The following is a 55,430-nucleotide window of genomic DNA, read 5'->3' on the forward strand; positions in this document are numbered from 1 at the left end:
GGCAAGCTGATCAAGGAGCTGATCAAGGGCGTCAGCGGCGACAACGAGCTCGCCCGCATGCACGCCCTGATGGCGGCGATCCACGAGGCCGTCGAGTACAAGCCGGGCACCAGCGATAGCGAAACCACCGCCGAGCAGGCGATGGAACGAAAGAGCGGCGTCTGCCAGGACCACGCCCATATCTTCGTCTCGGCTGCCCGGGCGTTGAAAGTGCCGGCGCGCTACGTCTCCGGCTATCTGATGATGGAAGAGAAGGTCGAGCAGGCGGCAACGCATGCTTGGGGCGAGGCCCACATTCCCGGTCTCGGCTGGGTCGGCTTCGATCCGGCAAACGAGATCTGCCCCGACGCCCGCTACGTCCGCACCGCGTCTGGCCTCTGCTACCGGGATGCTGCACCTGTCTCCGGCATGCGCATCGGCATGCCGGGCGAGACGCTGACGGTTACGGTGAAGGTGGAAGATAAGGCGCAGGGGCAAAGCCAGAGCCAGAGTTGATGGCCGCACCCGGCGGCGGCGCGATATCGCCGGCGGCCGGGATCTCGTCGGTGACGACCTCGAATTGCGCCAACTTGGCCGGGCCGAAAGCGGTCGATAGGGCAACGTCGGTGGCGTCCCGGCCGGTTGCCATCAGGATGCGTCCGATGCGCGGCGTGTTGTGGCGAGCATCGACCGTATGCCAGTGGCCGCCGAGATAGACCTCGAACCAGGCGCTGAAATCCATCGGTGCGGGATCCCTGGGAACGCCGATATCGCCGAGATAGCCGGTGCAATAGCGCGCCGGGATGTTCATGCAGCGGCAGAGCGTGATGGCGAGATGCGCGAAGTCGCGGCACACGCCGGTTCTGTCCGTGTAGCCGCCATGCGCAGTTCGCAGCAAGTCGGCATTCATGTAGTCGAAGCGGATATGGCCGTGCACGAAATCGGCGATCGCCTGGACCCGCGCCCAGCCGAGCGGCGTGCCGGAAAAGGTCTTCCAGGCAAAATCGGCAAGCCTATCGGTGTCGCAATAGCGGCTGCCGAGCAGGAAGACCAGGATGTCATCGGGGAGATCCTTGATGTCGTGCTGCGCGGCATCGACAGGCACGAGATCCGGCTGGCCGCTATCGTAGATGTCGAATTCGGTCGAGATCGTCGTCAGCCCCGCCGGGGCGACGATGCGTGTGCAGGCGTTGCCGAACGTGTCGGTATAGCCCCAGGCATCGATCGGCTGATTGAACGATAGCGGTTGCTCCGTCAGCAGGTCACCCCGCCGCGAGGGATGGATGTTCAGCACCAAAAGCATCGGGGTAGGCTGAACGCATTCATAGCCAATCGTAAAACCAGCGTGGATCTTCATGGAATGTCCTTTGCGGAGCGGGTTGACACCCGTCAGCGGGCCATCTGGGAACGCCACTGCAGTCGATCGGTTCCATAGCGCCGATGCTTCTAGGACGATCCAGGCTCGGTGGTGACGTTGACCTGCACGGTCATGTCGCCGAAATCGCCGGCATCGCCATCATAGCTGCCCCATAGCGGGATGGCCTGAACCGGGTCGCGCGCGACGCCGACACGGATGAGATCCTGGTTTCCGACGATGCCGTTGGTTGGGTCGAACTCGACCCATCCGGCGCCCGGGAGATAGACTTGGCACCACGCATGCGTCGAGCCGCCGCCGAGCGTCGTCGAGCCGTCACGGTCGGGCACATAGATATAGCCGGTGACGAAGCGGGCCGCGAAGCCGAGCGAGCGGGCTGCCTCCATCATCAACAGCGCGAAGTCGCGGCATGTGCCCTGGCGCTTCTGCAATGTCTGAACGGGGGTCTGCGTCCCGCGCTCGACGCGGCGCGCGTAGGAGAAGCTCTGGCGGATCGCGTAGCAGAGCGTCATTAGGATATGCCCTGTACGCGCCGCCGGCTCGGTGCCGACGAATTGGCGTGCCCAATGCGCAACCTCATTTTCGGGGTCGGGGTAGCGGCGGATGATCGTGCAATCGAGATCCGGCATTTCCTCCTCGTCATAGGCGAAGGGATAGGTCAGAGCCTCGGTGTCGATCTCCAGATCGAGAGGAACCTGCGCGGTGTGATCCAGGCGGATGTTGGTCTCGAACCGCAGGTGATCAGACGGTCCGGCCATGTCCACAAGGGCAATGCAATTGCCGAAGACATCGTGGATCCAGCGAATGTTGGCGGGCTTGGGTATGATCGCAATCGTCGCATCGAGGAGGCGCTGATCGAAGCTGTCGCGCGGCCGGAACAGCACGCGATGCTGGCCGAAGGTGACAGGGCGTTTGTAGCTATAGTGCGTTACGTGTCTGACGGCGTAGACGGTCATGGTGCCCCTGTCTGCCGGATTCGAGCAGAGGCAGGAGCCGCCGCTATTCGAATTCCGGTATCTGCCCGGACTGAAACAGGATCACCGAGGGTCCTGCTTCGCCGATCGCCACATTGGATTCGCGCGTCCACACGACCACGCCGGCGTAATCGTTGACGAGCGTCTGGGCGACATAGACGGCCGTGTGTTCCTGTTTCATCCGGCGTGGTTCGAAGGCCGGTGTCAAACCACCTTCGGAATCCCTGTTGAAGGCACTCAGCACAATCAGCTTTCGTATTCCGGGCATGGCGCTCTCCATGACCGCTAACGGTTCTGGCTCTGGTTCGTTCCAGATAGGCTTTCCGCTCACAAAGAAAAGGCGGAGCTTTCGCCCCGCCTTCCATCATGTTCAAGACATGGTTGGCTAGTGGCTGTCCTTGCCGACAGCACTGCCACGACATCCCTTGAGGAAGTGGAGGTCGGCGCCGGTGTCGGCGCCCTCAACGTGCTGCTGGTGCAGCCAGGCGTAACCCGAGGTCGGCAGGTCGTGGTGCGGCTTCCATTCGGCGAGACGCTTTGCCAGTTCCTCTTCGGAAATGTCGAGGTGCAGGCGGCGGTTGGGGACGTCGAGCTCGATGAAGTCGCCGTTCTTGACGACCGCCAGCGGGCCGCCGACGGCGGCTTCCGGCGAGGTGTGCAGGACGACGGTGCCATAGGCAGTGCCGGACATGCGGGCGTCGGAGATGCGCACCATGTCGGTGATGCCCTTCTTGAGCACCTTCGGCGGCAGACCCATGTTGCCGACTTCGGCCATGCCCGGATAGCCCTTCGGACCACAGTTCTTCATGACCATGACGCAGGTCTCGTCAATGTCGAGATTGTCGTCGTTGATCTTCGCCTTGTAGTCGTCGATATCTTCGAAGACGACGGCGCGGCCGCGGTGGACCATCAGGTGCGGGGAGGCGGCGGATGGCTTCAGCACGGCGCCCTTCGGCGCCAAGTTGCCGCGTACGACGACGATGCCGCCGGACTGCGTCAGCGCCTTTTCAGCCGTCAGGATGACGTCCTCGTTCCAGTTGACGACGTCCTTGACCTCATCCCACATGCTTTCGCCGGAGACGGTCAGCGCATCCTTGTGCAGGAGACCGGCTTCGCCGAGGCGCTTCAGCACGACGGGCAGGCCGCCGGCATAGAAGAACTCTTCCATCAGGTATTTGCCCGACGGCATCAGGTTGACGATCGTCGGCACGTCGCGGCCACAGCGATCCCAGTCGTCCAGTGTCAGGTCGATGCCGACGCGGCCGGCCATGGCAAGCAGGTGGATGACGGCATTGGTCGAGCCGCCGATGGCCGCGTTGGTGCGGATGGCGTTTTCGAAGGCCTGCTTGGTCATGATGTCGGAGGGCTTCAGGTCGTCCTTGACCATCTGCACGATGCGGCGGCCGGTCAGCTGCGCCATCACCTTGCGGCGGCTATCGACGCCGGGGATCGCTGCATTGCCCGAGAGAGCCATGCCGAGGGCTTCGGCCATCGACGCCATGGTCGAGGCGGTGCCCATGGTGTTGCAGGTGCCCGACGAACGGCTCATCGAGGCCTCGGCCTCGAGAAACTCGGCCTGCGTCATCTCGCCGGCCTTCACCATTTCGGAGAACTTCCAGAGATGCGTGCCGGACCCGACGCGCTCGCCGCGGAAATAGCCGTTCAGCATCGGGCCGCCGGTGACGACGATGGAGGGGAGGTCGACGGAGGCCGCGCCCATGATCAGCGACGGCGTGGTCTTGTCGCAGCCGACGAGCAGCACGCAGCCGTCCATCGGCTGGCCGCGGATCGCTTCCTCGACCGCCAATGCGGCAAGGTTGCGGTACATCATTGCCGTCGGGCGGAAGGTGTTTTCGGAGGCCGAGAACACCGGCACTTCCATCGGGAAACCGCCGGCTTCCCAGACGCCGGCCTTCACCTTTTCGGCAAGCTCGCGCAGATGGCCGTTGCACGGCGTCATGTCCGACCAGGTGTTGAGGATGCCGATGACCGGACGTCCGTCGAACAGGTCGTGGGGATGTCCCTGGTTCTTCATCCAGCCGCGGTGATAGATGACGTCACGGCTGGTGCCGCCGTACCATTCCTGCGACCGAAGCTTGCGCGGCCATTCCGCTTTCTTGAACATAGTCTCTGTCCTTCAAGGGCGCCGGACCGCCTCGCACGGCCCGGAACGCCAAGAGATGTCTTAGGCCAGCGTGTAGCTGGTCTTGACGGTTGTGTAGAATTCGGCGGCGTACTTGCCCTGCTCGCGCGGGCCGTAGGAAGAGCCCTTGCGGCCGCCGAACGGAACGTGGAAATCGACGCCTGCGGTCGGCAGGTTGACCATCACCATACCGGCTTCGGCATTGCGCTTGAAATGCGTCGCATGCTTGAGGCTGGTGGTGGCGATGCCGGAGGACAGGCCGAACGGAGTGTCGTTGGCGGTAGCCAGCGCTTCTTCGTAATCCTTGACGCGGATGACGGAGACGACAGGTCCGAAGATCTCTTCGCGCGAGATGCGCATCTGGTTGGTCGCTTCGGTGAACAGCGTCGGCTGCAGATAGAAGCCGGGCGTTTCGCGGGTGATGGTTTCGCCGCCGAAGGCGAGCTTGGCGCCTTCTTGTCTGCCGATCTCGATGTAATCGGTGTCGGTCTTCAGCTGACGCTCATCGACGACGGGGCCGATATGGGTGCCGGGCTTCAGCGCGTTGTCGACGACGATGGTCTTCAGCTTTTCCGTCAGTGCAGCAACGAACTTGTCGTGGATGCCTTCGGTGACGATCAGGCGCGACGACGCGGTGCAGCGCTGGCCGGTGGAGAAGAAGCCGGAGTTTGCGGCAGCTTCAACGGCGACCGTCAGGTCGGCGTCGTCGAGAACGACCATCGGGTTCTTGCCGCCCATTTCCAGCTGGAACTTGCGGTTATGTTCGATCGAGGCGGCAGCGACGCGCTTGCCGGTGCCGGTCGATCCCGTGAAGGTGATGCCCGAAACATCCGGGCTGTCGAGCATGACCTGGCCGACGACCGAGCCCTTGCCCATGACGAGGTTGAGGACGCCCTTCGGCAGGCCTGCGCGGTGCAGGATATCGACGATCGCCCAGGAGCAGCCCGGAACGAGTTCCGCCGGCTTGAAGACGATGGTGTTGCCATAGCAGAGGGCAGGGGCGATCTTCCACGCCGGAATGGCGATCGGGAAGTTCCAGGGCGTGATGATGCCGATGACGCCGAGCGGGTCGCGGGTGATCTCGACGCCGATATTCGGGCGCACCGAGGGGACGATCTCGCCGGCAAGGCGGAGCACTTCGCCTGCGAAAAATTCGAAGATCTGCGAGGCGCGGATGGTTTCGCCGATGGCTTCCGGAAGGGTCTTTCCCTCTTCGCGGGCGAGCAGCGCACCGAGCTCGTCCTTGCGGGCCATGATCTCGTCGCCCGTCTTCTTCAGGATGACGTGGCGTTCCCAGATGCCGGAGCGCGACCAGGCCGGGAAGGCGGCCTTGGCGGCGGCAATGGCGTTCCTGGTGTCTTCGGCGGAGCCATCGGCATAGAGGCCGACGACTTCGTTGGTGTCCGACGGATTGATGTTCTTCGTCGCATTGGTGCCGATCCATTCGCCGGCGATCAGGTTCTGATAAATGGTCATGGGCTCGCGAGCCTCCTTTACCTTTTATGAAAAATGACCCGGCCGTAGCGGCAGCCGGGTCATGGGAAATTAGAGCTGCTTGACGACGATTTCTTCTTCGGCGTCGATTTTCAGCGGGTTCTTCAGCGGCAGGCCGAATTCGGCGACCTCGATTTCGAAGACGTCGCCGGCTTCCGGCTTGATGCCGTCGGCAAAGGACAGGGTCGCCGTGCCGAACATGTGGACGTGAACGTCGCCCGGTACGCGGAACAGGCCGTATTTGAAGTGATGGTATTCGAGGTTCGCGAAGGTGTGCGACATGTTCGCTTCACCCGACAGGAACGGCTTTTCGAAGATCACCTTGCCGCCGCGCTTGATGCGCGAGGTGCCGCGGATATCCTCAGGGGCAACGCCGATGCGGATTTCCGGGCCGAAGCTCGCCGGACGCAGCTTGGAATGGGCGAGGTAGAGGTAGTTGATCCGCTCGGTGACGTGGTCGGAAAATTCGTTCGACAGCGCAAAGCCGATGCGGAACGGCGAGCCATCTTCGGCGATCACGTAGATGCCGGCCATTTCGGGCTCTTCGCCGCCATCGAGCGCGAAGGAGGGGGAGACCAGGGGAGCGCCCGGTGCCGCAGCGCCGTAGCCGTTGCCCTTGTAGAACCACTCGGGCTGCACGCCCTTTTCGCCTGCTTTCGGCTTGCCGTTCTCGATGCCCATCTTGAACATCTTCATCGAGTCCGTGAGGGTTTCCTCAGCGGCTTCGCTGGTCTTCTTGTGCATGCTGTCGCGGGTGGCGGCCGAGCCCAGATGCGTCAGGCCGGTGCCGGTCAGATGCAGGTGGGCGGCGTCGGGATGGGTGATCGGCGGCAGGAAGCTGCCATCGGCGTAAGCCTTCTCCAGATCGACGGCATCGCCGAGGCCATGCGCCTCGATGACCGAAACGAGGGACTTGCCGGCGTTTGCCGCTTCCATCGCCAGCGCATAGACGCTGCCTGCATTCTTCACGGCTTTCGCTGCACCGCCCGGCTCGCGCACGGCGACGATGATCTCTCCGTTCGAACCCTTGATCTGCGAAATGAGCACGGTCTTCATCCTCTTTGGGTAGCTGCGGATAATGCTCCGCCCGTCCGGCTCCCTGGGGAGCCGGAACTATTCGTTTTCATGACTGCGAATGCGAATGCATGGAGCCGGCGCCGGAGCGCTCAGCCTTTATTCTTGTTATAGACGTCGAAGAAGACGGCGGCCAAAAGGACTGCGCCCTTGACCATCTGCTGGGAGTCCGTGCCGAGGCCGTGGATCGACATGCCGTTGTTCATGATGCCCATGATGAGAGCACCGATCACAGCGCCGGTCACCTTGCCGACGCCGCCCTGGGCGGATGCACCGCCGATGAAGCAGGCCGCGATGACGTCAAGCTCCAGGCCGAAACCGCCCTTTGCCGTTGCCGAGTTGAGGCGCAGCGCAACGATGAGACCGGCGAGACCGGCAAGCAGGCCCATGTTCGCAAAGGTGAGGAACGTCAGCCGCTCGGTGTTGATACCGGACAGCTTCGTTGCCTTCTCGTTGCCGCCCATGGCGTAGATGCGGCGGCCGATCGTCGTGCGGCGGGTAATGAAGGCGTAAGCAGTGATCAGCACAAGCATGATCACGAGCACGTTCGGAAAGCCCTTGTAGATCGACAGCTGATAGCCGAGCGCCAGGATGGCGAGAGCGATGACACCGTTCTGCGCAAGGAAGAAGCCGAGCGGCTCGACGTCGTTGCCATGCTTCTCGTTCGACTTGCGCTGGCGCCAGGCCAGGTAGACGAGGGTAACGGCGCCGACGACGGTCAGGATGAGCGACGTCGAATTAATGCCGCCCATGTCGAAGAGGTTCGGCAAAAAGCCGATGCTGATCAGCTGGAAGGCGGGCGGGAATGGACCGATGCTGGTGCCGGTTCCGGCACCCGTCATCACGGTCAGCGTCAGGCCGCGGAAGACCAGCATGCCCGCAAGAGTCACGATGAAGGACGGGATCTTGTGATAGGCGACGAAATAGCCCTGCAGGCCGCCAACCAGCGCACCCACGGCCAGACAAATAACGGCTGCCAGCACATAATTCATGTGCCACTCGACCGTCATGACGGCGGCGATGGCGCCGATGAAACCGACGACGGAGCCAACCGAAAGATCGATATGGCCGGCAACGATCACCAGCAGCATGCCCAGCGCCATGACGACGATGAAGGAATTCTGCAGGATGATGTTGGTCAGGTTGAGCGGGCGGAAGAGAACGCCGCCGGTCGAGATCTGGAAGAACACCATGATCGCGATGAGCGCGATGAACATGCCGTACTCGCGGATGTTACCGCGAACAAATTCGCCGATGGAGACGACACGCCCTTGTTCGGTGATTGGTTGATTGATCGGCGTCATTGTTTCTTATCTCCTGAACGCATGATGGCGCGCATGATGGTTTCCTGGCTCGCTTCCCCTTTCGGCAGTTCCGCAACGATCCGTCCTTCATTCATGACGTAGATGCGGTCGCACGTACCAAGGAGCTCCGGCATTTCCGATGAAATCATCAGAACGCCTTTGCCGTCAGCCGCGAGCTGGTTGATGATAGTATAGATTTCATATTTAGCGCCAACATCAATGCCGCGCGTTGGTTCGTCCAGGATCAAAACATCGGGATCCGAGAACAGCCATTTCGACAGAACCACCTTCTGCTGGTTGCCGCCGGACAGGTTGACCGCTTCCTGGAAGATACTGGAAGAACGAATGCGCAGCTTCGCGCGATAGTCGGACGCGACCCGTGTTTCCTTGACGCTGTCGATGACCGTGGCGTTCGACACCGCCGCCAGATTGGCGAGCGTGGTGTTGTGAACGATCGTCTCGCCCAGAACGAGGCCGAGATGCTTGCGGTCTTCGGTCACATAGGCAAGACCGGCGTCGATCGCCTTGCGCACCGTCGTCGTATCGACCTTCTTGTCATCGACGAAGACGTCACCGGTGATCTTGTGACCATAGGTCTTGCCGAACACGCTCATGGCGAATTCGGTACGGCCGGCACCCATCAGGCCGGCGATGCCGACGACCTCGCCCTTACGGACATGGACGTTGATGTCGTGCAGAACCTGGCGGTCGCGATGCTGCTGATGGAAGGCGTTCCAGTTCTTGACCTCGAAGATCGTCTCGCCGATCGGCACAGAGCGCGGCGGATAACGGTCGGCCAGGTCGCGGCCCACCATGTTCTTGATGATGATGTCTTCGCTGATCTCGTCCGCATGACAGTCGAGCGTCTTGACGGTCATGCCGTCGCGCAGGACCGTGATCTGGTCGGCGACCTTGCGGATCTCGTTCAGCTTGTGCGAAATGATAATCGAGGTGATGCCCTGCTTGCGGAATTCCATCAGCAAGGTGAGCAATGCGTCGGAATCGCTTTCGTTCAGCGATGCCGTCGGCTCGTCGAGGATGAGCAGCTTGACGCTCTTCGACAATGCCTTGGCGATCTCGACGAGCTGCTGCTTGCCGACGCCGATGTCGGTCACGAGCGTATTCGGAGATTCCGCCAGGCCGACCTTGGCCAGCAATTTTTTGGTGCGATTGAACGTTTCGCCCCAGCTGATGACACCGTTGGTGGCGTTTTCGTTGCCGAGGAAGATGTTTTCCCCGATCGAAAGCTGCGGTACCAGGGCAAGTTCCTGGTGGATGATGACGATGCCGATTTCTTCGGAATCTTTCAGGACCTTGAAGTTGCGGACGTCGCCTTCGTAGACGATGTCGCCTTCATAGCTTCCTGCTGGATAAACGCCGGAGAGCACTTTCATCAGGGTCGATTTGCCGGCCCCGTTTTCGCCCACCAATGCGTGGATTTCACCTTGGCGAACCTTGAGGTTCACATTCTCGAGCGCTTTCACACCCGGGAACGTCTTGGTGATGTTCCGCATTTCGAGGATTAAATTGTCCATTACTTTAAAACCCAACGCCGCGACCGAAAATGATCTGGCGATCATAGAATCGAAGACCGGAACCCGCAATTGTGCAGGTTCCGGCCATTCATAATATTACTTCAGCTGGTCTTCTTTGTAATAACCGCCATCAACGAGAACTGCCTTGTAGTTCTCCTTGGTGACAGCAACCGGCTTCAGCAGGTAGGACGGAACGACCTTGACGCCGTTGTCGTAGGTCTTGGTGTCGTTCACTTCCGGCTCCTTGCCGGACATGACGGCATCAACCATGGCAACGGTGACCTTGGCGAGATCGCGGGTATCCTTGAAGATCGAGGAATACTGTTCGCCAGCGATGATCGACTTGATCGACGGGATTTCCGAGTCCTGGCCGGTGACGACCGGCAGCGGCTGTGCAGCCGTACCGTAGCCGACGCCCTTCAGCGACGAGATGATGCCGATCGACAGGCCGTCGTAAGGCGACAGAACAGCGTCAACCTTTGCGTCGGTGTAGTTAGCCGAGAGCAGGTTGTCCATGCGAGCCTGGGCCGTTGCCGGATCCCAACGCAGCGTGCCAACCTTGTCCATGCCGGTCTGGCCGGACTTTACGACGAGCTTGCCGCTGTCGATGTAAGGCTGAAGAACCGACATTGCGCCGTCATAGAAGAAGAAGGCGTTGTTGTCGTCCGGCGAACCGCCGAAGAGTTCGATGTTGAACGGGCCCTTGCCGTCCTTGAGGCCGAGCTTGTCGACGATCGTGCCAGCCTGGAGAACGCCAACCTGGAAGTTGTCGAACGTTGCATAGTAGTCAACGTTGCCGGAGTCGCGGATCAGGCGGTCATAAGCGATGACCTTGATGCCGGCGTCATGAGCCTTCTGGAGAACGTCCGAAAGGGTCGTGCCGTCGATAGAAGCAACAACGAGAACCTTGGCACCCTTGGTGACCATGTTTTCGATCTGCGAAAGCTGGTTCGGAATGTCGTCGTCAGCGTACTGGAGGTCGGTCTGGTAACCGGCGTCCGTGAGCTGCTTGACGATGTTGTTGCCGTCGTCGATCCAGCGAGCCGAAGCCTTGGTCGGCATTGCGATGCCAACGAGGCCCTTGTCAGCTGCCATTGCAGGCACAACGAACGAAGCGACGCCGAAGGCAGCCGCAGCCATCAATGAGATAATGGATTTCATTTCTCTCTCCCTTGTTAATAGATCGGCGGACGAAAAATCGCCCACCACGAAACTGTGGCAGGTTCCGTAGATCGGATAGTTACTTCAGATGGTGAGAAACGAAGTAGGTCTCCTCCACGATCTCACACGTGTTGAGTGCCAACCAGCACACGGCGGCAAACTCGTACGGAATCCTATAACTGTCAAATAGAATAAGTGGTAAAGTGCATAACAAATTTGGTATATTGTTAAAAAGTATTACTTTTAATGGAAGGCGGAGGGGAGGCCGCAACCATGCCGGTCATTTCCGAGCCGCTTTCGCTGGATCACGTCGATATCCACAGCGATAATTTTGCCGACGATGCCTTTCTGCGTGCGGGTTTAAAGCTGAATCACCTGCGTATGATCGTCGCAATCGAAGATAGCGGCCAGATTTCGGCCGCGGCGGAGACGCTCGCCATCTCGCAGCCCGCCGCATCGCGGATGCTGTCCGAAATGGAATCAATCCTGAAGACCGCGCTCTACGAGAGGGTGGCACGCGGCGTGGTACTGACGACCTTCGGAGAAGCACTCGCCAGACGTGCACGCAAGATCCTGCTGGAGCTGCGCGAGGCGGGCCGGGAGATCGCCGAACTGAAGAGCGGGAAGGGCGGTTCGGTGTTCATCGGCGCGGTCACGGCGCCGGCCATGAGCCTCGTCGTTCCCGCCATCGACAAGGTGCGAAAGAGCTTCCCGGGGATCGAGGTCAACATCCAGGTGGAGACCAGCAACGTACTGGCGCGCGAGCTCCTGGCGGCGCGGCACGACTTCATCATCAGCCGCATCCCCGACGATCTCAATCCGCGGCTTTTCGAGGTGCGCGAGATCGGCATCGAGAAGGCCTGCCTGATCGTGCGCAGCGGGCATCCGCTGTTGCAGGGCGGCCCGAGCAGCCTGTCCGACCTTAGCGACTATGACTGGGTGTTCCAGCCGCCGGGCACGCTGCTGCGCCGGACAGTGGAGGACATCTTCCTGGGGGCGGGTGTTCCGGTACCCGGAAATATCGTCAACACCTCGTCGCTGCTTCTGACCTGCGCCATCGTCTGCAAGACGGATGCGATCGCGCCGGTGGCGATCGACGTCGCGCAGTTCCTGGCGAGCCAGAATTCGCAGGCTGCCGATGTTCGCATCCTGCCGACCGAATTCGAGATCAACGTCAAGCCTTACAGCCTGATCACGGCGCGAGAGCGGGCGCTGCCGCCGAGCGCGCGGCTGCTTTACGACCTGATCCTCGCGGAAGCGATGGCGCTGTCTCCATAGCCACAAGCCCGGCGCCATGTTGGGGCGCGAGACTGCGCCCCTTCGAAACGGGAAGGCGACATGCTGTTCGGACAATCGGTGTTCCAGTCGGTTCTGGAGCGCCTGAAGGCGGAAGAAGGCGAGGAAGACGACGAGGCTGGCGATCAGCCCGCGGCCTATCGCGTTCGCGGTTTCGCGACCGGCCTTGCCTTCGATGTGATGGAAGGCGTGTCGGCTGCGGGGGCGCAGAAGCCCGGCCAGGCCTATTTCGACAATCTCGAATTCGAGGCGCCACCACCCGCGCCGGAAGCGCCTGTGGCCGAGCCTGAGCCTGAACCCGCACCGGAGCCTGAGCCGGAACCCGTCATGCCCGAACATCTGTCTCGCATCGCCCCGGCCGACATTGCGGCGGAGCTGGCGATCTCATCGACGGATACGGTGCAGTCGCTCGGTGAAAAGCGCCGCGCCTTTGCCAAGGCCAATCATCCCGATCGCGTGCTGCCGCAGTTCCGCGACAACGCGACGCGGCGCATGACACTGGCGAATCTTCTGATCGATGAAGCGGTGCGCCGCCTTAGCCGCTGATCACTCCGGATCCTTGTCTTCGGCGACGGGCTCCGCGCTTTCTGTCTTCTCTTCCGCAGGCTGCGGCTTGAAGGTCCAGAACAGCATATAGAAGGCATAGATGCCCGCTGCGCCCGACAGCACGCCCCAGAAGGGATCGCCGCCGAAAAATTCCACACCCGCCCAGCCAAGGCAGACTGCAACGATGAGCGCACGTACCCAGACGTTGCGATAGGCGGGATGGGTTGGATCAATCAGCTGCATAAGTTCCCCGGTCATATTTCCATCACTTGTCTTTAGGATGGATTTCACAAATGTGAAAGGGTGGCGGGCTTGACGGCTCGCGTCAAAAATGGAATGAAAATTCCAGAAATATTGCAATTCGGTCCATTTGTTCCGAATTCTCAGGGAGGTTCTCATGACTGTCAGATTTGGTCTTCTCGGTGCCGGCCGTATTGGCAAGGTGCATGCCAAGGCCGTAAGCGGCGATGCGAATGCCAAGCTCGTCGCCGTCGCCGATGCATTTCCGCAGGCAGCAGACGCCATCGCTTCGGCCTATGGCTGCGAAGTGCGCACGATCGAGGCGATCGAAGCCGCCAAGGATATCGATGCCGTCGTCATCTGTACGCCGACGGATACGCATGCCGATCTGATCGAGCGCTTCGCGCGCGCCGGGAAGGCGATCTTCTGCGAAAAGCCGATCGATCTCGATGTCGGCCGCGTCCGGGCCTGCATGAAGGTCGTGGAAGAGAACAAGGGCAAGCTGATGGTTGGCTTCAACCGCCGCTTCGACCCGCATTTCATGGCCGTTCGCAAGACGATCGACGATGGCCGCATCGGCGATGTCGAGATGGTGACGATCACCTCGCGTGATCCCGGCGCGCCGCCGGTCGACTACATCAAGCGTTCGGGCGGCATCTTCCGCGACATGACGATCCATGACTTCGACATGGCGCGTTTCCTGCTCGGCGAAGAGCCGGTCTCGGTTTTCGCAACGGCTGCCGTTCTCGTCGACAAGGCGATCGGCGAAGCTGGCGATTACGACAGCGTCTCGGTTCTGTTGCAGACGAAATCCGGCAAGCAGGCGATGATCTCCAACTCGCGCCGCGCCACCTATGGCTACGACCAGCGCATCGAAGTGCATGGTTCGAAGGGCATGGTTGCCGCCGAGAACCAGCGCCCCGTTTCGATCGAAGTCGCCAATGGCGACGGCTATACCCGCCCGCCGCTGCACGACTTCTTCATGACCCGCTACACCGAAGCCTATGCCAACGAGATCGCCAGTTTCATCGCCGCGATCGAAAAGGGCAGCAAGATCGCGCCGTCGGGTGCCGATGGTCTCGCTGCGCTGGCGCTTGCCGATGCTGCGGTCCAGTCCGTCAAGGAAGGCAAGCTCATCAAGATCGGCTGACGGCCTTCTCCCGACCGGAAGCTGACCATGAGATGGCCGGGCAATCGCCCGGCCATTTCGGTTTCTGGGCATCAGCCGGATTTGAATTTAGCATCAACGTTTCGCCTTTGACGCAGCGGAGCGGGGAGGCTATCAGCCGGGGATATTCTTGCTCTTGCCCCGAGCCGCATCATGACCCTCGACCGCTTCGCTCCCGCCATCTTCGTGCTTCTCTGGTCGACCGGCTGGGTCGTGGCGAAATATGCGGCGATGCATTCGGAGCCGTTCACGTTTCTCGTCATGCGCTACACGCTGTCGGCGCTCGCCTTCCTGGCGCTCTGTCTGGTGCTGAAGGCGAAGTGGCCCGACCGGGCGACCATCTGGCGGGCGATCTATTCCGGATTTTTCCTGCACGGCTTTTATCTTGCCGCCATATGGTGGGCGATCGCGAATGGCGTACCGGCCGGCATCTCTGGCGTGATTGCCGCCATGCAGCCGCTACTGACGGCGATGGCCGCACCCTTCCTGATCGGTGAGCGTCTGCAGCCGGCGCAGAAGTTCGGTCTGGCGCTTGGTTTCCTCGGCATTATCATTGCCGTGTCGCCCAAGCTTCTCGAACCGGCGACCGCCGATCTGATGCATGCGGCGGTGCCGCTGACGATCAACCTGATCGGCATGGCCTCGGTCACCTACGGAACGATCTATCAGAAGAAGCATCTCCACAGCGGCGACCTGAATACCATCGCGACATTGCAATATCTCGGCGCGCTCATCATCACCGTGCCGCTGGCGCTCGCCTTCGAAAGCCTGCATTTCGACGGCACCGCCGAAGCCTTCGCGGCGCTGGCCTGGTCGGTCTTCGGTCTGTCGATGGGCGGCATCGGCCTGTTGCTCTACCTGATCCGCCGCGGTCAGGTGTCGCGCGCCGCTTCGCTGATTTACCTGATGCCGCCGACGGTGGCGATCGAGGCCTTTATCGCCTTCGGCGAGCCGCTGACACTGCCGCTCATCCTCGGGACTGTCGTTGTTGTCACTGGTGTCTATCTCACCAATCGAAAGAGCGTGCAGACGATCGAGGCCTGATCACTCGGCGGCCGGAGCCGCGTGGGTGAGCTTTGCGATCTTGCGGACGTGGGTGACGGCGGCGGTGCCGCCTGAGGTCTTGGTGAAAAGCTCGAGGCGCTCTTCCTCGTTGTCCTCGACCGGCGTCAGCGCCTGATCCATGTAGGTCTTCGAGGCCGGGTCCCTGGCAATCTTGAAGGCGGCGTAGCTCATCTTTGCTATCACACCGGCAAGCTTCATGTGCTTGCTGAAAGTTTCCCTGGCAAAGCGAGGCCAGAAGAGCATCGGATGGACCGGCTTCAGGCCGGGTCGCAGTTCCGAGGGGTGCTTCAGGCGCAGCAACCCGCTCTGCAGCGGATGAACGTTTTCGAGTGGGACCGTCGTTGCGAAGGAGACGAGGACCTTGACGAGGCTAGCGAGCGGAACGCCTGTTGCTACCGCGCGGCGCAGCAGCGTCTTCACATGCTCGGGCGAGTAATAGAGCGACCACGCCTCACGGTAGACCGTCTCCCATTCTGCGCGGCTCATCTTGTCATGAGCGGTGCAGACATGCTCGACGTCGTAGGTGTTGAGATCGCCGTCCATCTCGACGCCCTTGCGCCATAGCGTCTGATGGTCCTCTGAACCCGGCAGGGGCGTCAGCACGAAGAACTCGATGACATCAAGCGGAAGTTCGTGCTGGATGATCTGGATGTCGCGGCGGATGCTTTCGGGCGTGTCGGCCGGGAAGCCCAGGATGTAGCCGGCCAGCGTCATGATGCCCTGCGCCTTCCAGGCGAGTAGCATCTTGCGGTATTCGGTGATCTTGTTCTGGTTCTTCTTGGCGGCTGTCAGATTGTCGGGGTTGACGTTTTCGAGGCCGATGAAGACGCGCGTAACGCCAGCGCGCTTCGATTTTTCGATGAAGTTCGGGATCTTGTGGCAGAGCGTATCGACCTGGATCATCAGGCCGAGCGGAATGCCATCCTTCTCCCTCAGTTCGATCAGCCGGTCGAAGATCGCTTCCCAATCGCGGTTGCGGGCGAAGTTGTCGTCGGTGATGAAGAACTTGTGGATGCCCTGCGCCCAGTTCATCCGGACCAGCTTTTCGATGTCGTCGGCCGAGCGGAAGCGCGACTTGCGGCCCTGGACATTGATGATCGTACAGAACGAGCACTGGTAGGGGCAGCCGCGTCCGGCATCGAAACTGCTGGAGAGGCCGAGCGTGTGCTGGATGTTTTCCTTGCGCAGGAAGGGCACGGGCGTGCCGCCGATGCCGGGCAGATCGTTCATGAAATTGTAGACGGGTTCCAGCTGGCCATAGGCTGCGTCCTGCAGCACCTTGTCGAGGCGCCCTTCGGCTTCACCGGCAAACATCGAGATGCCCATTTCACGGCAGGCATCGAGCTCCACGGCCTTGCCGTCGAGCATCGACAGACAGCCGGAGACATGGAAGCCCCCCATCGACACAGGAATGCCGGCGGCGCGGAAGGGGCGGGCGATATCGAGGGCGCGGGGATATTGGTTGGACTGCACGCCGATGAGGCCGACCATGCCAAAATTGCCGTTGCGGGCAAGCAGTGACAGGAGTTCCGGAATATTGACCCGGGTGTTGGTCTCGTCGATCACCTTGATATCGATGCCGACACCTGGGCCGAGCACCTCGCGCTCGCCGCAGTCGGCGGCGATGCCGTAAAGCGCGGCCAGCGAATTGGAAGGGATCATCGCCCGCCACCAGCGGATCACGTAACCGTCGTCGTCATAGTGCGACGGTTTGATCAGGATGAACTGGAAGCGGCGCGCGCTCGATCTCGAAGGCAATGACACTGGCTATCTCACTTAATCCAATGGACTTGAAAATAAACACAGTTAACGGCGCCCGCTCCTGTCCGGAGCCTGCGCCCAACAATACTGCTTGGATGACGATCCCGGCGTCTCGCATGCAGATTGCAATGTCGTTTTTCACATGTGACCGGTTCACGGCGCTTCAAGGCCGCTTATCCGGATGTAAGCCGTCTCCTATGTTTTAAAACAAAAAGAGGCCGGAATATACCGGCCTCTTCGTGAATTCAGTATTCGGACAGACGCTCAGGCCTGTTCGCGGCGCTGGCCACCGCCGTTGCGCGGGCCCTTGCGGCGGATGCCGCCGGAGCCATCCTTGCGCTCGCCCTGGGCCTGCTGGCCTTCGCCATGCTTGCGGGCTGGACGGCCGTGGGCATTGCGGGCGCCGCCCGGATGATGGCGGTTTTCGCCACCGCCATGGTGCGGACGCTGCGGCTTCTTGACGGCAGGACGGAAATCCGACGTCGTTGCGAGATCGTTGTCCGGGCCGAGGTCCGGAGCGACTTCGCCACGGCGCTGGCCGCGGAAGTCCTCGTTGCGCTGGGTCTGGCGCTCGGGACGGGGACGGCGCTCGCGGCGCTCCTCGCCACCTGCACGAACCTCACCGCCTTCACCTTCGCGGCGCGGACGCTGCGGACGGTTGCCGCGGTTTTCGCCACGGGGCTGCTCGCTGCGGCCTTCGCCGCCACGGGCCTGACGCTCGCCACCGCGATTGCGGTTGTTGCCATTGCCGTTGCCATTTGCACGGCGCGGGGCGGCGCGCATGTCGGCCGGCGCTTCGCCGCTGGCAACGGTGATGCTGATGTTCATCAGCTTCTCGATGTCGCGGAGCAGGCGGGCTTCATCTGGGGCGCAGAAGGCGATCGCGATACCGTCACGGCCGGCACGGGCGGTACGGCCGATGCGGTGGACATAGGCTTCGGCGACTTCAGGCAGGTCGTAGTTGTAGACGTGGCTGACGGCCGGAATGTCGATGCCGCGGGCGGCAACGTCGGTGGCGATCAGCGTCTTGATATCGCCGTCCTTGAAGGACTTCAGGGCGCGCTCGCGCTGGCCCTGACTCTTGTTGCCATGGATCGAGGCGACCGAGTAGCCGACGGAATCGAGATGCTTCATCAGCTTCTCGGCACCATGCTTGGTGCGCAGGAAGACGATGGCGCGGCCATCCGGGTTCTGCGTCAGCGACTTCTTCAAGAGGTCGGTCTTGTCGTTCTTGCCGTTGACGAAGTGAACGTACTGCTCGACCTTGTCAGCAGCCTTGCCCGGAGGCGTGACTTCGACGGTAACCGGATCGGTCAGGAAGTCGGCGGCGAGATCGGCAATCGCCTTCGGCATGGTGGCCGAAAACAGCATGGTCTGGCGCTTCTTCGGCACCATCTTGGAGATCTTGCGCAGGTCATGCACGAAGCCCAGGTCAAGCATCTGGTCGGCTTCGTCGAGCACGAGGTAGCGCACGGCGGTCAGGCCGATGGCGCGGCGGTTGACGAGGTCGAGCAGGCGGCCCGGGGTGGCGACTAGGATGTCGGTGCCCTTTTCAAGCTGCAGCTGCTGCTTGTTGATCGACACGCCGCCGACGACGACGTTGATGCGCAGATGCGACTTGCGCAGGAAGTTCTTCAGGTTGACGGCGATCTGGTTCACCAGTTCGCGGGTCGGCGCCAGGATCAGCGTACGGGTGGTGCGGTTGTCGGGGCGGCGCTCTTCGGGGATCAGCTTTTCGATGAGCGGCAGGCCGAAGGCGGCCGTCTTGCCGGTGCCGGTCTGGGCGAGACCGATGAGGTCACGACCCTGGATGAGCAGGGGGATCGCCTTTTCCTGGATGGGGGTCGGCGTTTCGATGCCGAGCTGGAAAAGAGTGGCGACGATCGGCTTGGAGACACCAAGCGATTCAAAATTGGTCAAGTCATAACCTTTTCAGGGCGCGCCAAAACCAAATCGCCGGAGCGCGGAATGCGGCCCGGTGTTGTTCTGGCGTCAAGAACCCCGCGTGAAGTGGGAACTTGTCTTGTTGGAAAAAGCTTTCCAGCGCTTCTGCCGCGTCTTGGGATGCGGTCAATACGAAATGCGCTTTTGTCCTTCTTCCTGCTCCTATTTGCTGGCAGGGGCACGCTCACGCGGCGGCCGGAAGGTGAAAGCTGGGCTGCATTTGGTCTAGTTCGCGCTGAAAGTCAAGAGGCGATGGCTATATGGCGATTGCGTGCCGATCGCCGGAGCGGCGACCGGCACCTCGATCATGTCACGGAGAAGCAGGGTGGGACCGCTGCCACTCACCCCATGATATCGTTCATGATCGCTGTAACCTCGGCCAGTACGGCACCGGCAATGCCAGTGCCGCTGCGCTTCTGCTCTTCCGCCCAGGCCGACTGCACGTCGCGATATTTGGCGGCCGAGCCAAAGCGCACGGGCTCGGCGGGCTCGAGAATTCGCACGGACGCCCCAGCGGTTTTCAGTTCCGCCAGTTGTGCATCGAAGCTGCGATCCATCACCGGGCCGAGAGCCCTGTACGACGTCTCTGCGGCGCGGGCGATGGCATCCTTGTCTTCCTGAGCGAGGGTGTTCCAGACGTCCTTGTTGATCGTCAGCATATAGAGGTGGCCGAGCCACAGATCCTTCGACACCAGTACGTTGGGCGCGGCTTCGTGGACCTTCAGCATATAGCCGCTGTCGACATTCACCATCAGGCCATCAAGCGTTCCGGCTTTCAAAGCATCATAGATTTCAGGTCCCCAATGCATGGTGACAGGGGTTGCTCCGGCATTGCGCAGGAAGTCCAGATGCCAGAAGCTCGCCGAACGCCATTTGCCGCCCTTCAGGCCATCCAGATCCGCCATCGGCTTGGTGCTGAAAAAGGCCACGGGATATCCGGTGCCACAGAAAAGCGGAACGATGTTGTTTTTCTCCAGCTCCGCGGGGAAGGCCGGAACTTCGGCGTAGACGCGGCGGAAGAAATCGACCTGCGCGCTTCCGGCCGGGCCGGTTGGGAAACTCTTGAAAATCTGGTGCAGCGGCAATTCCTTGGCAGTATATTCCGGCACGACGGTCGCCATGTCGGCCTTGGATGTGCTGACCGCACCGAGCGCGTCATAGGCGGCGGCGATCTCACCGTTCCAGTGATCCTCGATCTTCAGCCGCCCGTTCGATTCCCGTTCGATTGCTGGGAACAGCACGTCCTTGAGAAACCGGGTGCGCATTCCGCCAAGCGGCTCGTGATCGTTGAACGTCAGGACGCGGGGCAAGGCGGCCTGCTGGGCCGAGGCATTTGATGGCAAGGATGCCATGGCCGCGCCTGCGGCCGTGGCGAGGAACAGCCTGCGGCTGATGCCGTGTTCGCCTGTGGTCATCTGGTTCTCGATCATCGCGATGCTCTTTCCCTGTTTCCGATGCTGCCGGGTGAGGCGCCGTTTGCTTGACCCTCACGTCAGCCGCAAATATACCTGAAGGATCCTTCAGTTCGGTATTCGCATTTGGAAAACGCCATCCCATCACGGCTGAAGCCGAGGAAAGCGCCGGTGCAGGCACGATCGGGCGCGACGGTCCAGGCCATTCACGAGGCAGCGATTCAGGTTTTGCTGACGGGCGGGCTGGCGCTGTTTACGACAACGCGGGTGGCCGAGCGTGCCGGTGTCTCCGTCGGCACCCTCTATCAATATTTCCCCAACAAGCAGGCGCTGCTCTTCGCAATTCTGCTGCGCCATTTCGAACAGATCGCCGAGGCGATCGAGGCCATACCGGGTGACGGAAAGCCGATTGCGGCGATCGCGGAAGATATTGCGGATGCCTATATCTCGGTGAAACTCGCGCGTCCCGACGCCACCACCGCGCTCTACCGGGTGGCCGGCGCGATCGACCAGTTCAGGATGTCGGCCGATGTGCTGAAAAGGCTGGAGGCTGCGGTCGTCAGGCTCCTGACCAATGCGGCGGATGCATCCTTTCGTCAGGCGGAGAAGACGGCCTTCACGCTGCTTTCCTCGCTGGCGGGGCTATCAAGGGGCAGCTTCGGAAAGCTGGCGGTGGCCGACGATGCGCTTGACGGGCTCGGTGCGGAGGCACGCCTGCTGTCGGCGGCCTATCTGCGGGCTGCTGCGGACGCCTGATTTTCGGCGCTGCGTTTGCCGTTGGAGCCTCGCTGAGGCACAATGCGGTGGACGAAGAGGAGCGGCATCGATGATGATCGGATCATGTCATTGCGGCAAGGCGCACTGGACGCTGGAGGGCGATCCGGGATCGATCACAGCCTGCAACTGTACGCTCTGCCGCCGCTACGGGACGCTCTGGGCTTATGATTATGAAAATGAGCGGGTTGCTGTCAGCGGACCTGTCGCGTCCTATACGCGCTCGGGAATAGACAAGTCGCCACTGGAGATCTTGTTCTGCCCTTCTTGTGCCTGCGTTCTCGCCTGGCGCGGCCTGGTATTGGAGCCGGACGGGCGGCGGCGGATGGCGGTCAATGTCAGGCTCGCGCCCCCGGAGGCGGTGGAGGATCTGGCGATCGATCATTTCGACGGGCTGGTGACCTTCACCGATCTGCCGTCGAAAGGGCGCTGCGTGCGCGACCTCTGGTTTTAGAGAGAAGACGGCGCCGCCGGGAGGAAGCGGCGCCGCAATTCACTCAGCGTCTGCAGACTTCGATCCGGTAGGGCTGGCCCCAGCGGTCATAGCGCCATGCCGGATGGCAGTAGCGGGGAGCGTAGTAGGCCGGGTAGGCAGGCGGCGGGTAATAGGCGTAGGCCGGCGGATAATAGGGGCGCGAGGCGATCGCGCCGCCGACCACGCCGCCAACGACGCCTCCGGCAACACCACCCCAGAAGGCGTTGCCGCCGCGGGCGTTTGCGGTTCCTGTGGTGGCGAGGGTGGCGCCGGCAAAGGTCAGCGCAATCAGGCCCGCCGCCATGGTCTTATGAAGAACGGACATGTCGAATTCCTTTCATGGACAAGGCTTGTCTTGAAGCCGGTCCCAGAATCCGCCCCGATCGCGGCGCGTTGATGGTGGCGCAAGCGCCTGCGGGATTAAATTTTCTCCATGATTCCAAGGGCGCCGGGGCAACGAAGCAGCCGGAAAAGAACAAGCAATGGCAAATAGATGAGACGCCCGGCTGGTCTTCTGATTCAACTTTAACATCGCTTTTGGCGCCCGGTGCTCGCGCGCTAAGATTTTATGGTTAAAAGCTTGTTAAGCGGCTTGGCATTATGGTTGCAGTCGTGAATATTTCATTCACAGCGGGAGTGGACGCTTTTTGATATCGGCAGGTAACCTTCTGGAACTGGCATGCAGCCGGATCGCGGATCTGGATACCCCTGCTTATGTCAAGAATAGCGAGCTTCGCTACGTTGCCGTCAACGAAGCCTATGCGCGCTTCTTCGGCATGGAGATCTCCGATTTCATCGGCCGCCGCAGCCGCGAGGTGCATGATCGCCCCGAGGAAGAGGAGCGCGAGGACAAGGAGCGCCGGGCGCTGGTCTTCGGTACCGAGGAAAATGCCATCTGCTTCGACCGGCCGGGGCAAGGCCACGAGCGCGTCCAGATCGAAAGCTTCATGCCGTCGGAAGACCGGGCCTATGTGCTCGGCATCTTCGAGAAGCGGCCGCAGCCCCGCCGCGCTGTTTCCACCGGGCCGGATCAGGCGCTGCTGGCCGATTTCGAGCGGGTGCGTACCGCCCTCGAAACGCTCGATCACCCGATCGGCGTCTTTGCCGCCGATGGCCGCCCGCTTGTCGTCAATTCCGCCTATCGCGGCGGTGCGCGGCCGCCCAGCGAAAAGGGCTGGCACGAAAGCGTTGCCGAACTCGATCTTCTGCGCACGATCATGGAGGATCTGCCGGTCGCCGCCTTCGTGCGCGACGAGGCCCACCGGCTCGTCTATGCCAACCAGTATTACGAGACCTTTACCGGACACGAGCGCTCGAAGGTGCTCGGCCTCACCGAATTCGAGATGTTCGGTGAAGAGAGCGGACGCGGCATCTACGAAGAGAATATGCTGGCGCTGAAGAATGGTTCGCTAACGGAGATCGAAGGCCGCGTGCCGAGTACCTACGGCAAGTCCTACCCGATCCTGTCGCGCGTCAATCGTGTGCAGACCCCTGACGGCAAGTTTTACGTCGTCGGCTCCTTCTCCGACATTTCGCCGCTCAAGGAGCGCGAAGCCGAGATCATCAATTCGCAGCAGCATGCCGAAGTGCTGCACCGGGATATCGAAAGCATCCTGCGCTCGCTGCCAGTTGGCGTGCTGATCCTCGATAACAAGCTCGATATTCTCTACGTCAACGACGAGTTCTATACGATCAGCGATCTGCCGATCGAGGACCGTTTCGACGGCCGGCCATTTCTCGATGTGATCCGCCGCAATCACGAACTTGGGCGCTATGTCTACAGCCAGACGCCGGAGGAAGTGCTGGAATCGCGGCGCCACCATTTCACCGCCGAGGGCGATCCGGAGCCGGTAGAGCTCAACTGGTCGGGCGGCAAGTCGATCATCTTCGACAGCCGGCGGATTTCCGACGACCGCATCCTGCTGACCTATTCCGATATCAGCACGATCCGCCAGCGCGAGCAGGAAGTGCATGACGTACGGGCGGCGATCGAGACGCTCGGCGAATTGATGCGCGATGCAACGCGGGCGATGCCGCAGGGGCTGGCGATCGTCCAGGATGGCATCATCCAGCTATCTAATGAGGCGCTGGTGCCGGTGCTGCAGATCCCTGCCGAATATCTCGCCGCAGGGCGTGGCTGGATCGATCTCTTCAATTTCTGCGCCGAGCGCGGCGATTTCAACGGTTCGGCTGCCGATACGCTGCATTACTGGCGCAGTTCCATCGCCGCGCGTGAGCCGATCATCACCGTCTTCCATATCCTGGGCGAGCGCTGGGTGAACATGGAGGCGACGATCAGCGAACGCGGCCACTGGATCGCGTTGTTCACCGACGTCACCGAGATGAAGCAGCGCGAAGGCGAGCTGCAGCGGCTCTTGTCGCGCGCCGAAGCCGCCGACCGCGCCAAATCGGAATTCCTCGCCAATATGAGCCACGAGATTCGCACGCCGATGAACGGTGTTCTCGGCATGGCCGAGCTGATGGCGAAGACCGATCTCGATGCGCGACAGAAGACCTTCATCGATATCATCGTCAAATCCGGCAATGCGCTGTTGACGATCATCAACGACATTCTCGACTTCTCGAAGATCGATGCCGGGCAGATGAAGCTGCGCAAGGCGTCGTTCGATCTCGTCGAAGCGGTCGAGGACGTGGCGACGCTGTTGTCGTCGCAGGCTGCTGAGAAGGATCTGGAACTTCTGGTACGCGCCGATCCCAACCTGCCTGCCGCGGTCATCGGCGATGCCGGGCGGTTCCGGCAGGTCGTCACCAATCTGGTCGGCAACGCCGTGAAATTCACCGAGAAGGGCCATGTCTTCGTCGATATCGGGTTCCGGCAGGGATCGGATGGTGAGGTGATGGTCGAGCTCCGGATCGAGGATACCGGCATCGGCATTCCGGCCGAAAAGCTGCAATCGGTGTTCGACAAATTCTCGCAGGTCGATTCCTCCTCGACACGGCGCCATGAGGGAACCGGTCTCGGGCTGGCGATCACCGCCGGGCTCGTCGATCTCTTCGGCGGCTATATCCATGCCGAGAGCGACGCGGGTAAGGGTTCGGTCTTCACCGTCAATCTGCCATTCGCGGTCGCTGCTGCGAAACTCGATCCGAAGCCGCTGCCGGTCAATGTGCGCGGCGCCCGCATTCTAGTTATCGACGACAACGAGGTGAACCGCGCGATTCTCAGCGAACAGCTGACGCTCTGGGGCTTCGACGGCGTGGCGGCCGAAAGTGGCGCGACGGGTATTGCCATTCTGGAGGCTGCGCATCAGGTCGGCGTCGAGGTCGATGCGCTGGTGCTCGATTATCATATGCCGCGCATGAACGGCGCCGAAGTGGCGCGCCGCCTGCGCGCCGATCCGCGCTTCGAGAATCTGCCGATCATCTTCCTGACATCGATGGATATTTCGGGCTCCGAGAAGGAGTTCGCGGCGCTGAACGGCCAGGCGCATCTGATGAAGCCGGCGCGCGCCAACCTGCTGCGCGGCACGATCGTCGAGGTCGTCCGGGCCAAGCGCGTCAAGCAGGCCTCGGAAACCGAGCTCGCACGGCTGCAGGCGGAAGCGCAACTCAAGGAGCCGGAGTTCGAGGAACCCGTGCGCGAGGAGCCTCGGCGCAAGGCCGAGTTCGTCGATGTGCTGGTGGCCGAGGATAACGAGGTCAACCAGATCGTCTTCACGCAGATCCTGCAGGGCACCAATCTCAGCTTCCTCGTGGTCAACAACGGCCAGGAAGCGGTCAATGCCTGGGAGACGCATTCGCCGCGCATTATCATGATGGACGTGTCGATGCCCGTCCTGAACGGCCACGATGCGACGCGGGCGATCCGGACCCGCGAGCGCGGGCAGGGGCATCGCGTGCCGATCATCGGCGTGACCGCGCATGCGCTGGAAAGCGACCGCGAGCTTTGCCTCGATGCCGGGATGGATGACTACATGTCGAAGCCGATCAGCCCGGAACTGCTAGAAGAGAAGATCCAGCTATGGCTCGGCAAAACCGAGCCGGTGCCGGGCCGCTCCGGCCTATAGGGGTTTCGTGCCGCAGAGCATTTCGCGCTTTCCCGCAAAGCCCTTGCGGCGCTCGACCGCAAAGCCTGCGGCGACGAGATTGCGGCGGACGAAACCGGCTGCGGCATAGGTCGCGAAGCTGCCGCCCGGAACCGTCTTCCCGCAGACCAGCTGCATCAGTTCTTCCGACCACATGTCGCCATTGCGCGACGGGGCGAAGCCATCGAGATACCAGGCATCGAAGTTTGGCTCGGCAGCCTTCACGCCGTCTAACGCGGCACCGCAGACGACGCTGAGGCGCGTTTGCGGATCAAGGTCGAGGCTGACGATGCCGCGCGGTTGCCCCGGCCAGGCGGACGTCAGTCCATCGCGCTCGGCATCGATCTCGGGCCAGTGCGACAGGGCGCGGAAAATCTCGTCGCGCTGCATCGGATAAAGCTCGAAGGACATGAAGTGCAGGTGCTGGCCGTCCGCGCGATGCAGCTTCCACTGGCGCCAGGTCTCGGCGAAGTTCAGGCCTGTGCCGAAGCCGAGTTCGCCGATCTGGAAACTCTGCTTTTTAGCCCAGCGCTCCGGCAGGCCGTTGCCCGCGAGGAACACGTGGCCGCATTCGAGGCGGCCGTCGGTCTGACAATAAAAGTGGTCGCCAAAGGCCTGCGAATAGGGCATATCGCCGTCTCGCCATTCGAGCGGCTGGCTTTTGCTGCCAATCTGATCGGGATCGATATCTGTCATGCCACAAGCCGATAGTCCGGCTCTTCTCTCCGGTCAATCCGCCGATCTCCTGATCGTGGGCGGCGGCATCATGGGGCTCTGGGCGGCCGTTCATGCGGAGCGGCTCGGGATCGATACGTTGCTGATCGATGCAGGAACGATCGGGCAGGGTGCCAGCGGCGGTCTGCTCGGCGCGCTGATGCCGCATGTGCCGGACAAGTGGAATGCCAAGAAGCAGTTCCAGTTCGATGCCCTGGTCAGCCTTGAGAGCGAGATTGCGGCGCTTGAGGCGGCAACCGGGCTTTTGGCCGGCTACCGGCGCTCCGGCCGTCTTATCCCGCTGCCGAAGCCGCATCTGAAGACCATTGCGCTCCGCCACTCCGCCGATGCCGAGACCAACTGGCATCAGCAGGAACGAGCGTTTCATTGGAATGTCAGCGATGCGCCACCTGTTCAGGGCTGGATCGACGCGGCAGCAGGCGACAGCGGCTTCGTGCACGATACGCTGGCCGGCCGGGTGGCGCCGCGCGCGCTGATCGCCGTGCTCCGGGCGTTCCTGATGCGGGCGAAGCATGTTCGGCTTCTGGAGGAGGCGGCGCTCGACAGCCTCGACACAGGAGCGCGGATTGCCGTTGTCGGTGGCTGGAGCATCGCCTTCGGCGATTGCATCATTGCCGCCGGGCATGGCTCGTTCCCGATCCTTCAGCGCTTCACGCCCGATCTACCGCAGCCACTCGGCCAGCCGGTGAAGGGGCAGGCGGCGCTGTTGAAGGCCGATATCGACCCCGCAATGCCGACGATCTTTCGGGACGGGCTCTATGTCGTTGCGCATGAGGGCGGGCATGTCGCGGTCGGCAGCACCAGCGAGAACAGCTTTGCGGAACCGTTGTCCACAGATGCGCTACTCGATCCGCTGATTGCCGCTGCGCGCGACATGGCGCCGGTCCTCCGCGATGCGCCCGTCATCGAGCGCTGGGCCGGCTTGCGGCCGAAGGCGATCGACCGCGATCCGATGGTGGGGCCACACCCGCTTCATCCGCATCTGCATGCGCTGACGGGCGGTTTCAAGGTCAGCTTCGGCCTGGCGCATCGGCTTGCCGAAGCTGTCGTTGCACCAATTGCAGGCGAAAAGCTCTCCTTCGACCTGCCTGAAAGCTTCGCGCTTTCGAGCCATATCACGGCCGCTTCACGCTAAACGTGAATTCGTCCAGAGTATATTTCGTTATTCTGTCATGCAAATCACCTATCTGCTTGCGCATCGACGGTGCCGGATTCGGCCGCGCGCCGCATTCTCAGATGGAGGAAATCGCATGCGCTATGCCATTTGCTTCACGCCTTCGCCGAGCGATCCGCTCAGCCATGTGGCGGCCAATTGGCTTGGCCGTAACGTTTTTTCGGGCGAGATGCTGGAGCCGCCGGCCGTTCGCGGTCTCGGCATTCACGAAATTGCCTTCCACACGGCCGTGCCGCGCCGTTATGGCTTTCATGGCGTGCTGAAAGCGCCGTTCCACCTCTCCGCGGAGGTATCCGAAGCGCAACTATTGCGGGAATTGATGCGCTTTTCTGGCACGTTCCAGCCGTTCAGCGTGCCGCGCATCGAAGTGGCGCGGCTCGGAAACTATTACAGCCTGGTTCCGACGTTGCCATGCGAGAATGTCCGCTATCTCGCATCGTCGATCGTTCAGCATTTCGATGGCTTCCGGGCGCCGCTTTCGGAAGCCGATATCGAGCGGAGTGATCCCGACGGCTTGTCGGCGGCGCAGTTCACGAATCTACACCGCTGGGGCAACCCCTATGTGATGGACGAGTACCGGTTCCACATGCCGGTGACCGGCCCGGTCAATGTTGTCGACATGCCGCGCATCGAACAGGCGCTGCGCGGCATCTTCGAGCCGGTGCTGGCGGAGCCGATCGCCATCTCCAATATCGCGCTGATGATGGAAGAAGGCATGGGCGGGCCGTTCCGGGTGCATTCGCTGCACCCGATGGGCAAGGTCAGCGCCCGCAAGATCGCCTGATCACTTTTGTTCAAGAAGCGGCTGCGGAAAACTGCTATATCCGCGCGATGCAGAATATTTCCCAGGAACAGGCGACTGTTGCCATGCCGCTCGCCGGGGCGGAGACGACCCGCTTCTGGCGCGACCGGCGCTTCGACGGCATGGAGTGCCTGAGCGCGACCTTCCTGACCCACGAGTTTGCGCCGCATGCGCATGATACTTTCAGCATCGGCGCCATCGAGAGCGGCAGCCAGATCGCCACGATCCGCGGTGCGCGCGAGGCCTCCGGTCCCGGCGATCTCTACCTGATCAATCCCGGCGAGACGCATGACGGAGCGCCGACGGATGGCGGTTACCGCTACCGGATGATCTATCCTGACATGGCACTGTTCCGGGAAATTCTTGAGGACGTGACCGGCCGAGCCTTCCACGGTACGCCGGCCTTCGGCAAGCAGATCCTTCATGATCCAAAGCTCGCCAATGCCTTTCTGGAGGCGCATCGGACACTGGAGACGGGAGCCGGGGCGCTGGAGACCGGGCAGGGTATGTTCCTGGTGCTGGACGCGATGTTCCGCCAGCATGGCAGCTCGATCATCATTCCTGTCGATAGCGCCGAACGGTCGGCGGTGCGCCGGGCGCGCGACTATCTGGTAGAGCAATATGAAAGCGATATCGGTCTCGAAGAGCTCGCCGCTATCGCTGGTCTCAGCCGTGCGCATCTGATCCGCGCCTTCCGCAGGGAGTTCCACATCACGCCGCATGCCTTCCTCACAGATGTCCGCGTCAGGATTGCCCGGCGCAAGCTGCAGGCAGGCGAACAGCCGGCGGAGATTGCGCTCGAATGCGGCTTTGCGGACCAGGCGCATTTCACCCGGCATTTCAAGGCCCGCACCGGACTGACACCCGGCCAGTACCGCGCCCGGTAATCACTTTCGTTCAAGACGCTGTCCGCGCGCGGTCCTATGACCGTCGCAGCAAACGGAGGTCTTGATGTGAGTGAGAATGGAACATGGGCGGAATTTTCCGGCGGTATGCGGGCGATCGCACCGCTGATCGCCGCCGTCATCCCGATCGGCCTGGTCTTCGGCGCAGTCGCTGCCACCAAGGGGCTGTCGCCGCTTGAGACCGGCCTGATGAGCGCGCTGGTTTTTGCCGGCGGATCGCAATTCGTGGCGATGGATATCTGGACGCATCCGGCTTCATGGGCGGGGCTGGGCTTCGCGGCGCTGCTCGTCAACATCCGCCACGTGCTGATGGGCGCTTCGATCGGCACCAAAATGCAGGCCTTTGCGCCGCGCGCTCGTTATTTCTCGGTGCTGTTCCTCGCCGACGAGATCTGGGCGATGGCCGAATTCCGGGCCGGTATCGCGCGGCTGACGCCGGCCTGGTTTGCTGGGCTTGCCACGCCATTTTATCTGACCTGGCTGCTGTCCAGTCTCGCGGGGGCAACACTCGGCGCCTTCCTCGGTAATCCCGTCACTCTGGGACTCGATTTCGCCTTTCCAGCGGTCTTCATCGTGTTGGTCATGGGTTTCTGGAAGGGACCGGAGACCGGCGCGGTGCTGCTCGCCAGCGGTGCGGCGGCCGTCCTGACGCAGCATTTCATCCCCGGTGTCTGGTACATCGCTGCCGGCGCATTGGCCGGGCTTGCCGCCGCGATGGTCAGCGGCAAGCGCCGCGTGGAGGTGACGCCATGACGCTCGATTTCTCAACGCTGCTTGCCATCCTGGCGATGGCGGCGGCAACCATCGTGACGCGCGTCAGCGGTCTCTTCCTCATTCGCCATGTGTCGCTCGACGGCAGCAGGCGCAAGGCGATCGAATCCATTCCACCGGCGGTGCTGATGGCTGTCGTCGCACCGACCGCCTTTGCAACCGGGATTGCCGAGACCATCGCCTGCGCCGTCACCGCGCTCGCAGCGCTTCGCTTGCCGATGCTGGCGGCGGTCGCATCGGGCGTCGTCTGCGTCGCGGTCCTCAGGGTGATCGGGCTTAGCTGAGTGATTTCGTGAGAGACTTTCGCGATTTCCTTGAGAGTCTCTTTCGCATTTCCGGCTCGACTTTCGCTCCCCGGGTGCTACCGTTTCGTCTGTCCTCGAGAAGGTGATTTCATGGCATCCGATACCTATCCGCGCAATCTGATCGGCTACGGCCGCAACACGCCCGATCCGAAATGGCCGGGCGGCGCGCATGTCGCCGTTCAATTCGTCATCAATTACGAGGAAGGCGGCGAGAGCTGTATTCTCGATGGCGATCCGGCCTCGGAGAACCTGTTATCGGAAATCGTCGGCGGTGCTGCCTGGCCGGGACAGCGCAATCTCAACATGGAATCGATCTATGAGTATGGCTCGCGCGCCGGTTTCTGGCGGCTGTGGCGGATGTTCACCGAACTCAAGGTGCAGGCAACCGTCTATGGTGTGACACTGGCGATGGCCCGCAATCCGGAAGCCGTCGATGCGATGAAGGAAGCCGGCTGGGAGATCGCCAGCCACGGCTATCGCTGGCTGGAATACAAGGATTTTCAGGAGGATCTGGAGCGCAAGCACATTCTCGAAGCGGTGCGCCTGCATACCGAACTGACCGGCGAGCGGCCCTACGGCATGTACCAGGGCAAGCCCTCGGACAACACGCTGCGGCTCGTCCAGGAGGAGGGCGGTTTCCTTTATTCGTCGGACTCTTATGCCGATGATCTGCCGTTCTGGGTGAATGGCGTGGATGGCAAGCCGTTTCTGATCATTCCCTACACGCTCGAGACCAACGACATGCGCTTTGCGACGCCGCAGGGTTTTAATTCCGGCGACCAGTTCTTCACCTATCTGAAGGATGCCTTCGACACGCTCTATGCGGAAGGCAAGGAGGGTAGCCCGAAGATGCTGTCGGTCGGGCTGCATTGCCGCCTCGTCGGCCGTCCGGGCCGCGCCGCGGCGCTGAAGCGCTTCATGGAATATGTGCTTGGTCACGAGAAGGTCTGGGTACCGCAGCGCATCGAGATCGCCAGGCACTGGCACCAGCACCACAAGCCGGAAACAATCTGATGATCGCGCGGGAGGAATTCGTCACCCGCTTCGGCGGCGTCTTCGAGCATTCGCCGTTCATCGCCGAGCGCGCCTATGACGACGGCTTCATCCACGGCGAGCTGACGGCCGACCGTGTTCACACGCCGATGGTGGCGATCTTCCGGGCGGCGAGCGAAGAGGAGCGCCTCGGCGTGCTGCGCGCCCATCCCGATCTCGCCGGACGTCTGGCGATCGCGGGTGAATTGACCGAGGACAGCAAGCAGGAGCAGGCAGGCGCCGGGCTCGACCGGCTTAGCGCGGCGGAACACAAGCGTTTCACCGAGCTCAACAACCGCTACACCGAAAAATTCGGTTTCCCCTTCATCATCGCCGTCAAGGGCCTGAACAAGGACGATATCCTCTCAGCCTTCGAGAAGCGGATCGATAACAGCCGCGAGGACGAGTTTGCTACGGCGGCCGGACAGGTCGAGAAGATCGCACTCCTGCGGCTGACCTCCATGCTTCCGGAGCGCTGAATGACGCGGAATTCTTTCCTCGCCATTCGCGCTCGCCTATAGTCTCAGCCGCAGGAGACGGTGCAATGAAGCCATCGGAAGTGCTGGAGAAGAACAGGCAGGCGATCCGCGACGCGACGAAGCGGTTCAACGCAGCGAACCCGCGCGTCTTCGGTTCGGTGGCGCGCGGCGAGGACCGGGCCGATAGCGATCTTGATATTCTTGTCGATGCGCTGCCGGGGACGACGCTGTTCGATCTCGGCGGGTTGCTGGAGGAATTGCAGGATATCCTTGGCGTCAAGGTGGACCTCGTCACACCAGGCGGGCTGCCCGACAAGATCAAGGCTCGCGTTCTCGCAGAAGCATCCGCCATATGAACAATGAGCGGCTTGTCGACCATATGGACCGAATGCAGGCGGCAGCGCAGACGGCATTCGATCTGACCGAAGGGATGAGCGAGGCTGAGTTCCTCGCCGATATCCGTACTCAGCTTGCCGTCACCATGTCGCTAGTCTTGGTCGGCGAGGCAGCAGCACGGATATCGGCGATCGAACCCGGATTTCCGCAAAGCCATCCGGAGATTCCGTGGACACGGATCAAGGGCATGCGCAACCTGATCGTCCATGATTACTACAGGGCGGAACTGCCGGTGATCTGGCAGACAGCAAGAACTGCGTTGCCCGAGCTTGTTACCCAACTTGAAAACATCCGCCATTGGCGGGCACAAGGCGAATAAGTCCCATGCCAGACTACCTCGACATCCAGCCCCTCACCAAAGCCGCCTTCGCGCCCTTCGGCGATGTGATCGAGGCCGATCCGTCGACGATGCGTTATATCAACGGCGGCACGACCGAACGTTTTCATGCATTGGCTACGGCCGAAGCCGCGGGTGAGGGCGCACGCGTCATCATCAATCTTTTCCGTGGCCAGCCGCGCGCCTTTCCCTATGAGGTCGGGATGATGGAGCGCCATCCTTTCGGCAGTCAGAGTTTTTCACCGGTCTCGAACTTGCCGTTTCTCGTCGTCGTCTCGGAAGATGAGAATGGCCGGCCGGGGCGGCCGCAGGTGTTTTCTGCGCGCGGTGATCAGGGCGTGAACTACAGACGTAATGTCTGGCATCACCCGCTGATGTCGCTCGGCAAGCCGAGCAGCTTCATCGTCGTCGATCGCGATGGACCCGACAACAATCTGGAAGAATTCTTCTTCGACCAACCCTTCATCATCAGAGAGCCAGCCCTATGACCGGACTGACCACCCACGTCCTCGATACCGCCCTCGGCAAGCCGGCCGAGGGTTTGCGCATCGATCTCTATTCGGTCGAAGGCGATCTGCGCAAGCTTCTCAAGACGGTCGAGACCAACGCTGACGGACGCGTCGATGGCGGGCCTATCCTTGTTGGCGACAGCTTCACTGCAGGAACCTACGAGCTCCTTTTCCACGCCGGCGACTATCTTCGTGCCGCAGGCACGGCGCTGCCGCATCCGGCCTTTCTCGATCTCGTGCCGATCCGCTTCGGGATCGCCGATACGACGGCGCATTACCATGTGCCGCTGCTGATCTCGCCTTACGGCTATTCCACCTATCGCGGCAGCTGAGTCATGCGGTTTGCGGCGATCGCGGATATCCACGGAAATGCCCTGGCGCTGGAGGCGGTGCTCGCCGATATTGCGGCACTTGGCATCAGCGACATCGTCAATCTTGGCGATTGCTTCAGCGGTCCGCTTGAAGCCGGAAAGACCGGCGACCGGCTCTTGCCGCTCAATCTGCCGACCGTGCGCGGCAATCACGACCGCTATCTCATCGAGTTCGCGCCGGAGCAGATGTTCACCTCCGATGAGGCCGCCTATCACGATCTCAGCCCACGCCATCTCGACTGGCTGCGGACGCTGCCTTCGGAACTCGTCTATCGCGACGAGGTCTATCTCTGCCATGCAACCCCTGATGACGATAATCTCTACTGGACGGAAACGGTCTCGCCTGAGGGCTATGTCCTCTTGAAGCCGCAGGCGGAGATCGAGGCACTTGCCGAGGGCATCGACCAGCCGCTGATCCTCTGCGGCCACACCCATCTGCCGCGAGCGATCGCACTCTCCGGCGGCCGCCTGCTCGTCAATCCCGGCAGCGTCGGCTGCCCGGGCTATGACGATGACGCGCCCTATTTCCACAAGGTCGAGACCGGCCATCCGCTGGCAAGCTACGCCATTCTGGAGAAGACCGCGCTTGGCTGGACTGCCAATTTCCGCACCGTCCACTATAACCATATGGCGATGTCGGAGCTCGCAAAAGCAAACGGCCGCCTCGAATGGGCGGCCGCGCTGGCGACGGGGCGGTTGTAGATCAGGCGGCAATCACCGATGCATCCACATCTTGGATGTTACGCTTTCCGCATAGCGCCATGGTCATATCAAGCTCCTTGCGGAGGATCTCGAGCGCCAGCGTCACGCCGTCCTTGCCCATGGCGCCGAGGCCATAGAGGAAGGGGCGGCCGATATAGGTGCCCTTGGCGCCGAGGGCGATGGCTTTCAGCACGTCCTGGCCGGAGCGGATGCCGCCGTCGAGGTGGATCTCTATCCTGTCGCCGACGGCATCGACGATCGAAGGCAGCATGCTGATCGAGGAGGGGGCGCCGTCGAGCTGGCGGCCGCCGTGGTTGGAGACGATGATGGCGTCGGCACCGGTTTCGGCGGCGAGCTTCGCGTCCTCCACGTCGTTGATGCCCTTGATGATCAGTGGGCCGCCCCATTTCTCCTTGATCCAGGCGACATCGGCCCAGGAAAGCCTGGGGTCGAACTGCTCATGCGTCCAGATCGAGATCGAGGAGAGGTCGGTGACGTTCTTGGCGTGACCGATGATGTTGCCGAAGGTGCGGCGCTTGGTCTGCAGCATGTCCAGGCACCAGAGCGGCCGCGTTGCCATCTGCCAGATGTGTTTCGGGGTGAATTTCGGTGGGGCGGAGAGGCCGTTGCGCAGATCCTTGTGGCGTTGGCCGAGGATCTGCAGGTCGGCCGTCAGCACCAGAGCCGAGCATTTCGCCGCCTTGGCGCGGTTGATCAGGTCGAGTACGAAATCCTTGTCGCGCATCACATAGAGCTGGAACCAGAAGGGCTTTGTCGTCACCGAGGCCACATCCTCGATCGAGCAGATGCTCATCGTCGACAGCGTGAAGGGCACGCCGAATTCTTCCGCTGCGCGCGCCGCCAGCATCTCGCCGTCGGCATGCTGCATGCCGGTCATGCCCGTCGGCGCCAGCGCCACGGGCATCGAGACCTTCTGGCCAATCATCTCGGTTTCGAGCGACCTATTGGTCATGTCGACCAGCACGCGCTGGCGAAGCTTGATGTTGGCGAAGTCGCTCTCGTTGGCGCGGTAGGTGCTCTCCGTCCAGGCGCCGGAGTCGGCATAGTCGAAGAACATCTTCGGCACACGGCGACGGGCCAGGGTCTTCAGATCGGCAATCGTCAGCGGCTTTGACATGATATCGGCATCCTCCGGAAGCTTCCGAGAGGTAGCATATTCAAGTCCCGCTGCCAGCAGAAACATATGCTTAGAGCAGGGTTTCCGGACTATCCTGCAGGCTTGGCGGCGGCCCATGTCAACAGCGCGTCGAGCGCCGGGCAGAGCGATTGGCCCCAGTCGGTGAGGCAATATTCCACCTTCGGCGGCACCTGATGGTGGACGATACGCCTGACGATGCCATCGGCTTCCATCTGGCGCAGCTGCTGGATCAACATCTTTTGCGAGATGGCCGGGATTGCGCGTTCCAGATCGGAAAAGCGCAGCACATTGCCGCCGAAAAGGTGGAAGAGGATGACGAGCTTCCAGCGCCCTTCGAGCATGCGCAGCACATTCTCAACGCCTTCTGCGGCGGTCGATGGGGTCAGGTCATCGTTGGACTTACTTTCAGGTAAGTACCCTACTTTTTCGTGCGTACTTGTCATCTCGAAAGCCTAAAGCCATCTTCGCCTTCAAGCAACGCGATTGTTTTGGACGGCGGCGCCCCGTCCTCCAACACAAGAGGACTGATATGACCATAGCTCAAAGATTTCCGATCATTCCCGAGGAGTTTTCCGGCAAGCGTGTGCTTGTGACAGGCGGTACGAAAGGCGCGGGTGCGGCGATCCTTCGCCGGTTTGCGGCGGCTGGCGCCGAGACCATCACCAGTGCCCGTTCGGCGCCGAAGGCGGGTACGCCTGCGACGCTCTTCGTGCCCGCCGATCTCTCGACACCGGAAGGCGTCGAGATACTGGCGCGTGCTGCGCTCGAAAAATTCGGCGGGATCGACATTGTCGTTCATACGCTCGGCGGATCGGCAGCACCCGGCGGCGGTTTTGCTGCCTTGACGGAAGAGCATTGGCAAAACGAGCTGGCTCTCAACCTGATGCCTGCCGTTCGTCTCGACCGGCTGCTCGTGCCACATATGATTGAGCGGCGAACGGGTGTGGTGATCCACATATCATCCATCCAGCGGCGGCTTCCGCTGCACGAGGCGACGATTGCCTATGCTGCGGCGAAAGCGGCGCTCAGCAATTACAGCAAGGCGCTCTCCAAGGAGCTGGGTCCCAAGGGCGTGCGGGTGACATCGGTGGCGCCAGGCTGGATCCTCACGGAAGCATCCGATGCGCTGGTCTCGCGCATTTCGAAAGCGAACGGCATCGATACAGAGGCGGCGAAACAGAGCATCATGGATGCGCTCGGCGGTATTCCGGCCGGCCGCCCAGCCTATCCCGAGGAAGTTGCCGAGCTCGTTGCCTTCCTGGCGTCCGATCGGGCGGCGTCGATTCATGGCGCCGAGTTCACCATCGATGGCGGAACGGTGCCGACCGTGTGAAGCTTTGGCGGGGCGGCCTTGGCCGCCCCTTTCAGCCGCGCATCACCCAGCGGATGGCGCCGACGGCGGCGAAGGCCATGAGTGGCCAGATGGCCCAGAATGTGCCGTGCCAGCTGAGCAGGTTGATGGCGATGAGGCCGAGGCCGATGATGGCGAGGCCAGCAAGTTGCTGGTCGACGCGGTTCTGCAGGCGGGCGATCGTCATGGCGGCAGCGAAGGCGAGCACGAGGATCGGCCAGACGGCCCAGAGATTGCCTTCCCAGGTGAGCGCGTTGATGAGGGCGAAAAAGGCCGCGGCGATGGCGAAGATGCCGAGGAGCTTGCGGGCGCGTGATGGCGAAGCCGTTGGCCGCTGATCCGGGCGGGCGGCGGCGGCCGGTGCTCCGGAGGGTGCGGCTTGCGCGACAGCTTGCGCTTGATGACTCTCGCCGATGCGGATGGCGTAGCTCGGGATGGCTTCCGAGACGTTCTTGACGCTGAGCGGTCCGAGGAAATCGAAACCAACGGGCACCTTGTTGCGAACCTGGTCATAGACGGTGTTGGAGATGACAATGCCGCCGGCCGGAGCCGAGGCCTGCAGGCGTGCGGCGATATTGACGCCGTCGCCATAGATATCGGCACCCTCGACGATGATGTCGCCGAGATTGATGCCGATGCGAAACAGCATCTGTTCGCTCGCCGCTTTGGCGCTGTTGAAGCCTGCCAGCTCGGTCTGCACATCGACGGCAGCCCGGACGGCCTCGACGACGCTCGGGAATTCGGCGATCAGGCCGTCGCCCCAGGTGTTGACGACGCGGCCGCCATGCGATGCGATCAGGCCTGACATCGCCTCGCGGTAGCGCTTCAGCGTTGCCAGCGTGCCTTCTTCGTCAAGGCCCATCAGACGCGTATAGTCCTGCACATCGGCGGAGAAGATGGTCGTCAACCTGCGTTGCGTCTCGCTCATGCTTCCCCCGATTTTGAGTCCCTATCTCAAAGCGCTGCCTTCATTGCGTTGCCAGCGACATATGTCTCGATGATCGAGCGGTCGTCGCCCATCGTCTGCAGCAGGAAGAGTTCTTCCACCAGCGTTTTGACCACGTCCATCTTCAGCGCCATGGCCGGTGTCGCGGCGGCATTGAGGACGACGATATCGGCATCGGTGCCGGTCTCCAGCGTGCCGATGCTGTCTGCGAGCGACAGGGCTTCGGCATTACCCAATGTCATATGGTAATAGCTGTCCAGCGGGTTCAAGCGCTCGCCGAGCAGCTGCTGGATCTTGTAGGCCTCGTCCATCGTCCGCAGCATCGAATAGCTGGAGCCGCCGCCGATATCGGTGGCGACACCGATGCGGACGGGCTTTTCGCGGCGCGACAGCGCCTTCAGCGGGAAGAGGCCGGATCCGAGGAACAGGTTCGATGTCGGGCAGTGGACAGCGATCGATCCGGCCTCGCTCATCGCATCGGCTTCGCGATCCGAGAGATGGATGCAGTGGCCGAACAGCGTCTTTTGGCCGAGCAGCCCGTAGTGGGCGTAGATATCCGTGTAGTCGATCGCTTCGGGATAGAGCTCGCAGGTGTAGCGGATCTCGTCGTGGTTCTCGGAAAGATGCGTCTGGATATGCAGATTGGGGAATTCGCGCGCGAGCGCTCCGGCTGCTTCCATTTGCTGCGGCGTCGAGGTGATGGCGAAGCGCGGGGTGATGGCAACATGGTTGCGGCCCTTGCCGTGYCATTCGGCGATGACGGCGCGGGTTTCGTCATAGCCCATTTCGGGCGTATCGAGCAGGCCCTGCGGGGCGTTGCGGTCCATCATCACCTTGCCGCCGACCATGCACATGCCGCGCTTCATGGCTTCGGCGAAGAAGGCGTCGGCGGAGGTCTTGTGCACGGAGCAATAGGCGACGGCTGTGGTCGTGCCGTGGCGGATCAGCTCGTCGTAGAAATGCGTGGCGATCTTCTGTGCATGGGCGCTTTCGACGAAGCGGCACTCTTCCGGGAAGGTATAGGTATTCAGCCATTCCAACAGGTTCGCGGCATAGGAGGCGATGACCTGCATCTGCGGGAAATGCAGATGGGTGTCGATGAAGCCGGGCATGATGAGATGCGGGCGGTGATCGACTTCCTCGGCATTGTCCGGCGCTTTTGCCTTCACATCGGCATAGCTGCCCGCAGCGATGATCTTGCCGCCTTCGATCAGAAGGCCGCCATCGGTCTCATAACTGTAGCTTTCCTGATCGCTCAGGCTTTGCGGGGCGCGCTTGAACGAGAGCAGGCGCCCGCGCAGAAGTTTCACTGTCATTCCTGTTTGCCTTCGACTGCRCTTTCGAACCAGGCGACGAGCAGCTTGCGCTCGTCGGCGGTGATCTCTGTGACATTGCCGGGCGGCATCGCATGGCTGCGGCCTGCCTGTATATAGATTTCCCGGGCGTGGGCGGCAATTTCCGCGTCGTTTTCGAGCATGACGTTCTTCGGCGCCCGAACGATGCCTTCGTAAACGGGCTCGGCCGCATGGCACATGGAACAGCGCGTGCCGACCAGTTGCTTGACGGCAGGGAAATGCGGATCGCCGGCGAACTGCTGGAACGCAGGTGCCACGGCGGCGGCATCGGCATCCTTCTCGCCGGTCAGCACCTTCGGCACGGTCGAGAGCCACATGATCAGGATAAACAGGATGACGGTGGCGATCCAGGTCCAGGTCGGGCGGCCCTTTCTGGCATGCGTGGTGTTGAACCAGTGGCGGATGGTGACGCCCATCAGGAAGACGAGGGCGGCGATCACCCAGTTGAAGGCGGTGCCGAAGGCCAGCGGATAATGGTTCGACAGCATGAAGAAGATGACGGGCAGCGTCAGATAGTTGTTGTGCAGCGAGCGCTGCTTGGCAATCTGTCCGTATTTCGGATCGGGCGTGCGCCCGGCGATCAGGTCGGCGACGACGATCTTCTGGTTGGGGATGATGATCATGAAGACATTGGCCGACATGATCGTCGCGGTGAAGGCACCGAGATGCAGGAAGGCGGCGCGGCCGGTGAAGAGCTGGGTATAGCCCCAGGCCATGAAGACCAGCACGGCATAGAGCACGATCATCAGGCCCCAGGTATTGCGGCCGAGCGGCGATTTGCAGAGCAGATCATAGACCAGCCAGCCGCCGGCAAGTGAGGCCAGCGAAATTAGGATCGCCGTCATCGGACTGATATCCAGCACATGGCGGTCGATGAGGAAGAGATCGGCACCGCCGTAATAGACGATACAGAGCATCAGGAAGCCCGAGAGCCAGGTGAAATAGCTCTCGTATTTGAACCAGGTCAGATGCTCCGGCATCTGCGCCGGGGCCACCAGATATTTCTGGATGTGATAGAAGCCGCCGCCATGGACCTGCCACTCCTCGCCATAGGCGCCGACCGGCAGATGCGGCCGCTTCACGAGGCCGAGGTCGAGGGCGATGAAATAGAAGGACGAGCCGATCCAGGCAATCGCGGTGATGACGTGGAACCAGCGCGCTGCAAAGGCGAACCATTCCCACGCTATGGCGTATTCATACATGCTGTTCCCCTATCTTCCTCCGACTCGTCACATTGCAGAATGTTGATGCGCGAGGGAAGGGGGAAGTTGGCTTCCCATCGCGTGCCGGATCGCCGATAGTTGCGGGGCAGTTCTGAAGGAGAGGGCCGATGATCCTTGCGCTCTACAGCGACCAGGTGATTGCCGAGAATGCGCCGATGGACAGGCGGCTGGCAGAGATCGTGCGCCAGCGCGGCAACCATATCGGCTATGTCTCCTCCGGCCCCGATCCCGACCGCCAGTTCTTCAACGAGAAGGCCGCCTACTACGCCGCGCATGGCCTCAAGCTTGATCCGTTCATCGATCTCGACAACATCGTGTCTGACGATCTCGAGCGGCTGTTTTCCTGCAACGCCATCCACCTCTCCGGCGGCCATACCGGGCATTTCCTGCAGCGGCTGCGGAACGCTGATGTGTTCGAACGGCTGCGGGTCTGGACGCTCGACGATGGTATCCTGATCGGCACCAGCGCCGGGGCCATCCTGATGACGCCGACCATCGCCGTCGATGCCTTTTTCCTGGGGCAGCAGCCAGAGGACATCACGGATGGCGAGGCGCTCAATCTGGTGCCCTGCGAGTATTTCCCGCATCTGAACGAGGACGAACGCTACCTTCCGGCGCTGTTGCGCTACAGCGAGACGATTACCAACCGGATCGTCGCCTGCCGGGATGGAGAAGGGCTGATCGTCCACAAGGACGGGGTGGAAATATTCGGCAAGCCGCTGCTGATCTTTCGCGGATCGGCTGATGTTGTCAGCCTGGACGGGCTCGATGCACTGATGGGACCGCACGGCCGTCTTGAAATGTGACGGCTTCGGTACACCTTCATCTGAGGGCCGCCGCATTGCTGCGAGAGCGCATATCCGGTGGGGCATTCATCTGGAGATGTGCCCATGCGAAGCATTTTGGCATGCGTATTGATTGCCTTTGCGCCCGGCGCTCTGGCGCATGATGCGGCGTCCGGATGGGCTTATGATCCCTTCTGCTGCAACGGCGACAGCGAGACCGGGGATTGCCAGATGATTCCGTCGAAAAGCGTCAAGGTGACACCCAACGGCTACCGGGTGACACTGGTGCCGGGCGACCACCGGCTGGTGACGCGCTATCACGTTTTCCTGCTGCCTTTGACCAAGGCGATGCATTCCGGCGATGGCGATTATCACCTCTGCCTGTTTCCCAACGAGGATACGCCGCGCTGCTTCTATGCGCCCGAAATGGGCTATTGAGACGGCGCTTCGGTGCCGTGCATCTCCGTCAGGATCCAGTTTCTGAAAGCCTTGATTTTCGGGACGTTGCGGCGGTTTTCGGGGTAAGCCAGCCAATAGCCGCGGCCATCGGTGCATTCCAGGTCGAAGGGGCGGATCAGCTTGCCGCTGGCGAGCTCGTCCGGGTAGAAAGCCGGGGTCAGTATGGCGACGCCCTGGCCGGCGACGGCGGCGGCCGCTTCGTAGGCCTGGGCGCCGTAGAAGCTCGACGCCCTTGTCTTCAGGTTCGATGTCGGAACGCCGGCCGCCTCCAGCCACTGGTGCCACCAGGGATCTGTCGTATCGAAAATCCTGAGCTTCAGGAGATCGGCGGGCTCGTGGATGCCGCCGATGGTCTTGGCGAGCGCCGGGCTCAGCATCGGGGTGAAATAGACATCCATGAGTTTCTCGGCGCGCAGGCCCGGCCACTCGCCGGCGCCGGAGCGGATGCCGATATCGAAGGCCTCGCGGCCGAGATCGACCAGCGTGTCCGACGTGTTCATGCGCACGGCTATATTGGGATGGGCGAGCTGGAAGAGGCCGAGCTTCCGGGCCAGCCATTGTGAGGCGAAGGTTGCCAGGCAGGTGATCTGTAGCGTCACTTCGGTCTCGCCGCGCGCCTCGGCCATGGCGAGCTGCAGCGTCTCGAAGGCTTCCGTCACCTGCGGCGCCAGCCTTTCCCCGGTTTCGGTCAGGCTGATCTGCCGCGGGCGGCGCAGGAACAGCGGCTCGCCGATATTCTCTTCCAGCAATTTCACCTGATAGCTCACCGCCGTCTGGGTCATGCCGAGCTCTTCGCCCGCCTTGGTGAAACTGCCATGCCGCGCCACGGCCTCGAAGACGCGCAGCGCATTCAGCGGGAATTGCTTGGAGAGCTTCATGGATAAGTTCTCTTTATGCGTTCGCATGTTTGTTCGATTGGAATTTCAGCATTTTCGGGCGCAGACTGCAAGTCATACCGTCAAGTGAATGAAGGTGACTGTCATGAAAGACTCAACGATCGAACGCAATGAACTGCACCACGAGCTGCCGGTAAAAGCGCTTGTCTCGCGTCTTCGGGCATGGGTCTATCGCACGTTCGTATACTCCTCGCGGCTCGACCCCGACACCATGCCCGACCGGGTCAGGCGCGATCTGGGGTTCCTGGATGGCCGGGAATCGCGCGATCATTTCGAGCGCTGGCCATAAACAGCCAACGCCGTCAGAATCTCGGCGGCGGTCATGGCGGCGATCACTTCCGGGCGCTTGTCGCGGACGGCAGAGCCGCCGATCGGCAATGTCAGACGCTCGAGCCAGCGCCTTTCGCCGCCCTCGCGCGACAGCCAGCTCGAAAACGTAGCGCGCTTGGTGACCGAGCCAATCATGCCTGTGTAGGCGAGGTCGGTTCGCGCCAGCGCCTCGCGGGCGATCAGGAAATCGAGGGCATGGTCATGCGTCAGGATGACGACCGCCGAGCCTGCCGGGACCTCGGCGATCAGCGCCTCGGGCATCGGCGTCAGCAGGGTTTTGGTTTCGGCGGGCAGGCTTGTCAGTTCTTCCTTGCGGGTTTCGATGACCGTCACTGCCAGCGGCAGCGGCGCGAGGGCTGCGGCCAGCGCCCGGCCGACATGGCCGGCGCCAAAGAGATAGACGGCCGGCCGGTGTTCGGCTTCGTCGACGCGCCTGGTTTCCAGCTCTTCAAGGACGTCGGTGGTCACCCTGCGGAAGCGCAGTTGTGTGCGGCCGCCGCAGCACTGGCCGATCTCGGGGCCGAGCGGGATGTCCATGGTTTCCTTGCCGCTGTTTTGGAGCAGGCTGCGGGCGTTTTCGATCGCCAGATATTCGAACTGACCGCCCCCGATCGTGCCCCAGATGGCGGTGGGGGAGACGAGCATGAATGTGCCGGTTTCACGCGGGGTGGAGCCCTGGGTGCCGGTGATCTCGATCAGGATGGTGGCGGGGTGGGTGAGGAGGAAGTCCTTGAAGGTGGTCATCGTTGGGTGGCCGATGGGTTCGAGGGTGCGGTACCCCCCTCTGTCCTGCCGGACATCTCCCCCTCAAGGGGGGAGATTGGCTGGGGGCACCGGTCTCCCCAAATAATGTATGTCGAGTGTTTGCGGTGGCGCGAGCGGGTGCCTCCAGCTGATCTTTCCCCTTGAGGGGGAGATGCCCGGCAGGGCAGAGGGGGGTAAGCCACGAACGCCACCCCGCCGACCCTCACACCATCTTCATCCGCTCGACCGCCATCAGCACACGCTCAGGCGTGGCAGGCGCATCAAGCCGCGGGCAGACCCTGTAATCCGCGACGCTGGCAACCGCCATGGAGAGCGCTTCCAGCACCGAGATCGCCAGCATGAACGGCGGCTCGCCGACGGCCTTCGAGCGGCCGATCGTCGCTTCCTTGTTTTCCGACCATTCCGCCAGCTTGACGTTGAACACCTTCGGGCGGTCGGAGGCGAGCGGGATCTTGTAGGTGGAGGGGGCATGGGTACGCAGCCGCCCCTTGTCGTCCCACCAGAGCTCCTCGGTCGTCAGCCAGCCCATGCCCTGAACGAAGGCGCCCTCGACCTGGCCGATATCGATCGCCGGGTTCAGCGAGCGGCCGACATCGTGGAGAATATCGGTGCGGTCGATGAGGTATTCGCCGGTCAGCGTATCGATAGAGACTTCGGTGCAGGCGGCACCATAGGCGAAATAATAGAAGGGCGTGCCGCGGCCGGCGGCCCGGTCCCAGTGGATCTTCGGGGTCTTGTAGAAACCCGCCGCCGAAAGCTGGACGCGGGCGAAATAGGCCTGCTTGATGAAATCGGGGAAGGGGATTTCGGTCTCACCGACGCGCACGCGGTTCGGCAGGAAGATCACGTCGGCCGGATCGACGCTCCATTTCTCGGCAGCAAAAGCGACGAGGCGTTCCTTCAGCTGCCGGGCGGCGTCATAGGCGGCCATGCCGTTGAGGTCGGAACCCGAGGAGGCTGCCGTTGCCGAGGTGTTCGGCACCTTGCCCGTGGTCGTCGCGGTAATCTTCACCCGATCGATATCGACCTGAAAACTGTCGGCCAAGACCTGCGCCACCTTGGTATAGAGGCCCTGGCCCATCTCGGTGCCGCCATGGTTCAGGTGGATCGAGCCGTCCTGATAGATATGGACGAGGGCGCCCGCCTGGTTGAAGGCCGTCATGGTGAAGGAGATGCCGAATTTCACCGGCGTCAGCGCAATGCCCTTGCGGATATAGCGGCTGTCGCGGTTGAAGGCGATGATGGCGTTGCGGCGGGCCTGGTAATCGGCGCTTTCCTCGAGTTCCTCGACGATGCGCAGGACGATGCTGTCCTCGACCTCCTGATGATAGGGCGTCGTCGTGCGGCCGGAGCCGGGCTGGCCGTAGAAATTCAGCTTGCGAACCTCCAGCGGGTCCTTGCCGGTGGCATAGGCGATTTCCTCGATGAAGCGCTCGGCGCCGAGCATGCCCTGCGGACCGCCGAAGCCACGGAAGGCGGTGTTGGAGACGGTATGGGTCTTCAGCGGTTTCGATTGCAGATGCACATGCGGGTAGAAATAGCTGGAATCGGCGTGGAACAGCGCGCGGTCGGTGACCGGCCCGGAGAGATCGGACGAGAAACCGCAGCGCGCCGCATAGGTGGCGTCGACTGCGTGGATGCGGCCTTCGTCGTCGAAGCCGAGCTCGTAATCGACGAGGAAATCGTGGCGCTTGCCTGTTGCGGTCATGTCCTCGTCGCGATCCGGGCGGAATTTGACGGCGCGCTTCAGCTTCTTGGCGGCGATGGCGGCGAGTGCTGCAAACTGGTTGCCCTGGGTTTCCTTGCCGCCGAAGCCGCCACCCATGCGGCGCACGTTGACCGTCACGGCATTGGACGGAATGTTGAGCACATGGCCGACGATATGCTGTATCTCGCTCGGGTGCTGCGTCGAGGACCAGACGGTGACCTCGTCGTCCTCGCCGGGGATCGCCATGGCGATATGTCCCTCGAGATAGAAATGCTCCTGGCCGCCGATGCGCATCTGGCCGCGCAGCCGGTGCTGGGCGTTGTCCATCTCGCTCTTGGCTTCACCGCGCTTCAGCGTCATCGGGGTGATGACGAGAGGGCTGCCGTTTTCCAGTGCGCCGTCGATGTCGCTCCAGTGCGGCAGGTCGCGATATTCGATCTTCGCCTTGCGGGCGGCGTGGCGGGCGGCCTCGCGGGTTTCGGCGATGACGGCAAAGATCGGCTGGCCGTGGAATTCCACCTTTGTTTCGGCAAGCAGCGGCTCGTCATGGCTGCCGTTCGAGGAAACATCGTTGACCCCCGGCACGTCCTTGCCGGTAAAGACAAGGACGACGCCCGGGTGGCGGCGAACGTCCGAGAGATCCATGCTGAGGATATCGGCATGGGCACGGTCCGAGGTGCCGAGCGCGCCGTGAAGGAGGCCCGCGGGCTCCGGAATATCGTCGATATAATCGGCACTTCCGGTGACGTGCTTATGCGCTGAATCATGGCGCAGCGAGCCGTGCATCGGGCCGGAGATCATCGCTTTGGGGTTTTCGAAGGTGGATTTATCCATGGGGATGCTCCGCCGTGAGGGAGGGCGCGTGTGGCCCCCTCATCCGGCTGCCGCCACCTTCTCCCCGAGGGGAGAAGGGACGTGTGGCGCTGCTCCGGTTTTCCCTTCTCCCCAGCGGGGAGAAGGTGCCCGAAGGGCGGATGAGGGGGCTGCTTGCGCAGACTTTCAAGGCCGCCATCACGCCACCCCCTCGAACCGCTTGAGTTCCACCGGCGTTCCCATCGTTTCCAGATAAAACCGCATCAGCAAGTTCTTCGCCGCCAGCTGGCGGTATTCCGCCGTGGCGCGCCAGTCGGTCAGCGGCTGGAAGTCGGCGTCGAAGGTGGCGCGGGCGGCGTCGATGGTGGCTTCGGTCCAGGGCTTGCCCATCAGATCGGATTCGACGGTGCGGGCGCGTTTCGGGGTCGCCGCCATGCCGCCGAAGGCAATGCGGATGTCGTTGACGTCACCGGCGTCGTCGAGCGTCAGGTAGAAGGCGCCGAGGGTGGCGGTAATGTCCTCGTCGCGGCGCTTGGTGACTTTGTAGACGGCGAAATGGCTGCCCTCGGCGGGGTAGGGCACGAAGACGCTTTCGACGAATTCGCCCGGTTTGCGGTCCTGTTTGCCATAGGCGATGAAATAGTCCTCGAGCCGGAGCATGCGAGTGCCGGCGGCGGAGCGCAGTTTCAGCGTCGCGCCGAGCGCGATCAGCGGCGGCGGGCTGTCGCCGATCGGCGAGCCGTTGGCGATGTTGCCGCCGATGGTGCCCATGTTGCGCACCTGATCGCCACCGATGCGGTTGATCAGGGCGGCAAGCGCCGGGACCTTCTTCGCCAGCACTTCGAAGGCCTTGGTATAGGTGACGCCTGCCCCGAAGGTGACGCCGCCGTCGGTGACCTTGATCGTCTGCAATTCGCTGAGGTGGTTGATGAAGACGACAGGGTTCAGCGCCCGCATCTGCTTCGTCACCCAGAGCCCGACATCGGTCGAGCCGGAGACGATGGTGGCGGATTTTTCTTCCGCCAGAATACGGGCCAGCGCCTCGACCGAACCGGGTATCATCAGCCTGCCGTCATCTGAGGTGACGGTGATGGTCTCGCGCGGCTGCATCGCCCAGAGGCGGGCGACGACGTCGGAGCGGGTCTTTTCGAGCGGGTCGAACAGCGTGCTCGGGCGCACCCTGGCGATGGCTTCGGCCGCCTTGACGATCGGCTCGTAGCCCGTGCATCGACAGAGATTGCCCTGCAGCGCCTTTTCGATCTGCGGGCGGCCCGGCTTGTCGTTGGAGAGCCAGAGGCCATAGAGCGACATGATGAAGCCCGGCGTGCAGAAGCCGCATTGCGAGCCATGGTAATCGACCATCGCCTGCTGCACCGGATGCAGTGTGCCATCCTTGGCCGCCAGATGCTCGACAGTGACGACATGGGTGCCGTTCAGCGAGCCGATGAAGCGGATGCAGGCATTGACGGATTCATAGGCGAGCTTACCATCGACGAGACGGCCGACCAGCACCGTGCAGGCGCCGCAATCGCCTTCTGCACATCCTTCCTTTGTGCCGGTCAGCCGGCGCTTCAACCGCAGAAAATCGAGCAGAGTCTCGGTCGGGCGGACATCAGAGAGTGCGATGTCCTCGCCATTGAGGATGAAGCGGATGCTGTCGCTCATGATGTTCCTTATTGTTGTTTTTCTAATGGTTATGCCGCAGTCCAGCCCCCGTCAATCGAGATGTGGGTGCCGGTGACCTGCCGGGCGTCGTCGCTGGCGAGGTAGAGCGCCAGCGCGCCGATTTCCTCGGCCTTGACGAATTCATGCGTCGGCTGGGCCTTGAGGATCACTTCGGTCTTCACCTGCTCCTCGGTCATGCCGCGGGCCCTTGCCGTATCCGGGATCTGCTTTTCGACCAGCGGCGTCAGCACATAGCCGGGGCAGATGGCGTTCACCGTGACGCCCGACTCAGCAAGTTCCAGGGCGGCCGTCTTCGTTAATCCTAATATACCATGTTTCGCCGCCACGTAGGCGGATTTGAACGGCGAGGCGACGAGGCCGTGGGCCGAGGCGATGTTGATGATGCGGCCATGCTTCTTCGCCTTCATGTGCGGAATGGCTGCGCGCATCGTGTGGAAGGAACTCGACAGGTTGATGGCGATGATCTGGTCCCACTTGTCGATCGGGAAATCCTCGATCTTCTCGACATGCTGGATACCGGCATTGTTGACGAGCACATCGACTGTGCCGAAGGTCTTTGCGGCCGTCTCGATCAGGTCGGCGATCTCGGCGGGCTTGGTCATGTCGGCGGGGTGATAGAGGGCGCGTCCTTCCGAAAGTGATTCAAGCCGCTCGGTGATCGCCTTGATTTCCTCGGCTTTTCCGAAGCCGTTGATGACGACGTTGTCGCCCTTGCCGGCAAAGGCGGTGGCGATCGCCAGGCCGATGCCGCTGGTGGAGCCGGTGACGACGATGGTTCTCTTCATGAACGCTTCTCCTTGGTCCGCAATGGACCAAGGTTATGCGCAAAGAGCGGTGGCTGACAATCGCCGCGTTGCCGCTATCAACTTCCTGCGAGCAGTCCGTTGGTGAAAGCCGCCGAGAAGTCTGGGCGCTGGGCAAGCGGTGCGCCATTGGCATCCTTCAGGATACCGGCATCGAAGAGATAGTTGCCGATATCCGCCATCTTGGCTGGGTTCATATCTCCAGCCTTGCCCGGTGTGGTGCGCAGATAGGCGCCGTCAACGAGGGCCTTCAACGAGGCGTGCACCAGTTCGGCGTTCATCAGCGCGCCGTCCGATCCCTTGATCAGGATGGCGGCGGCTTCATCCGGATGATCGGCGGCGAATTCATATCCCTTGCGGGTCGCCTGCATGAAGGCGCGGGCAAGGTCCGGCTTTTCTGCGAGATAGGCGTTGCTGCTGCCCAGAATAGCCGTGTGTTCGTCGGGCACGCCGTAATCGGCATAGACGAAGGCACGCTGGGCCTTTTTCTCCAACTCGGCCTGAACGCCTTCCCAGGTATAGACTTCGAGGGTGAAATCGACGGCGCCGTTATCGAGCGCCTGGTAGGCCGAGGTTCCGAGCGTCACGGTCTCGAACTCGCCCTTGCCGCCGGCTTTGCGGATCATCGAGCCAAGCAGGGCGTTTTCCCAGGCGCTGCCGAAGCCGCCATAGGTCTTGCCCTCCAGATCCTTCGGCGTCTGGATGTCGCTGCGATCGGCCTTGAAGACGACGCGGCCGGTTTCCTTCTGAACGATCGCGAAGGTGCCGATGAGATCGGCGCCGGCGGCGCGCTGCGTCATCAAGCCGATCGAGCCGAGCACGCCGAAATCGGCGACACGGCTGGCAACGAGGGTTGCGGCCGAGGTGTCGGTGTAGGGGAGAATTTCGACATCAAGGCCGGCGTCGCGGTAGAAATTCCTGTCACGGGCCACGTAGAGGCCGACGTGATTGGTGTTCGGCGTCCAATCGAGGGCGACCGAAACCTTGGGGTTGGCGGCGGCGCGAACGGTGAGCGGTGCGGCGGCCAGTGACAGAATGCCGGCAAGCGCGGTGCGGCGGGTGATGGACGGACGGCTCATGGCTGATCTTCTCCTTCGAAGAGCGTTGCGAGGATGCGGTTTTCGACTGCGATGACGTCCGTCCGCTGCCTGCCGGGTTCGGTGCGTGGGCGCGGCAGATCGACCGCTGTTTCCAGGACGATGCGGGCGGGGCGGGGCGAGAAAACATAGATCCGGTCGGAGAGCAGCACCGCCTCGCGCACGTCATGGGTGATCAGGATCACCGACAGTCCCCGGCGCAGGCAGAGCGCTTCGAGAAAGCGCTGCATCTTCAAGCGGGTGAGCGCATCCAGCGCGCCGAAGGGTTCGTCGAGGAGCAGGATCGGCCGCTGCTGGACGATAGTGCGCAGCAGGGCGACACGCTGGCGCATGCCGCCGGAGAGTTCATGCGGCCAGCTGCGTTCAAAGCCCTCCAAGCCGAATTCGGCCAGCAGCGGCCTGATTTCGGCGCCGGCGTACCGTTTCGACATCCCCGCCATCTCCAGGCCGAGCGCTGCGTTGGCAAGCAGCCGCCGCCACGGCATCAGCGCATCGCGCTGCGGCATGAAGGCGAAGGGGCGGGTTTCTGAGTCCAGCGCATTGCCGTTCATGCGGATACTGCCGCCTGTTTGGGCGAGGCTTCCGGTCAGGATCCGGAAGAGCGTGGATTTTCCGGCGCCCGACGGGCCGAGGATCGAGACGAATTCGCCCGCGTGAAGCTCTAGCGAAATGCCATCGAGCACATCGACGGTGCCGAGGCGGCAGCTGAGATCGCGGATATCGAGAAGAAGTTGACCACTCATCGGCGTTCGTCCCGGCTGACGCGGTGCCAGGGCATGGCGAGCCGTTCGACGAGCACGGCCAGAGAAAACAGGATGAGTGTCAGCAGTGAGCTGACGAGCACGGCGGCAAGCACGAGATCCGCGCGGAAATTGTTCTTGGCGTTGAGGATATAGATGCCGAGCCCGCGGGCGGCCCCCGCATATTCGGCAAAGATCGCGCCGACGACTGCGTAGGTGATCGAGATGCGCAGCCCGGCGAAGAAATAGGGCAGGGACGCCGGCAGCCGCGCCACGATGAAGCGCTTCCAGCGGGAGGCGCCCATCGAGGCCAGCAGCTCCTCGATCTCTGGTTCGGCTGCTGCATAGCCGCGGGCAAGGGCCACCAGCATCGGAAAGAAGGTGACGAGGGCGACGAGCAGGATTTTGGGCAGCAGCCCGAAGCCGAACCAGAGCACGATCAGCGGCGCGATGGCGACCAGCGGCAATGTCTGGCTGATGACGAAGACGGGCATCAGGGCCGCGCGCAGGCGCGGTGCAAAGTCGATGGCGACCGAGAACAGGAACGCGATTGCCAGCGAGAGGCCGAAACCGGAGATCGTCGCCTGCAGCGTCGGCCAGCTGTTGCTCAGCAGGGCGGCGTGCTCGACGAATGCCTGGGTGATGACGCGCGATGGCGCAGGCAGGGTCGTCGGCGGCACGCCGGCAAGGTCAACATAGGCTTCCCAGATGGCCAGCAGCGCGCTGACCGACAGCACGGCGGGCGCAGAACGCATGGCAAGTTCCGGCAATCGGATGAACCGCGGCATCGGCAGTCTCCTAACGTGAGGCAGCGATCAGACGGCGGACGGGCTGTTGGCGGAGACGGTAAGGTCGATGGTCACATGGCCATTCGGCGGACCGAAACGGACGAAGGCTTCGTGAATGGTCGCAAAGACCGCACCGGCATCGCCCTTGACGCGGGTGCAGAAATTCTTCGAGCGGTCGAAAACGCCCGAATTCTTCAGGAAGTCGATGCAGCCGTAGATCTCTTCCATGTGATCGCCGGTGCCCATGACATACAGCGAGAACTGCGCCGCCGCTTGGCGGCCAGTGACCGGCGAGGAGGCAACGGCTTCCAGCGCTGACGCCTTGCGCTCGGCAAGCGGCAGGACCGGACCCGAGAGGGCTTCGGTATGGCACATCGGATCGTCAGGCTCGCCCGGGCAGCCGCGGGAGATGGTAGCGCGCAGCACCGCATGGATGCCATCGGCCGAACCGCTGACATAGAGGTCGCGCATCGCGGCAAAGACCACATCGGGCGTGCCGACGATCAGCGTCGAGATGTCGTCGGTCTCGATCCTGAGCTTTTCGCGATAGGGATCGAGGGCCGGAAGGGCCGAGAGGATGACGTCGACGAAACGGTCGGTCATCGGGTAAAGGGAAATTTGTGCGCCAGAAAACATCGCTCGCCTCGCTCCGCTGGTATTATCCAGATCAGCTCAAGAGTTTGAGACCATGCGGCCGCATCTCAGCCCCGGCTATACGGAGCACCCCTGTCGTTGGTGCCCTTTAAGCATGCGTCGGCCGGCTTGTAAAGCTGCCGATTTACGGCGAGGCAAAATTGCGATCGGCTTTCTTTTCTCTTTCGTTTCGGCGCCTTAAATGATCTATCTGAAAGCCGCTGAGCTTAGAGGGAGGGGCAGGCATGAGCGGATATGTTCTGGCGATCGATCAGGGCACGACATCGACGCGGGCGATCGTTTTCGATGGCGAGATGAAGATTGCAGGCGTCGGCCAGAAGGAGTTTACGCAGATCTATCCGCGCTCGGGATGGGTGGAGCACGACCCGGAAGAGATCTGGGATTCGGTGGTTTCGACCATCCACATGGCGCTGCGCGAAGCCAGGGTGATGGCCACCGATATTGCCGCGCTCGGCATCACCAACCAGCGCGAAACCGTCGTCGTCTGGGAGCGTGCGACAGGCAAGCCGATTCAGAACGCCATCGTTTGGCAGGACCGGCGCACCGCCAGCTATTGCGACAATCTCAAGCGCCAGGATCTCGAGAAACTCTTCACCAAGAAGACCGGCCTGATCCTCGATCCGTATTTCTCGGGCACCAAGCTGTCCTGGATGCTGGCCAATGTGAAGGGCGCGCGCGCCCGGGCCGCCAAGGGCGAGCTCTGCTTCGGGACGATCGATACCTTCCTGATCTGGCGGCTCACCGGCGGCAAGAGCTTCGTCACCGATGCGACCAATGCCTCGCGGACGCTGATGTACAACATCGCCGACAACCAGTGGGACAAGGATCTGCTGGAGATCCTGCGCGTTCCGGCTGCCATGCTGCCCGAAGTGAAGGACTGCTCCGCCGATTTTGGCATCACCGAGACGGCGCTGTTCGGCGCCGAGATCCCGATCCTCGGCGTTGCCGGCGACCAGCAGGCGGCGACCATTGGCCAGGCCTGCTTCGAGCCGGGCATGATGAAATCCACCTATGGCACCGGCTGCTTCGCGCTACTGAACACCGGTAGAGACATGGTGCGCTCGCGGAACCGGCTCTTGACCACCATCGCCTACCGGCTGGACGGCGAGACGACCTATGCGCTTGAGGGCTCGATCTTCATTGCCGGAGCGGCGGTGCAGTGGCTGCGCGACGGGCTGGGGATCATCGATTCTGCCGGCGAAACCGGCAAGCTGGCCGAGAGTGCCGATCCCTCGCAGGAGGTCTATCTGGTGCCCGCCTTCACCGGCCTCGGGGCGCCGCACTGGGACCCGAAGGCGCGTGGCGCGATCTTCGGCCTGACCCGCAACAGCGGCCCGGCGGAGCTTGCCCGCGCCGCACTCGAGGCCGTCTGCTACCAGACGCGGGATCTTCTCGATGCGATGCAGAAGGACTGGAAGAACGGCACCGATGACACCGTGCTGCGCGTCGATGGCGGCATGGTCGCTTCCGACTGGACGATGCAGCGGCTCTCCGATCTGCTGGACGCGCCCGTCGACCGGCCGGTGATCCTGGAGACCACGGCGCTGGGGGCTGCCTGGCTGGCCGGCAGCCGCGCCGGTGTGTGGCCGGATCGCAAGACCTTCTCCGCCAAGTGGAAGCGCAACAAGCGCTTCGAGCCGGATATGGATGAGAAGACGCGAGCCGCCAAACTTAAGGGCTGGCGGAATGCGGTGAAGCGGACCCTGAGCGACGCTTAGGGTCGTGCGTTAGGCGAGGTTGCGGTGGGGCGCAGCGCTTTATCCCATTCGCGGTCTTCACGTGCGAGCCTCAGCCCTACCCACCTCATGCTCGGACTTGTCCCGAGCATCTTCAACGGCTGACGGAGGGGTACGTTAGATCCTCGGCACAAGGCCGAGGATGACGGAGGGGGCGGTAACGCTCTCTGCGAATTTCAAACAGCACCCTCCAAATCTTCACCATCCGCACTGCGCGCGAATGCCGCAACCTCGCCGCTTGCGTCTTTTGTACTGATCGGTACAATGCATCCCTATCAGTACAGGAGAAAGACAATGACTGCGCTTATTCCTCCCTTCACGCTTGAAACCGCCCTGCAGAAAGTCCGCCTCGCCGAAGATGGCTGGAACAGCCGCAATCCCGAGAAGGTTTCGCTCGCCTATACACCCGACAGCGCCTGGCGCAATCGCGCCGAGTTCGTCAACGGACGGCCGGAGATCGTTGCCTTCCTGGCGCGCAAATGGGCCAAGGAGCTGGACTACCGGCTGATCAAGGAGCTGTGGGCGTTCCGCGAGAACCGTATCGCGGTCCGCTATGCCTATGAATGGCACGACGACAGCGGCAACTGGTTCCGCTCCTATGGCAACGAGAACTGGGAGTTCGATGCTAGCGGCCTGATGCAGCGGCGTTTCGCCTGCATCAACGACATGCCGATCAAGGAGTCGGACCGTAAATACCATTGGCCGCTCGGCCGCCGTCCGGATGATCATCCGGGGCTGTCGGAGCTTGGTCTCTGAAGGATTGATGACCTGAAGACCGTTTACGAACGCCGCGATGTCGTGCCCCTGCTTGCCGAAATCTTTCGCGAGCTCGGCTATGAGGGCACGACGCTCAGCCAGATCACCGAACGCACCGGGATTGGCAAGGGTAGCCTCTACCACTTCTTCCCGGGCGGGAAGGAGGAAATGGCGGCTGCCGTGCTCGAAGAGGTCGACCGGTGGTTCGAGGATTTCATCTATGAGCCGCTGCGCCGCGACGAGCCCGCCGTGGCGATCGCGGCGATGTGGCGTGGCGTTGACGATTACTTCCGCTCGGGCGGGCGCATCTGCCTCGTCGGCGCCTTTGCGCTGGATGGTACGCGCGAGCGCTTCAGCGAGGCGATCAATGGTTATTTCCGGCGGTGGGTCGAGGCGCTGGCCGGGGCGCTGGTGCGCGGTGGGTTGAAGCAGGATGCGGCGCGCGCCGAGGCGGAGGCTGCCGTTCTCGGCATCCAGGGCGCGCTGGTTCTGTCGCGCGCCCTCGATGATCACGATGTCTTCCGCCGGGCCATCACCGGCATGCAGACGAGGTTGAAAGCTACTTTTTGAGCCAGGGGCTTCTGGTGCTCCAGAAGATCACGCTGGCGCCGAGATAGTCGTCGGCGAAGGCGGTGAATTCTTCCTTGGTGAAGGGCTTCTTGGTCTGCGGGTTCCTGTAGGTCAGCGTCGGCTCCTGAACCGCCATGCCGACATAGGCGAGCTTGCCCTTGTACTGGTTGAAGAACGGATAGGAGTTCTTCATCTGCGCCTTGCGGTTCGGCACGATATCGGGGCCGCCGAGGCCGATATTGTTCTTGGCCGCGAAGTCGAAGAGGCGGCTCATGTATTTATGGTCGTTTTCCCATTCGCAGGGCCAGAAATTGACATACTGGACGACCATGGACTTCGTGAACGCCTTGCGGGCGAAGCCGAGATTTTCCATCTCGCCGGCGAAATAAGCGTCGCAGGTGAAATCCTTCGGCTCGTTCTTCGGATCGAGGTCGATCGAAGTTTCAGGCAGGTTGATGCCGTAGACGCGGCCGTCGAATTTCTGCGCAAGCGCGGTCAGCAGCGCCTGATAACGGGCGCGCACGGC

At 62.1% G+C, this 55,430-nt stretch carries 57 protein-coding genes (2 of these 57 cut by a window edge); 27 read left to right on the forward strand and 30 right to left on the reverse strand.

What is annotated here, in order from left to right; translation table 11 throughout:
- A protein-coding gene (locus tag AC1DIJ_RS26275) for a transglutaminase-like domain-containing protein (protein WP_112390236.1) crosses the window boundary here: on the forward strand, positions 1–495 show its 3' portion. It extends 330 nt beyond the left edge of the window; only the last 495 of its 825 coding nucleotides appear in the window; its start codon lies off the left edge, out of view; its stop codon occupies positions 493–495.
- Here AC1DIJ_RS26275 and AC1DIJ_RS26280 read toward each other — a convergent pair.
- The 9 genes from AC1DIJ_RS26280 to chvE form a co-directional block, all read right to left on the reverse strand.
- On the reverse strand, positions 443–1,336 hold the full coding sequence (locus AC1DIJ_RS26280; RefSeq protein ID WP_112390237.1) for a transglutaminase-like domain-containing protein: 894 nt from the start codon (positions 1,334–1,336) through the stop codon (positions 443–445). The genes AC1DIJ_RS26275 and AC1DIJ_RS26280 overlap by 53 nt on opposite strands.
- An 89-nt stretch (positions 1,337–1,425) precedes the next feature.
- Positions 1,426–2,310 (reverse strand): transglutaminase-like domain-containing protein, encoded by an 885-nt coding sequence (locus AC1DIJ_RS26285; protein ID WP_112390238.1) that lies wholly within the window; start codon positions 2,308–2,310, stop codon positions 1,426–1,428.
- Positions 2,311–2,353: 43 nt separating this feature from the next.
- Positions 2,354–2,596 (reverse strand): hypothetical protein, encoded by a 243-nt coding sequence (locus AC1DIJ_RS26290; protein ID WP_112390239.1) that lies wholly within the window; start codon positions 2,594–2,596, stop codon positions 2,354–2,356.
- 117 nt (positions 2,597–2,713) lie between these two features.
- Positions 2,714–4,453 carry an L-arabinonate dehydratase gene (araD, locus tag AC1DIJ_RS26295; RefSeq protein WP_112390240.1) on the reverse strand — a complete coding sequence of 580 codons (1,740 nt, stop codon included), beginning with the start codon at positions 4,451–4,453 and terminating at the stop codon, positions 2,714–2,716.
- A gap of 60 nt (positions 4,454–4,513) precedes the next feature.
- A complete protein-coding gene (locus AC1DIJ_RS26300; protein ID WP_112390241.1) occupies positions 4,514–5,947 on the reverse strand; it encodes an aldehyde dehydrogenase family protein in 1,434 nt (477 codons plus the stop codon).
- A 69-nt stretch (positions 5,948–6,016) separates the two neighbouring features.
- A complete protein-coding gene (gene araD1, locus AC1DIJ_RS26305) occupies positions 6,017–7,012 on the reverse strand; it encodes an AraD1 family protein (RefSeq protein WP_162706077.1) in 996 nt (331 codons plus the stop codon).
- A gap of 119 nt (positions 7,013–7,131) precedes the next feature.
- Positions 7,132–8,343: a multiple monosaccharide ABC transporter permease gene (gene mmsB / locus AC1DIJ_RS26310; protein ID WP_112390243.1), complete on the reverse strand. Its 1,212-nt coding sequence runs from the start codon at positions 8,341–8,343 to the stop codon at positions 7,132–7,134.
- Entirely contained in the window at positions 8,340–9,878 is a 1,539-nt protein-coding gene (gene mmsA / locus AC1DIJ_RS26315) for a multiple monosaccharide ABC transporter ATP-binding protein (RefSeq protein WP_112390244.1), read from the reverse strand. The genes mmsB and mmsA overlap by 4 nt, the downstream gene beginning before the upstream one ends.
- Before the next feature lie 96 nt (positions 9,879–9,974).
- Positions 9,975–11,039, reverse strand: coding sequence for a multiple monosaccharide ABC transporter substrate-binding protein (gene chvE, locus AC1DIJ_RS26320; protein WP_112390245.1), 1,065 nt, complete (start codon positions 11,037–11,039; stop codon positions 9,975–9,977).
- 273 nt (positions 11,040–11,312) lie between these two features.
- On the opposite strand from chvE, the gene AC1DIJ_RS26325 reads away from it, so the two are divergent.
- A complete protein-coding gene (locus tag AC1DIJ_RS26325; RefSeq protein ID WP_112390246.1) occupies positions 11,313–12,317 on the forward strand; it encodes a LysR family transcriptional regulator in 1,005 nt (334 codons plus the stop codon).
- 60 nt (positions 12,318–12,377) lie between these two features.
- Entirely contained in the window at positions 12,378–12,881 is a 504-nt protein-coding gene (locus tag AC1DIJ_RS26330) for a hypothetical protein (RefSeq protein WP_112390247.1), read from the forward strand.
- Here AC1DIJ_RS26330 and AC1DIJ_RS26335 read toward each other — a convergent pair whose 3' ends face one another.
- Positions 12,882–13,124, reverse strand: coding sequence for a hypothetical protein (locus AC1DIJ_RS26335; protein WP_112390248.1), 243 nt, complete (start codon positions 13,122–13,124; stop codon positions 12,882–12,884). It lies immediately after the preceding gene.
- Between the two features lie 154 nt (positions 13,125–13,278).
- Between AC1DIJ_RS26335 and iolG the strand changes: the two genes are divergently transcribed.
- Together iolG and AC1DIJ_RS26345 are read left to right on the forward strand one after the other, a co-directional pair.
- Positions 13,279–14,271 carry an inositol 2-dehydrogenase gene (gene iolG, locus AC1DIJ_RS26340; protein WP_112390249.1) on the forward strand — a complete coding sequence of 331 codons (993 nt, stop codon included), beginning with the start codon at positions 13,279–13,281 and terminating at the stop codon, positions 14,269–14,271.
- A 171-nt stretch (positions 14,272–14,442) separates the two neighbouring features.
- Positions 14,443–15,333 (forward strand): DMT family transporter, encoded by an 891-nt coding sequence (locus tag AC1DIJ_RS26345; RefSeq protein WP_112390250.1) that lies wholly within the window; start codon positions 14,443–14,445, stop codon positions 15,331–15,333.
- Here AC1DIJ_RS26345 and AC1DIJ_RS26350 read toward each other — a convergent pair whose 3' ends face one another.
- From AC1DIJ_RS26350 to dctP, 3 genes are all read right to left on the reverse strand, one after another.
- Positions 15,334–17,118 carry a radical SAM protein gene (locus tag AC1DIJ_RS26350; RefSeq protein ID WP_112390251.1) on the reverse strand — a complete coding sequence of 595 codons (1,785 nt, stop codon included), beginning with the start codon at positions 17,116–17,118 and terminating at the stop codon, positions 15,334–15,336.
- Positions 17,119–17,379: 261 nt separating this feature from the next.
- Positions 17,380–19,035 carry a DEAD/DEAH box helicase gene (locus AC1DIJ_RS26355; RefSeq protein WP_112390252.1) on the reverse strand — a complete coding sequence of 552 codons (1,656 nt, stop codon included), beginning with the start codon at positions 19,033–19,035 and terminating at the stop codon, positions 17,380–17,382.
- A gap of 365 nt (positions 19,036–19,400) precedes the next feature.
- Complete coding sequence (gene dctP / locus AC1DIJ_RS26360) at positions 19,401–20,489, reverse strand: TRAP transporter substrate-binding protein DctP (protein WP_477831673.1); 1,089 nt, start codon at positions 20,487–20,489, stop codon at positions 19,401–19,403.
- Positions 20,490–20,642: 153 nt separating this feature from the next.
- Here dctP and AC1DIJ_RS26365 point away from each other — a divergent pair, with 153 nt between their 5' ends.
- Both AC1DIJ_RS26365 and AC1DIJ_RS26370 read left to right on the forward strand, forming a co-directional pair.
- Entirely contained in the window at positions 20,643–21,227 is a 585-nt protein-coding gene (locus tag AC1DIJ_RS26365; RefSeq protein WP_162706078.1) for a TetR/AcrR family transcriptional regulator, read from the forward strand.
- A gap of 70 nt (positions 21,228–21,297) precedes the next feature.
- On the forward strand, positions 21,298–21,699 hold the full coding sequence (locus AC1DIJ_RS26370) for a GFA family protein (protein WP_112390254.1): 402 nt from the start codon (positions 21,298–21,300) through the stop codon (positions 21,697–21,699).
- Between the two features lie 43 nt (positions 21,700–21,742).
- On the opposite strand, the gene AC1DIJ_RS26375 is transcribed toward AC1DIJ_RS26370, so the two are convergent.
- Positions 21,743–22,045, reverse strand: coding sequence for a hypothetical protein (locus AC1DIJ_RS26375; protein ID WP_112390255.1), 303 nt, complete (start codon positions 22,043–22,045; stop codon positions 21,743–21,745).
- A gap of 322 nt (positions 22,046–22,367) precedes the next feature.
- On the opposite strand from AC1DIJ_RS26375, the gene AC1DIJ_RS26380 reads away from it, so the two are divergent.
- Positions 22,368–25,748, forward strand: a complete 3,381-nt coding sequence (locus AC1DIJ_RS26380; RefSeq protein ID WP_112390256.1) for a response regulator — start codon at positions 22,368–22,370, stop codon at positions 25,746–25,748.
- Here the strand turns inward: AC1DIJ_RS26380 and mnmC2 are convergent.
- Entirely contained in the window at positions 25,743–26,462 is a 720-nt protein-coding gene (gene mnmC2 / locus AC1DIJ_RS26385; RefSeq protein ID WP_112390257.1) for a tRNA (5-methylaminomethyl-2-thiouridine)(34)-methyltransferase MnmC2, read from the reverse strand. The genes AC1DIJ_RS26380 and mnmC2 overlap by 6 nt on opposite strands.
- On the opposite strand from mnmC2, the gene AC1DIJ_RS26390 reads away from it, so the two are divergent.
- From AC1DIJ_RS26390 to AC1DIJ_RS26445, 12 genes are all read left to right on the forward strand, one after another.
- Positions 26,461–27,636: an NAD(P)/FAD-dependent oxidoreductase gene (locus AC1DIJ_RS26390; RefSeq protein ID WP_112390258.1), complete on the forward strand. Its 1,176-nt coding sequence runs from the start codon at positions 26,461–26,463 to the stop codon at positions 27,634–27,636. The genes mnmC2 and AC1DIJ_RS26390 overlap by 2 nt on opposite strands.
- 115 nt (positions 27,637–27,751) lie before the next feature.
- A complete protein-coding gene (locus AC1DIJ_RS26395) occupies positions 27,752–28,459 on the forward strand; it encodes a DUF1045 domain-containing protein (protein ID WP_112390259.1) in 708 nt (235 codons plus the stop codon).
- Positions 28,460–28,506: 47 nt separating this feature from the next.
- A complete protein-coding gene (locus AC1DIJ_RS26400; protein ID WP_112390260.1) occupies positions 28,507–29,364 on the forward strand; it encodes an AraC family transcriptional regulator in 858 nt (285 codons plus the stop codon).
- Between the two features lie 36 nt (positions 29,365–29,400).
- Positions 29,401–30,135 carry an AzlC family ABC transporter permease gene (locus AC1DIJ_RS26405; protein WP_112390261.1) on the forward strand — a complete coding sequence of 245 codons (735 nt, stop codon included), beginning with the start codon at positions 29,401–29,403 and terminating at the stop codon, positions 30,133–30,135.
- Positions 30,132–30,437, forward strand: a complete 306-nt coding sequence (locus AC1DIJ_RS26410) for an AzlD domain-containing protein (RefSeq protein WP_112390262.1) — start codon at positions 30,132–30,134, stop codon at positions 30,435–30,437. The genes AC1DIJ_RS26405 and AC1DIJ_RS26410 overlap by 4 nt, the downstream gene beginning before the upstream one ends.
- Positions 30,438–30,548: 111 nt before the next feature.
- On the forward strand, positions 30,549–31,472 hold the full coding sequence (gene puuE, locus AC1DIJ_RS26415; protein WP_112390263.1) for an allantoinase PuuE: 924 nt from the start codon (positions 30,549–30,551) through the stop codon (positions 31,470–31,472).
- Entirely contained in the window at positions 31,472–31,969 is a 498-nt protein-coding gene (gene uraD, locus AC1DIJ_RS26420) for a 2-oxo-4-hydroxy-4-carboxy-5-ureidoimidazoline decarboxylase (RefSeq protein ID WP_112390264.1), read from the forward strand. Before puuE ends, uraD begins: the two co-directional genes overlap by 1 nt.
- Before the next feature lie 65 nt (positions 31,970–32,034).
- The gene (locus AC1DIJ_RS26425; RefSeq protein ID WP_112390265.1) at positions 32,035–32,325 is read left to right on the forward strand and encodes a nucleotidyltransferase family protein; all 291 of its coding nucleotides are present in this window, start codon (positions 32,035–32,037) and stop codon (positions 32,323–32,325) included.
- A complete protein-coding gene (locus AC1DIJ_RS26430; RefSeq protein ID WP_112390266.1) occupies positions 32,322–32,684 on the forward strand; it encodes a HepT-like ribonuclease domain-containing protein in 363 nt (120 codons plus the stop codon). Before AC1DIJ_RS26425 ends, AC1DIJ_RS26430 begins: the two co-directional genes overlap by 4 nt.
- Before the next feature lie 5 nt (positions 32,685–32,689).
- Complete coding sequence (locus AC1DIJ_RS26435) at positions 32,690–33,190, forward strand: ureidoglycolate lyase (RefSeq protein ID WP_112390267.1); 501 nt, start codon at positions 32,690–32,692, stop codon at positions 33,188–33,190.
- On the forward strand, positions 33,187–33,543 hold the full coding sequence (uraH, locus tag AC1DIJ_RS26440; RefSeq protein ID WP_112390268.1) for a hydroxyisourate hydrolase: 357 nt from the start codon (positions 33,187–33,189) through the stop codon (positions 33,541–33,543). Before AC1DIJ_RS26435 ends, uraH begins: the two co-directional genes overlap by 4 nt.
- 3 nt (positions 33,544–33,546) lie before the next feature.
- Entirely contained in the window at positions 33,547–34,284 is a 738-nt protein-coding gene (locus AC1DIJ_RS26445; RefSeq protein WP_112390269.1) for a metallophosphoesterase family protein, read from the forward strand.
- A gap of 1 nt (position 34,285) precedes the next feature.
- Here the strand turns inward: AC1DIJ_RS26445 and AC1DIJ_RS26450 are convergent, their stop codons facing one another.
- Both AC1DIJ_RS26450 and AC1DIJ_RS26455 read right to left on the reverse strand, forming a co-directional pair.
- Entirely contained in the window at positions 34,286–35,422 is a 1,137-nt protein-coding gene (locus AC1DIJ_RS26450) for an alpha-hydroxy acid oxidase (RefSeq protein WP_112390312.1), read from the reverse strand.
- Between the two features lie 89 nt (positions 35,423–35,511).
- Complete coding sequence (locus tag AC1DIJ_RS26455) at positions 35,512–35,886, reverse strand: winged helix-turn-helix transcriptional regulator (protein ID WP_112390270.1); 375 nt, start codon at positions 35,884–35,886, stop codon at positions 35,512–35,514.
- Between the two features lie 86 nt (positions 35,887–35,972).
- Here AC1DIJ_RS26455 and AC1DIJ_RS26460 point away from each other — a divergent pair, with 86 nt between their 5' ends.
- The gene (locus AC1DIJ_RS26460; protein ID WP_112390271.1) at positions 35,973–36,776 is read left to right on the forward strand and encodes an SDR family oxidoreductase; all 804 of its coding nucleotides are present in this window, start codon (positions 35,973–35,975) and stop codon (positions 36,774–36,776) included.
- A gap of 31 nt (positions 36,777–36,807) precedes the next feature.
- Here AC1DIJ_RS26460 and AC1DIJ_RS26465 read toward each other — a convergent pair whose 3' ends face one another.
- Genes AC1DIJ_RS26465 through puuD form a run of 3 tightly spaced genes read right to left on the reverse strand, consistent with a single transcriptional unit; the run spans position 36,808 to position 40,297 of the window.
- Positions 36,808–37,722 (reverse strand): adenylate/guanylate cyclase domain-containing protein, encoded by a 915-nt coding sequence (locus tag AC1DIJ_RS26465; RefSeq protein WP_112390272.1) that lies wholly within the window; start codon positions 37,720–37,722, stop codon positions 36,808–36,810.
- A 26-nt stretch (positions 37,723–37,748) separates the two neighbouring features.
- A complete protein-coding gene (gene guaD, locus AC1DIJ_RS26470; RefSeq protein ID WP_477831674.1) occupies positions 37,749–39,056 on the reverse strand; it encodes a guanine deaminase in 1,308 nt (435 codons plus the stop codon).
- Positions 39,053–40,297 carry a urate hydroxylase PuuD gene (gene puuD / locus AC1DIJ_RS26475; protein ID WP_112390274.1) on the reverse strand — a complete coding sequence of 415 codons (1,245 nt, stop codon included), beginning with the start codon at positions 40,295–40,297 and terminating at the stop codon, positions 39,053–39,055. The genes guaD and puuD overlap by 4 nt, the downstream gene beginning before the upstream one ends.
- A gap of 128 nt (positions 40,298–40,425) precedes the next feature.
- On the opposite strand from puuD, the gene AC1DIJ_RS26480 reads away from it, so the two are divergent.
- Complete coding sequence (locus AC1DIJ_RS26480) at positions 40,426–41,124, forward strand: Type 1 glutamine amidotransferase-like domain-containing protein (RefSeq protein ID WP_112390275.1); 699 nt, start codon at positions 40,426–40,428, stop codon at positions 41,122–41,124.
- 84 nt (positions 41,125–41,208) lie between these two features.
- Positions 41,209–41,541, forward strand: a complete 333-nt coding sequence (locus AC1DIJ_RS26485) for a hypothetical protein (RefSeq protein WP_112390276.1) — start codon at positions 41,209–41,211, stop codon at positions 41,539–41,541.
- Here AC1DIJ_RS26485 and AC1DIJ_RS26490 read toward each other — a convergent pair.
- Positions 41,535–42,440: a LysR substrate-binding domain-containing protein gene (locus AC1DIJ_RS26490; protein ID WP_112390277.1), complete on the reverse strand. Its 906-nt coding sequence runs from the start codon at positions 42,438–42,440 to the stop codon at positions 41,535–41,537. The two genes, AC1DIJ_RS26485 and AC1DIJ_RS26490, sit on opposite strands and share 7 nt — an antisense overlap.
- Positions 42,441–42,543: 103 nt before the next feature.
- Between AC1DIJ_RS26490 and AC1DIJ_RS26495 the strand changes: the two genes are divergently transcribed.
- Positions 42,544–42,747: a hypothetical protein gene (locus AC1DIJ_RS26495; RefSeq protein WP_148194281.1), complete on the forward strand. Its 204-nt coding sequence runs from the start codon at positions 42,544–42,546 to the stop codon at positions 42,745–42,747.
- Here the strand turns inward: AC1DIJ_RS26495 and xdhC are convergent.
- From xdhC to AC1DIJ_RS26535, 8 genes are all read right to left on the reverse strand, one after another.
- Positions 42,726–43,532 carry a xanthine dehydrogenase accessory protein XdhC gene (gene xdhC / locus AC1DIJ_RS26500; protein ID WP_112390279.1) on the reverse strand — a complete coding sequence of 269 codons (807 nt, stop codon included), beginning with the start codon at positions 43,530–43,532 and terminating at the stop codon, positions 42,726–42,728. The genes AC1DIJ_RS26495 and xdhC overlap by 22 nt on opposite strands.
- A 223-nt stretch (positions 43,533–43,755) precedes the next feature.
- Positions 43,756–46,095 carry a xanthine dehydrogenase molybdopterin binding subunit gene (gene xdhB / locus AC1DIJ_RS26505; protein WP_112390281.1) on the reverse strand — a complete coding sequence of 780 codons (2,340 nt, stop codon included), beginning with the start codon at positions 46,093–46,095 and terminating at the stop codon, positions 43,756–43,758.
- Between the two features lie 177 nt (positions 46,096–46,272).
- Positions 46,273–47,739: a xanthine dehydrogenase small subunit gene (xdhA, locus tag AC1DIJ_RS26510; RefSeq protein WP_112390282.1), complete on the reverse strand. Its 1,467-nt coding sequence runs from the start codon at positions 47,737–47,739 to the stop codon at positions 46,273–46,275.
- A gap of 29 nt (positions 47,740–47,768) precedes the next feature.
- Positions 47,769–48,545 carry a 3-hydroxybutyrate dehydrogenase gene (locus AC1DIJ_RS26515; RefSeq protein WP_112390283.1) on the reverse strand — a complete coding sequence of 259 codons (777 nt, stop codon included), beginning with the start codon at positions 48,543–48,545 and terminating at the stop codon, positions 47,769–47,771.
- Between the two features lie 77 nt (positions 48,546–48,622).
- Complete coding sequence (locus AC1DIJ_RS26520; protein ID WP_112390284.1) at positions 48,623–49,642, reverse strand: ABC transporter substrate-binding protein; 1,020 nt, start codon at positions 49,640–49,642, stop codon at positions 48,623–48,625.
- Positions 49,639–50,403, reverse strand: a complete 765-nt coding sequence (locus AC1DIJ_RS26525; protein ID WP_112390285.1) for an ABC transporter ATP-binding protein — start codon at positions 50,401–50,403, stop codon at positions 49,639–49,641. Before AC1DIJ_RS26525 ends, AC1DIJ_RS26520 begins: the two co-directional genes overlap by 4 nt.
- A complete protein-coding gene (locus tag AC1DIJ_RS26530) occupies positions 50,400–51,188 on the reverse strand; it encodes an ABC transporter permease (protein WP_112390286.1) in 789 nt (262 codons plus the stop codon). The genes AC1DIJ_RS26525 and AC1DIJ_RS26530 overlap by 4 nt, the downstream gene beginning before the upstream one ends.
- A gap of 27 nt (positions 51,189–51,215) precedes the next feature.
- Entirely contained in the window at positions 51,216–51,824 is a 609-nt protein-coding gene (locus AC1DIJ_RS26535; RefSeq protein ID WP_112390287.1) for a YkoF family thiamine/hydroxymethylpyrimidine-binding protein, read from the reverse strand.
- Positions 51,825–52,066: 242 nt separating this feature from the next.
- Here AC1DIJ_RS26535 and glpK point away from each other — a divergent pair, with 242 nt between their 5' ends.
- The 3 genes from glpK (at position 52,067) to AC1DIJ_RS26550 (ending at position 54,904) form a co-directional block, all read left to right on the forward strand.
- Positions 52,067–53,560, forward strand: coding sequence for a glycerol kinase GlpK (gene glpK, locus AC1DIJ_RS26540; RefSeq protein ID WP_112390288.1), 1,494 nt, complete (start codon positions 52,067–52,069; stop codon positions 53,558–53,560).
- 312 nt (positions 53,561–53,872) lie between these two features.
- Positions 53,873–54,334 carry a nuclear transport factor 2 family protein gene (locus AC1DIJ_RS26545; protein ID WP_112390289.1) on the forward strand — a complete coding sequence of 154 codons (462 nt, stop codon included), beginning with the start codon at positions 53,873–53,875 and terminating at the stop codon, positions 54,332–54,334.
- A 12-nt stretch (positions 54,335–54,346) separates the two neighbouring features.
- Positions 54,347–54,904, forward strand: a complete 558-nt coding sequence (locus tag AC1DIJ_RS26550; RefSeq protein WP_112390290.1) for a TetR/AcrR family transcriptional regulator — start codon at positions 54,347–54,349, stop codon at positions 54,902–54,904.
- On the opposite strand, the gene AC1DIJ_RS26555 is transcribed toward AC1DIJ_RS26550, so the two are convergent.
- Positions 54,894–55,430 carry the 3' portion of a hypothetical protein gene (locus tag AC1DIJ_RS26555; protein ID WP_112390291.1) on the reverse strand. It continues 417 nt past the right edge of the window, so only the last 537 of its 954 coding nucleotides appear in the window; the start codon falls outside the window, past its right edge — the gene reads right to left on this strand; its stop codon occupies positions 54,894–54,896. The two genes, AC1DIJ_RS26550 and AC1DIJ_RS26555, sit on opposite strands and share 11 nt — an antisense overlap.

Source organism: Rhizobium sp. 10N427, from assembly GCF_056394605.1.

Bases quoted from the DNA above. Each gene is read 5' to 3' on its own strand.
- AC1DIJ_RS26280 (WP_112390237.1), bottom strand. From the start codon at position 1,336: ATGAAGATCCACGCTGGTTTTACGATTGGCTATGAATGCGTTCAGCCT.
- AC1DIJ_RS26285 (WP_112390238.1), bottom strand. From the start codon at position 2,310: ATGACCGTCTACGCCGTCAGACACGTAACGCACTATAGCTACAAACGC.
- AC1DIJ_RS26290 (WP_112390239.1), bottom strand. From the start codon at position 2,596: ATGCCCGGAATACGAAAGCTGATTGTGCTGAGTGCCTTCAACAGGGAT.
- araD (WP_112390240.1), bottom strand. From the start codon at position 4,453: ATGTTCAAGAAAGCGGAATGGCCGCGCAAGCTTCGGTCGCAGGAATGG.
- AC1DIJ_RS26300 (WP_112390241.1), bottom strand. From the start codon at position 5,947: ATGACCATTTATCAGAACCTGATCGCCGGCGAATGGATCGGCACCAAT.
- mmsB (WP_112390243.1), bottom strand. From the start codon at position 8,343: ATGACGCCGATCAATCAACCAATCACCGAACAAGGGCGTGTCGTCTCC.
- mmsA (WP_112390244.1), bottom strand. From the start codon at position 9,878: ATGGACAATTTAATCCTCGAAATGCGGAACATCACCAAGACGTTCCCG.
- chvE (WP_112390245.1), bottom strand. From the start codon at position 11,039: ATGAAATCCATTATCTCATTGATGGCTGCGGCTGCCTTCGGCGTCGCT.
- AC1DIJ_RS26325 (WP_112390246.1), top strand. From the start codon at position 11,313: ATGCCGGTCATTTCCGAGCCGCTTTCGCTGGATCACGTCGATATCCAC.
- AC1DIJ_RS26330 (WP_112390247.1), top strand. From the start codon at position 12,378: ATGCTGTTCGGACAATCGGTGTTCCAGTCGGTTCTGGAGCGCCTGAAG.
- AC1DIJ_RS26335 (WP_112390248.1), bottom strand. From the start codon at position 13,124: ATGCAGCTGATTGATCCAACCCATCCCGCCTATCGCAACGTCTGGGTA.
- iolG (WP_112390249.1), top strand. From the start codon at position 13,279: ATGACTGTCAGATTTGGTCTTCTCGGTGCCGGCCGTATTGGCAAGGTG.
- AC1DIJ_RS26345 (WP_112390250.1), top strand. From the start codon at position 14,443: ATGACCCTCGACCGCTTCGCTCCCGCCATCTTCGTGCTTCTCTGGTCG.
- dctP (WP_477831673.1), bottom strand. From the start codon at position 20,489: ATGATCGAGAACCAGATGACCACAGGCGAACACGGCATCAGCCGCAGG.
- AC1DIJ_RS26370 (WP_112390254.1), top strand. From the start codon at position 21,298: ATGATGATCGGATCATGTCATTGCGGCAAGGCGCACTGGACGCTGGAG.
- AC1DIJ_RS26375 (WP_112390255.1), bottom strand. From the start codon at position 22,045: ATGTCCGTTCTTCATAAGACCATGGCGGCGGGCCTGATTGCGCTGACC.
- AC1DIJ_RS26390 (WP_112390258.1), top strand. From the start codon at position 26,461: ATGCCACAAGCCGATAGTCCGGCTCTTCTCTCCGGTCAATCCGCCGAT.
- mnmC2 (WP_112390257.1), bottom strand. From the start codon at position 26,462: ATGACAGATATCGATCCCGATCAGATTGGCAGCAAAAGCCAGCCGCTC.
- AC1DIJ_RS26395 (WP_112390259.1), top strand. From the start codon at position 27,752: ATGCGCTATGCCATTTGCTTCACGCCTTCGCCGAGCGATCCGCTCAGC.
- AC1DIJ_RS26400 (WP_112390260.1), top strand. From the start codon at position 28,507: ATGCAGAATATTTCCCAGGAACAGGCGACTGTTGCCATGCCGCTCGCC.
- AC1DIJ_RS26405 (WP_112390261.1), top strand. From the start codon at position 29,401: ATGACCGTCGCAGCAAACGGAGGTCTTGATGTGAGTGAGAATGGAACA.
- AC1DIJ_RS26410 (WP_112390262.1), top strand. From the start codon at position 30,132: ATGACGCTCGATTTCTCAACGCTGCTTGCCATCCTGGCGATGGCGGCG.
- puuE (WP_112390263.1), top strand. From the start codon at position 30,549: ATGGCATCCGATACCTATCCGCGCAATCTGATCGGCTACGGCCGCAAC.
- uraD (WP_112390264.1), top strand. From the start codon at position 31,472: ATGATCGCGCGGGAGGAATTCGTCACCCGCTTCGGCGGCGTCTTCGAG.
- AC1DIJ_RS26425 (WP_112390265.1), top strand. From the start codon at position 32,035: ATGAAGCCATCGGAAGTGCTGGAGAAGAACAGGCAGGCGATCCGCGAC.
- AC1DIJ_RS26430 (WP_112390266.1), top strand. From the start codon at position 32,322: ATGAACAATGAGCGGCTTGTCGACCATATGGACCGAATGCAGGCGGCA.
- AC1DIJ_RS26435 (WP_112390267.1), top strand. From the start codon at position 32,690: ATGCCAGACTACCTCGACATCCAGCCCCTCACCAAAGCCGCCTTCGCG.
- uraH (WP_112390268.1), top strand. From the start codon at position 33,187: ATGACCGGACTGACCACCCACGTCCTCGATACCGCCCTCGGCAAGCCG.
- AC1DIJ_RS26445 (WP_112390269.1), top strand. From the start codon at position 33,547: ATGCGGTTTGCGGCGATCGCGGATATCCACGGAAATGCCCTGGCGCTG.
- AC1DIJ_RS26450 (WP_112390312.1), bottom strand. From the start codon at position 35,422: ATGTCAAAGCCGCTGACGATTGCCGATCTGAAGACCCTGGCCCGTCGC.
- AC1DIJ_RS26455 (WP_112390270.1), bottom strand. From the start codon at position 35,886: ATGACAAGTACGCACGAAAAAGTAGGGTACTTACCTGAAAGTAAGTCC.
- AC1DIJ_RS26460 (WP_112390271.1), top strand. From the start codon at position 35,973: ATGACCATAGCTCAAAGATTTCCGATCATTCCCGAGGAGTTTTCCGGC.
- AC1DIJ_RS26465 (WP_112390272.1), bottom strand. From the start codon at position 37,722: ATGAGCGAGACGCAACGCAGGTTGACGACCATCTTCTCCGCCGATGTG.
- AC1DIJ_RS26480 (WP_112390275.1), top strand. From the start codon at position 40,426: ATGATCCTTGCGCTCTACAGCGACCAGGTGATTGCCGAGAATGCGCCG.
- AC1DIJ_RS26485 (WP_112390276.1), top strand. From the start codon at position 41,209: ATGCGAAGCATTTTGGCATGCGTATTGATTGCCTTTGCGCCCGGCGCT.
- AC1DIJ_RS26490 (WP_112390277.1), bottom strand. From the start codon at position 42,440: ATGAAGCTCTCCAAGCAATTCCCGCTGAATGCGCTGCGCGTCTTCGAG.
- AC1DIJ_RS26495 (WP_148194281.1), top strand. From the start codon at position 42,544: ATGAAAGACTCAACGATCGAACGCAATGAACTGCACCACGAGCTGCCG.
- xdhC (WP_112390279.1), bottom strand. From the start codon at position 43,532: ATGACCACCTTCAAGGACTTCCTCCTCACCCACCCCGCCACCATCCTG.
- xdhB (WP_112390281.1), bottom strand. From the start codon at position 46,095: ATGGATAAATCCACCTTCGAAAACCCCAAAGCGATGATCTCCGGCCCG.
- xdhA (WP_112390282.1), bottom strand. From the start codon at position 47,739: ATGAGCGACAGCATCCGCTTCATCCTCAATGGCGAGGACATCGCACTC.
- AC1DIJ_RS26515 (WP_112390283.1), bottom strand. From the start codon at position 48,545: ATGAAGAGAACCATCGTCGTCACCGGCTCCACCAGCGGCATCGGCCTG.
- AC1DIJ_RS26520 (WP_112390284.1), bottom strand. From the start codon at position 49,642: ATGAGCCGTCCGTCCATCACCCGCCGCACCGCGCTTGCCGGCATTCTG.
- AC1DIJ_RS26525 (WP_112390285.1), bottom strand. From the start codon at position 50,403: ATGAGTGGTCAACTTCTTCTCGATATCCGCGATCTCAGCTGCCGCCTC.
- AC1DIJ_RS26530 (WP_112390286.1), bottom strand. From the start codon at position 51,188: ATGCCGCGGTTCATCCGATTGCCGGAACTTGCCATGCGTTCTGCGCCC.
- AC1DIJ_RS26535 (WP_112390287.1), bottom strand. From the start codon at position 51,824: ATGTTTTCTGGCGCACAAATTTCCCTTTACCCGATGACCGACCGTTTC.
- glpK (WP_112390288.1), top strand. From the start codon at position 52,067: ATGAGCGGATATGTTCTGGCGATCGATCAGGGCACGACATCGACGCGG.
- AC1DIJ_RS26545 (WP_112390289.1), top strand. From the start codon at position 53,873: ATGACTGCGCTTATTCCTCCCTTCACGCTTGAAACCGCCCTGCAGAAA.